Annotated in this window: 41 protein-coding genes and 4 pseudogenes; 26 read left to right on the forward strand and 19 right to left on the reverse strand. The window is 69.8% G+C overall.

Annotated elements, in window-relative coordinates; translation table 11 throughout:
• Positions 1-369: 369 nt before the first annotated feature.
• The 7 genes from ACFYW8_RS42280 to ACFYW8_RS42310 all read left to right on the forward strand — a co-directional run bounded on the left by ACFYW8_RS42280 (position 370) and on the right by ACFYW8_RS42310 (position 9600).
• Positions 370-1212: a nitrilase-related carbon-nitrogen hydrolase gene (locus ACFYW8_RS42280; protein WP_389092335.1), complete on the forward strand. Its 843-nt coding sequence runs from the start codon at positions 370-372 to the stop codon at positions 1210-1212.
• Positions 1209-2492, forward strand: coding sequence for an aspartate aminotransferase family protein (locus tag ACFYW8_RS42285; protein WP_365880851.1), 1284 nt, complete (start codon positions 1209-1211; stop codon positions 2490-2492). Before ACFYW8_RS42280 ends, ACFYW8_RS42285 begins: the two co-directional genes overlap by 4 nt.
• Positions 2493-2645: 153 nt before the next feature.
• Positions 2646-4202, forward strand: coding sequence for a PucR family transcriptional regulator (locus ACFYW8_RS42290; protein ID WP_389092341.1), 1557 nt, complete (start codon positions 2646-2648; stop codon positions 4200-4202).
• Positions 4203-4439: 237 nt separating this feature from the next.
• Positions 4440-5282, forward strand: coding sequence for a nitrilase-related carbon-nitrogen hydrolase (locus ACFYW8_RS42295; protein ID WP_365880857.1), 843 nt, complete (start codon positions 4440-4442; stop codon positions 5280-5282).
• Between the two features lie 220 nt (positions 5283-5502).
• Entirely contained in the window at positions 5503-6903 is a 1401-nt protein-coding gene (hydA, locus tag ACFYW8_RS42300) for a dihydropyrimidinase (RefSeq protein WP_365880859.1), read from the forward strand.
• Positions 6904-6922: 19 nt separating this feature from the next.
• Complete coding sequence (locus ACFYW8_RS42305) at positions 6923-7945, forward strand: TIGR03842 family LLM class F420-dependent oxidoreductase (RefSeq protein WP_365880861.1); 1023 nt, start codon at positions 6923-6925, stop codon at positions 7943-7945.
• Positions 7946-8073: 128 nt separating this feature from the next.
• Positions 8074-9600 (forward strand): NCS1 family nucleobase:cation symporter-1, encoded by a 1527-nt coding sequence (locus tag ACFYW8_RS42310; RefSeq protein ID WP_389092350.1) that lies wholly within the window; start codon positions 8074-8076, stop codon positions 9598-9600.
• Between the two features lie 58 nt (positions 9601-9658).
• Here ACFYW8_RS42310 and ACFYW8_RS42315 read toward each other — a convergent pair whose 3' ends face one another.
• A complete protein-coding gene (locus tag ACFYW8_RS42315; RefSeq protein WP_389092355.1) occupies positions 9659-10321 on the reverse strand; it encodes a hypothetical protein in 663 nt (220 codons plus the stop codon).
• 512 nt (positions 10322-10833) lie between these two features.
• Positions 10834-11238: a hypothetical protein gene (locus ACFYW8_RS42320; protein ID WP_389092359.1), complete on the reverse strand. Its 405-nt coding sequence runs from the start codon at positions 11236-11238 to the stop codon at positions 10834-10836.
• Positions 11239-11270: 32 nt separating this feature from the next.
• On the opposite strand from ACFYW8_RS42320, the pseudogene ACFYW8_RS42325 reads away from it, so the two are divergent.
• The 4 genes and pseudogenes from ACFYW8_RS42325 to ACFYW8_RS42340 form a co-directional block, all read left to right on the forward strand.
• Positions 11271-11698 (forward strand): annotated as a pseudogene (locus ACFYW8_RS42325) (LuxR C-terminal-related transcriptional regulator); the annotation flags it as partial.
• Positions 11699-11733: 35 nt separating this feature from the next.
• Complete coding sequence (locus tag ACFYW8_RS42330) at positions 11734-12465, forward strand: DUF4232 domain-containing protein (protein WP_389092363.1); 732 nt, start codon at positions 11734-11736, stop codon at positions 12463-12465.
• A 22-nt stretch (positions 12466-12487) separates the two neighbouring features.
• Positions 12488-12937 (forward strand): hypothetical protein, encoded by a 450-nt coding sequence (locus tag ACFYW8_RS42335; protein ID WP_389092367.1) that lies wholly within the window; start codon positions 12488-12490, stop codon positions 12935-12937.
• 254 nt (positions 12938-13191) lie between these two features.
• The gene (locus ACFYW8_RS42340) at positions 13192-13701 is read left to right on the forward strand and encodes a hypothetical protein (protein WP_389092371.1); all 510 of its coding nucleotides are present in this window, start codon (positions 13192-13194) and stop codon (positions 13699-13701) included.
• Between the two features lie 218 nt (positions 13702-13919).
• On the opposite strand, the gene ACFYW8_RS42345 is transcribed toward ACFYW8_RS42340, so the two are convergent.
• Positions 13920-14456, reverse strand: coding sequence for a hypothetical protein (locus tag ACFYW8_RS42345; protein ID WP_389092375.1), 537 nt, complete (start codon positions 14454-14456; stop codon positions 13920-13922).
• Between the two features lie 364 nt (positions 14457-14820).
• Here ACFYW8_RS42345 and ACFYW8_RS42350 point away from each other — a divergent pair, with 364 nt between their 5' ends.
• The 4 genes from ACFYW8_RS42350 (at position 14821) to ACFYW8_RS42365 (ending at position 20025) form a co-directional block, all read left to right on the forward strand.
• Positions 14821-16644 carry a gamma-glutamyltransferase family protein gene (locus tag ACFYW8_RS42350; protein ID WP_389092380.1) on the forward strand — a complete coding sequence of 608 codons (1824 nt, stop codon included), beginning with the start codon at positions 14821-14823 and terminating at the stop codon, positions 16642-16644.
• A gap of 434 nt (positions 16645-17078) precedes the next feature.
• Positions 17079-17945 carry an inositol monophosphatase family protein gene (locus ACFYW8_RS42355; RefSeq protein ID WP_389092385.1) on the forward strand — a complete coding sequence of 289 codons (867 nt, stop codon included), beginning with the start codon at positions 17079-17081 and terminating at the stop codon, positions 17943-17945.
• A gap of 164 nt (positions 17946-18109) precedes the next feature.
• Positions 18110-19519: an NAD(P)/FAD-dependent oxidoreductase gene (locus tag ACFYW8_RS42360; protein WP_365880879.1), complete on the forward strand. Its 1410-nt coding sequence runs from the start codon at positions 18110-18112 to the stop codon at positions 19517-19519.
• A complete protein-coding gene (locus tag ACFYW8_RS42365) occupies positions 19516-20025 on the forward strand; it encodes an O-acetyl-ADP-ribose deacetylase (protein ID WP_365880881.1) in 510 nt (169 codons plus the stop codon). Before ACFYW8_RS42360 ends, ACFYW8_RS42365 begins: the two co-directional genes overlap by 4 nt.
• 123 nt (positions 20026-20148) lie before the next feature.
• Here ACFYW8_RS42365 and ACFYW8_RS42370 read toward each other — a convergent pair whose 3' ends face one another.
• The 3 genes from ACFYW8_RS42370 to ACFYW8_RS42380 form a co-directional block, all read right to left on the reverse strand.
• Complete coding sequence (locus tag ACFYW8_RS42370) at positions 20149-21099, reverse strand: endonuclease/exonuclease/phosphatase family protein (RefSeq protein ID WP_389092393.1); 951 nt, start codon at positions 21097-21099, stop codon at positions 20149-20151.
• 67 nt (positions 21100-21166) lie between these two features.
• Complete coding sequence (locus tag ACFYW8_RS42375) at positions 21167-22066, reverse strand: M48 family metalloprotease (RefSeq protein WP_389092398.1); 900 nt, start codon at positions 22064-22066, stop codon at positions 21167-21169.
• Entirely contained in the window at positions 22063-22446 is a 384-nt protein-coding gene (locus tag ACFYW8_RS42380; RefSeq protein ID WP_389092402.1) for a BlaI/MecI/CopY family transcriptional regulator, read from the reverse strand. The genes ACFYW8_RS42375 and ACFYW8_RS42380 overlap by 4 nt, the downstream gene beginning before the upstream one ends.
• A gap of 229 nt (positions 22447-22675) precedes the next feature.
• Between ACFYW8_RS42380 and ACFYW8_RS42385 the strand changes: the two genes are divergently transcribed.
• The 3 genes from ACFYW8_RS42385 to ACFYW8_RS42395 all read left to right on the forward strand — a co-directional run bounded on the left by ACFYW8_RS42385 (position 22676) and on the right by ACFYW8_RS42395 (position 26323).
• On the forward strand, positions 22676-24181 hold the full coding sequence (locus tag ACFYW8_RS42385; RefSeq protein WP_389092407.1) for a hypothetical protein: 1506 nt from the start codon (positions 22676-22678) through the stop codon (positions 24179-24181).
• A 302-nt stretch (positions 24182-24483) separates the two neighbouring features.
• Positions 24484-25404 (forward strand): lysylphosphatidylglycerol synthase domain-containing protein, encoded by a 921-nt coding sequence (locus tag ACFYW8_RS42390; RefSeq protein ID WP_389092410.1) that lies wholly within the window; start codon positions 24484-24486, stop codon positions 25402-25404.
• A gap of 70 nt (positions 25405-25474) precedes the next feature.
• Complete coding sequence (locus ACFYW8_RS42395; RefSeq protein WP_389092414.1) at positions 25475-26323, forward strand: hypothetical protein; 849 nt, start codon at positions 25475-25477, stop codon at positions 26321-26323.
• A gap of 333 nt (positions 26324-26656) precedes the next feature.
• Here ACFYW8_RS42395 and ACFYW8_RS42400 read toward each other — a convergent pair whose 3' ends face one another.
• From ACFYW8_RS42400 to ACFYW8_RS42415, 4 genes are all read right to left on the reverse strand, one after another.
• Positions 26657-28045 carry a sensor histidine kinase gene (locus ACFYW8_RS42400; protein ID WP_389092418.1) on the reverse strand — a complete coding sequence of 463 codons (1389 nt, stop codon included), beginning with the start codon at positions 28043-28045 and terminating at the stop codon, positions 26657-26659.
• Positions 28046-28107: 62 nt separating this feature from the next.
• Positions 28108-28776 carry a response regulator transcription factor gene (locus ACFYW8_RS42405; RefSeq protein WP_389092422.1) on the reverse strand — a complete coding sequence of 223 codons (669 nt, stop codon included), beginning with the start codon at positions 28774-28776 and terminating at the stop codon, positions 28108-28110.
• Between the two features lie 4 nt (positions 28777-28780).
• Positions 28781-29404 (reverse strand): phosphatase PAP2 family protein, encoded by a 624-nt coding sequence (locus ACFYW8_RS42410; RefSeq protein WP_389092427.1) that lies wholly within the window; start codon positions 29402-29404, stop codon positions 28781-28783.
• Positions 29401-30072, reverse strand: a complete 672-nt coding sequence (locus tag ACFYW8_RS42415; RefSeq protein WP_389092431.1) for a DedA family protein — start codon at positions 30070-30072, stop codon at positions 29401-29403. Before ACFYW8_RS42415 ends, ACFYW8_RS42410 begins: the two co-directional genes overlap by 4 nt.
• A 117-nt stretch (positions 30073-30189) precedes the next feature.
• On the opposite strand from ACFYW8_RS42415, the gene ACFYW8_RS42420 reads away from it, so the two are divergent.
• The 4 genes from ACFYW8_RS42420 (at position 30190) to ACFYW8_RS42435 (ending at position 34107) form a co-directional block, all read left to right on the forward strand.
• Complete coding sequence (locus ACFYW8_RS42420) at positions 30190-30582, forward strand: BlaI/MecI/CopY family transcriptional regulator (RefSeq protein WP_365880902.1); 393 nt, start codon at positions 30190-30192, stop codon at positions 30580-30582.
• Entirely contained in the window at positions 30579-31508 is a 930-nt protein-coding gene (locus ACFYW8_RS42425) for a M48 family metalloprotease (protein ID WP_389092438.1), read from the forward strand. Before ACFYW8_RS42420 ends, ACFYW8_RS42425 begins: the two co-directional genes overlap by 4 nt.
• A 488-nt stretch (positions 31509-31996) precedes the next feature.
• Positions 31997-33628, forward strand: coding sequence for an AlkA N-terminal domain-containing protein (locus ACFYW8_RS42430; protein WP_389092443.1), 1632 nt, complete (start codon positions 31997-31999; stop codon positions 33626-33628).
• A complete protein-coding gene (locus ACFYW8_RS42435; protein ID WP_365880906.1) occupies positions 33625-34107 on the forward strand; it encodes a methylated-DNA--[protein]-cysteine S-methyltransferase in 483 nt (160 codons plus the stop codon). The genes ACFYW8_RS42430 and ACFYW8_RS42435 overlap by 4 nt, the downstream gene beginning before the upstream one ends.
• Here the strand turns inward: ACFYW8_RS42435 and ACFYW8_RS42440 are convergent.
• The 4 genes and pseudogenes from ACFYW8_RS42440 to ACFYW8_RS42455 form a co-directional block, all read right to left on the reverse strand.
• Positions 34099-34386: pseudogene (locus tag ACFYW8_RS42440) on the reverse strand (Sir2 family NAD-dependent protein deacetylase); the annotation flags it as partial. The gene ACFYW8_RS42435 and the pseudogene ACFYW8_RS42440 overlap by 9 nt on opposite strands.
• Positions 34387-34431: 45 nt before the next feature.
• On the reverse strand, positions 34432-35127 hold the full coding sequence (locus tag ACFYW8_RS42445; protein WP_389092448.1) for an SMI1/KNR4 family protein: 696 nt from the start codon (positions 35125-35127) through the stop codon (positions 34432-34434).
• 114 nt (positions 35128-35241) lie between these two features.
• Positions 35242-35937 (reverse strand): NAD-dependent deacetylase, encoded by a 696-nt coding sequence (locus ACFYW8_RS42450; RefSeq protein WP_389092451.1) that lies wholly within the window; start codon positions 35935-35937, stop codon positions 35242-35244.
• A gap of 623 nt (positions 35938-36560) precedes the next feature.
• On the reverse strand, positions 36561-36704 hold the full coding sequence (locus tag ACFYW8_RS42455) for a hypothetical protein (RefSeq protein ID WP_389092455.1): 144 nt from the start codon (positions 36702-36704) through the stop codon (positions 36561-36563).
• 110 nt (positions 36705-36814) lie between these two features.
• Here ACFYW8_RS42455 and ACFYW8_RS42460 point away from each other — a divergent pair, with 110 nt between their 5' ends.
• The gene (locus tag ACFYW8_RS42460) at positions 36815-39355 is read left to right on the forward strand and encodes a tetratricopeptide repeat protein (protein ID WP_389092459.1); all 2541 of its coding nucleotides are present in this window, start codon (positions 36815-36817) and stop codon (positions 39353-39355) included.
• An 18-nt stretch (positions 39356-39373) separates the two neighbouring features.
• Here ACFYW8_RS42460 and ACFYW8_RS42465 read toward each other — a convergent pair whose 3' ends face one another.
• From ACFYW8_RS42465 to ACFYW8_RS42485, 5 genes and pseudogenes are all read right to left on the reverse strand, one after another.
• Complete coding sequence (locus tag ACFYW8_RS42465) at positions 39374-40132, reverse strand: SDR family NAD(P)-dependent oxidoreductase (protein ID WP_389092463.1); 759 nt, start codon at positions 40130-40132, stop codon at positions 39374-39376.
• Between the two features lie 488 nt (positions 40133-40620).
• Positions 40621-42438: a DNA primase gene (gene dnaG, locus ACFYW8_RS42470; protein WP_389092480.1), complete on the reverse strand. Its 1818-nt coding sequence runs from the start codon at positions 42436-42438 to the stop codon at positions 40621-40623.
• Between the two features lie 375 nt (positions 42439-42813).
• Positions 42814-43266 (reverse strand): annotated as a pseudogene (locus ACFYW8_RS42475) (caspase family protein); the annotation flags it as partial.
• On the reverse strand, positions 43256-43609 hold the full coding sequence (locus ACFYW8_RS42480; protein WP_389092467.1) for a hypothetical protein: 354 nt from the start codon (positions 43607-43609) through the stop codon (positions 43256-43258). The gene ACFYW8_RS42480 and the pseudogene ACFYW8_RS42475, both read right to left, overlap by 11 nt.
• A 209-nt stretch (positions 43610-43818) precedes the next feature.
• The gene (locus ACFYW8_RS42485; protein WP_389092470.1) at positions 43819-44565 is read right to left on the reverse strand and encodes an NAD-dependent deacetylase; all 747 of its coding nucleotides are present in this window, start codon (positions 44563-44565) and stop codon (positions 43819-43821) included.
• Positions 44566-44846: 281 nt separating this feature from the next.
• On the opposite strand from ACFYW8_RS42485, the gene ACFYW8_RS42490 reads away from it, so the two are divergent.
• The 3 genes and pseudogenes from ACFYW8_RS42490 to ACFYW8_RS42500 all read left to right on the forward strand — a co-directional run.
• Positions 44847-45233 carry a hypothetical protein gene (locus tag ACFYW8_RS42490; protein ID WP_389092475.1) on the forward strand — a complete coding sequence of 129 codons (387 nt, stop codon included), beginning with the start codon at positions 44847-44849 and terminating at the stop codon, positions 45231-45233.
• 70 nt (positions 45234-45303) lie between these two features.
• A pseudogene (locus ACFYW8_RS42495) lies at positions 45304-45876 on the forward strand (caspase domain-containing protein); the annotation flags it as partial.
• A 486-nt stretch (positions 45877-46362) separates the two neighbouring features.
• Positions 46363-46484, forward strand: a 122-nt coding sequence (locus tag ACFYW8_RS42500) for an Hsp70 family protein (RefSeq protein ID WP_389092484.1), incomplete at its 3' end; no start/stop codon positions are given.

The following is a 46484-nucleotide window of genomic DNA, read 5'->3' on the forward strand; positions in this document are numbered from 1 at the left end:
CACCCCCCAGGTCATGCTTTCGACAGGGGGACACAGTCATGCCGGGCCCGGAGGCCAGCGGTCCCGTTGCGGAACCGCGAAGAAGATAACGGGGGAAGGGCGGCGGAGGACGACGGGGCGAGCCCGGCCGCCCCCGCGCGCGGACGGCGGTGCGCGCGCGGGCGAGGAGGATCGCCCGGTCCTCCGATCGGCCGCACCGTCCGGCCCCACGGGCCACGTCACTCACCCGTGGGGGTCAGAAACGTGATCGACTCAGCGGGTTAACGACGATGGTCTTGGCAAGGCTGTCCGGGGGGCTTACTTTCGAGCCTCTACAGCCTTTGTCTACGGGCGTAGAGGCTCTCTGACGTCCCGTCGAAGGAGCAGCTCATGGCCAACGTCGTACGTGCCGCCCTGGTCCAGGCCACCTGGACCGGTGACACCGCATCCATGGTCGCCAAGCACGAGGAACACGCCCGCGAGGCGGCCCGGCAGGGTGCCAAGGTCATCGGATTCCAGGAAGTCTTCAACGCCCCCTACTTCTGCCAGGTCCAGGAGCCGGAGCACTACGGCTGGGCGGAGCCGGTCCCCGACGGGCCCACCGTCACCCGTATGTGTGAGCTCGCGCGCGAGACCGGCATGGTGATCGTCGTACCCGTGTTCGAGGTCGAGCAGTCCGGCTTCTACTACAACACCGCGGCCGTGATCGACGCCGACGGCACCTACCTCGGCAAGTACCGCAAGCACCACATCCCGCAGGTGAAGGGCTTCTGGGAGAAGTACTACTTCAAGCCCGGCAACCTCGGCTGGCCCGTCTTCGACACGGCGGTCGGCCGGATCGGCGTCTACATCTGCTACGACCGGCACTTCCCGGAAGGCTGGCGGCAGCTCGGCCTGAACGGCGCCCAGCTCGTCTACAACCCCTCCGCCACCTCCCGCGGCCTCTCCGCCCACCTCTGGCAGCTGGAACAGCCCGCGGCGGCCGTCGCCAACGAGTACTTCATCGCCGCGATCAACCGGGTCGGGCAGGAGGAGTACGGCGACAACGACTTCTACGGGACCTCGTACTTCGTCGACCCGCGCGGACAGTTCGTCGGCGAGACGGCCGGCGACAAGGCCGAGGAACTCCTCGTCCGCGACCTGGACTTCGGCCTCATCGAGGAAGTACGCCGGCAGTGGGCGTTCTACCGCGACCGGCGCCCCGACGCCTACGAAGGGCTGGTGCAGCCATGACCGATCTGTACGCCCGCCACCAGGCCGTCCTGCCCGACTGGCTCGCCCTCTACTACGCGGACCCGATCGAGATCACCCACGGCGAGGGCCGCCACGTCTGGGACGCGGACGGCAACAAGTACCTCGACTTCTTCGGCGGCATCCTCACCACGATGACCGCTCACGCCCTGCCCGAGGTGACGAAGGCGGTCAGCGAGCAGGCCGGCCGGATCATCCACTCCTCGACGCTCTACCTCAACCGGCCGATGGTCGAACTCGCCGAGCGTGTCGCCCAGTTGTCCGGCATCCCCGACGCCCGCGTCTTCTTCACCACCTCCGGCACCGAGGCCAACGACACGGCCCTGCTGCTGGCCACCGCCCACCGGCGGAGCAATCAGATCCTGGCCATGCGCAACAGCTACCACGGCCGCTCGTTCAGCGCGGTCGGGATCACCGGCAACAAGGGCTGGTCACCCACCTCCCTGTCACCGCTCCAGACGCTCTACGTGCACGGTGGTGTCCGCAGCCGCGGCCCGTACGCCGATCTCGGCGACGACGCGTTCATCGCCGCCTGTGTCGAGGACCTCAAAGACCTGCTCGGTCATGTGCGCCCGCCCGCCGCGCTGATCGCCGAACCCGTCCAGGGCGTCGGCGGCTTCACCGCACCGCCCGACGGCCTCTACGCGGCCTTCCGCGACGTCCTCCAGGAGCACGGCATCCTCTGGATCTCCGACGAGGTGCAGACGGGCTGGGGCCGCACCGGCGAGCACTTCTGGGGCTGGCAGGCCCACGCCGCCTCCGGCCCGCCCGACATGCTGACCTTCGCCAAGGGCATCGGCAACGGCATGTCCATCGGCGGCGTCGTCGCCCGCGCCGAGATCATGAACGGCCTGGACTCCAACTCCATCTCGACCTTCGGCGGTTCACCCGTCACGATGGCGGCGGGGCTCGCGAACCTCACCTACCTACTCGAACACGACCTCCAGGGCAACGCCCGGCGCGTCGGCGGCCTGCTCATCGAACGGCTCCGCGCGGTCGCCGCGCGGTTCGACGGTGTGCGCGAGGTGCGCGGGCGCGGACTGATGATCGGCATCGAGCTCGTCCGGCCAGGCACCGACCGGGCGAACCCCGAAGGGGCCGCGGCCGTACTCGAAGCGGCCCGCGAGGAGGGCCTGTTGATCGGCAAGGGCGGCGGTCACGACACCAGCGTGCTGCGCATCGCACCGCCGCTCTCCCTCACCGTGGCGGAGGCGGAGGAGGGCGCGGCGATCCTGGAACGCGCCCTGAGGCGGGCCCAGTAACGGATTTTGAGCAAGGGCGGGTGAGCCGAAGAGGCGGGCGGTGTCGAAGACCGGGCGCGCGAAGACCCGAAGGGCCGGGCGCGCGCCGGATCACCGACACCGGCCGCAGCGATCCGGAGGCGAACCGAGCCACGGAAAAAGGGGAACGCCGCCATGACCACCGCCTTGGAACCCGCCCTGTCGGTACGCCAGGTCCTCGCCCTGGACCGGGTGCTCGCCGGAGAGCCCGAGGTGGTGGCCGGCGCCGGCCACCTCGACCGGTCCGTCCGCTGGGTGCACGTCGCCGAGGCCGCCGACGTGGGCGTCATGCTCAGCGGCGGCGAAATGGTCCTCACCACAGGGGTGTTGCTCGCGGGCGACCCCGACGCCCAGGCCGAGTACATCCGCTCGCTGCACCGCGCCGAGGCCGCCGCGGTCGTCCTCGGACTCGGCCGCGCCTTCCCCGCGCCCCCGGACGTGATGCGCCGGGCCGCCGAACGCTGCGGACTGCCGATGGTGGTCCTCCACCGGCCCTTCCCCTTCGCCGAGTTGACGGAGGAGGTCCAGTCCCGCCTGGTGCGCAGCAAGTTCGCCGCCGTGAGCCTCTCCGAGGCCGTACGCACCGCGCTCACCGGACTCATCACCACCGGGGCCCCGCTCCAGCGGATGCTCGACGAGATCGCCGTGCACACCGCCTGCCCCGTCGTCGTCACCAACCTGGCCCACCGGGTCCTCGCCACCGCCGGCGAACGCTCCGCCGTAGACGACGTGCTGCGCGACTGGGACCGCATCGCCCGGCAGGCGGGCGGCAGCGAGGGCGACGGGTGGATCCGTGCCGAACTGGGCGGACGGGGCGAGAGATGGGGCCGCATCGTGCTGTGCGGCCACCGGGGCGACGCGGCGACCGGACGGCTGCTGGCCGACCGCGCCGCCGAGGCCCTGGTCCTGCACCGCATGCTCGGCGGCTCCGCCCACACCTGGGAGGAGGAGTCCGCGCAGGGCCTGCTGACCGACCTGGTGAGCGGTGTCGTACCGGCCCGCCAGCTCCTGCCGCGAGCGCGGGCCGCCGGACTGCCCGTCAACCGCCGAACCTTCGTACCCCTGGTGGTCCGCAACGGTGATCCCGTCCGACTCGACCGGGTGCTCAGGCTGCTGGGGCTGCCGGGGCTCGTCGCCGAACTGTCCGACGGAGCCACCGCCCTGCTGCTCAGCCTCGCCCGGGACCAGGACGCGGACGCCCTGGCCGCGCACTTCGCCCTGCGGCTGCGGCACGAGACCGGAGTTTCCACCACTGTGGCCGCCGCCGGACCCAGAACCGCCTGGGACGACGTCCCCGCCGGACTGCGCGAAGCCCTGCACGTGGCCGAGGCCGCCGCCGACACACCCGCCGACCTGGACCAGCCCGCTCTGGTGCGGCTGCGTGACGTCCATCTGCGCGGCCTGGTCCGGCTGCTCCGCGACGACCCGCACGTCCAGTCCTTCGCGGAACGGGAGCTCGACGGGCTGCTCTCGGGGGCGGAGACGGACCCGCGGCTGCTGCCCGTACTGCGGACCTATCTCGCCACCGGCCGCAACAAGTCCCGCACCGCACAGCTCCACCACGTCAGCCGGCCCGCGCTCTACCGCCGTCTGGAGGTCATACAGGCGCGCCTCGGCGTCGACCTCGACGACTTCGAACAGGCCGCCTCCGTCCACATCGCCCTGCTCGCGCACGACGCACAACAACGGTGAGGCTCCATGCACAGCACCGGTGAAGCCCTCCGCGCGCCAACGGGATTCCAGGCGCACGACAACGGTGAGATCCCGATGGGCAACAACGTCGAAACACCCGACGACTCAGGTGAAACACGGAACTACGCGGAGGTGACACCGTGGAACGGCACAGCGCTTCAGACGTGACACGGTGCAACTCAAAGCATCCGTCCGGGCTTTCTAGGCTCCTCGCACACCGAGCGACCGGAGGTCCCGATGAACAGAGTGATCCGCGCCGCCGTCTTCCAGACCGCATGGACCGGCGACAAGGAATCGATGATCCAGGTCCACGAGCAGGCGGCCCGCGACGCGGCCGCGCAGGGCGCCCAGGTCCTGTGCTTCCAGGAGCTGTTCTACGGACCGTATTTCTGCCAGGTCCAGGACAAAGAGTTCTACGCGTACGCCGAGCAGATCCCGGAAGGTCCGATCGTCCGGCGCTTCCAGGCGCTGGCCGAGGAACTGGGCCTGGTCCTCGTACTGCCGATGTACGAGGAGGAGCAGCCCGGCGTCCTGTACAACACCGCGGCCGTGATCGACGCCGACGGTTCCTACCTGGGCAAGTACCGCAAGACCCACATCCCCCAAGTCCCTGGATTCTGGGAGAAGTTCTACTTTCGGCCCGGAAACTCCGGCTGGCCCGTCTTCGACACGGCCGTCGGCCGGATCGGCGTGTACATCTGCTACGACCGGCACTTCCCGGAGGGCTGGCGGGCGCTCGGCCTCGCGGGCGCCGAGATCGTCTTCAACCCCTCGGCGACCTCACGCGGCCTGTCCGGCTACCTCTGGCAGCTGGAGCAGCCGGCCGCGGCCGTCGCCAACGAGTACTTCGTGGGCGCGATCAACCGCGTGGGCGTCGAGGAGTACGGCGACAACGACTTCTACGGGACCTCGTACTTCGTGGACCCCGAAGCCCAGTTCGTCGGCGAGGTGGCGAGCGACAAGGAGACCGAACTCGTCGTCCGCGACCTGGACATGGCCAAACTCCGCGAGGTCCGCGACCGGTGGCAGTTCTACCGCGACCGCGCCCCGGGGACGTACGGGCCGCTGACCGCGCCCTAGGGCCTCCCCGGGCCGCGGGCGCGGAGGCTTTCCGGACCGCGGGCCCGGACCGGTTCCGGGCGCCGGACGGCGGCGCCCGGAACCACCCGCGGCACGGCGGTCCGCACGGTCCCGCTCGCGAACCGCCTCACGAGCCCTCTCGCCAGGAAACAGTGCCGACCTCAGTCCCTGACAGCCCGACAACCCCCTCAGCGCACGCACGACCGGAAGGAGAGGGAGCATGAGCCGTACCGTCATCCGGGGTGGTCTCGTCATCACCGCGTCCGACGAGATCCACGCCGACGTCCTGATCGAGGACGGCCGGATCGCCGCCCTCGCCGCGAGCGGCACGCCCGCGGCCGAGTCGTGGACGGCCGAGCGGACCATAGACGCCACCGGCAAGTACGTCATTCCGGGCGGTGTCGACGCCCACACCCACATGGAGCTGCCCTTCGGTGGCACCTTCGCCTCCGACACCTTCGAGACCGGCACCCGGGCCGCCGCCTGGGGCGGCACCACCACCATCATCGACTTCGCGGTCCAGAGCGTCGGTCATTCCCTGCGTGAGGGCCTCGACGCCTGGAACGCCAAGGCCGACGGCAAGTGCGCCATCGACTACGCCTTCCACATGATCGTCTCCGACGTCAACCAGGAGACGCTCAAGGAGATGGACCTGCTGGTCGAGGAGGGCGTCACCTCGTTCAAGCAGTTCATGGCCTACCCCGGCGTCTTCTACAGCGACGACGGCCAGATCCTGCGCGCCATGCAGCGCTCCGCCGAGAACGGCGGGCTCATCATGATGCACGCCGAGAACGGCATCGCGATCGACGTGCTCGTCGAACAGGCACTGGCCCGCGGCGAGACCGACCCGCGCTACCACGGGGAGGTGCGCAAGGCGCTGCTGGAGGCCGAGGCCACCCACCGCGCCATCAAGCTCGCCCAGGTCGCCGGCGCCCCGCTCTACGTCGTGCACGTCTCCGCCACCGAAGCCGTCGCCGAGATCGCCCGCGCGCGCGACGAAGGCCTGAACGTCTTCGGCGAGACCTGTCCCCAGTACCTGTTCCTGTCGACCGACAACCTCGCGGAACCGGACTTCGAGGGTGCGAAGTACGTGTGCAGTACGCCGCTCCGCCCCAAGGAGCACCAGGCGGCCCTGTGGCGCGGCCTGCGCACCAACGACCTCCAGGTCGTGTCGACGGACCACTGCCCGTTCTGCTTCACCGGCCAGAAGGAGCTGGGCCGCGGCGACTTCTCGAAGATCCCCAACGGCCTTCCCGGCGTCGAGAACCGCATGGACCTGCTGCACCAGGCCGTCGTCGACGGTCACATCTCCCGGCGGCGCTGGATCGAGATCGCCTGCGCCACCCCGGCCCGGATGTTCGGCCTGTACCCGAAGAAGGGCACCATCGCGCCCGGTGCCGACGCCGACGTCGTGATCTACGACCCGCACGCCGAGCAGATCATGTCGGTCGAGACCCACCACATGAACGTCGACTACTCGGCGTACGAGGGCAAGCGCGTCACCGGGCGGGTCGAGACCGTGCTCTCGCGTGGCGAACCGGTCATCACCGAGCGGGAGTTCACCGGACGCGCGGGCCACGGCGTCTACACCCCCCGATCCACCTGTCAGTACCTTCTCTGAGCGACCAGGAGCGGCGCCAATGGACTTCGGACTCGTCCTGCAGACAGACCCCCCGGCCTCCCGTGTCATCGAGCTGATGAAGCGGGCCGAGGCCAACGGCTTCACGTACGGCTGGACCTTCGACTCGGCCGTGCTCTGGCAGGAACCCTTTGTGATCTACAGTCAGATTCTCGCCAACACCGAGAAGCTGACGGTCGGCCCGATGGTCACCAACCCGGGCACCCGCACCTGGGAGGTCACCGCCTCCACCTTCGCGACGCTCAACGACATGTACGGCAACCGCACGGTGTGCGGCATCGGGCGCGGCGACTCGGCGATGCGCGTCGCCGGACGCAAGCCCAACACGCTCGCCCGCATAAGCGGTGCGATGAAGGTCATCCGCGCCCTCGGCCGGGGCGACGAGGCCGACCTCGGCGGCACCGTCATCAAGTTCCCGTGGGTCAGGCCGGGGGCCGAACTGCCTGTCTGGATGGCCGCGTACGGCCCGAAGGCGCTGAAGATGACCGGCGAGGAGGCCGACGGCTTCATCCTCCAGCTCGCCGACCTCTACCTCACCGAGTACATGGTCAAGGCCGTGAAGGACGCGGCGGCCGAGGCCGGGCGCGACCCCGCCGAGGTGAAGATCTGCGTGGCCGCGCCCGCGTACATCACCGAGGACGACTCGCCGGAGGCGCTCGCCCACGCCCGTGAGCAGTGCCGCTGGTTCGGCGGCATGGTCGGCAACCACGTCGCCGACCTGGTCTCCAAGTACGGCGAGCACTCGGCCGCCGTACCCGACGAACTCACCGAGTACATCAAGGCCCGGGAGGGGTACGACTACTCGCACCACGGACGGGCCGACAACCCCGACACGGCGTTCGTGCCCGACGAGATCGTCGACCGGTTCTGTCTGATCGGCACGGCCGAGCGGCACATCGAGAAGCTGAACGCGCTGCGCGAGCTCGGCGTCGACCAGTTCGCCGTCTACGACATGCACGACGCCCAGGAGGCCACCATCGACGCGTACGGAACACGGGTCATCCCCGGCGTCAACGGGCAGTAACCGAAGGCCGCCCCCTCAGTCTCCCCTTCCCGCCGTCCCGGGAAGGGGACCAGGGCGCTCCCCGCGCACCCCCCCGCAGTTCGTCCCCGCACGGCCTTTCCCGTCACTCCTCATTGATTGGCCTGCTCATGACAGAAACCGTCCCCCCGGACAGCCCGCCCGCCGGACAGGTCACGCTCCCCGACGGCCGGGTGGAGATCGCACCCGACGCTCCCGCGCCCACCGGCCCCTACGCCAACGAGGACCTGCTGCCGGTCCCGGTCGAGAAGCGCACCTGGACCACGTACAACTTCTCGGCCCTGTGGGTCGGCATGGCCCACAACACCGCTTCCTGGACGCTGGCTTCGGGCCTGATAGCCGTCGGCATGGACTGGAAGCAGGCCGTCCTCACCATCGCCCTGGCGAACCTCATCGTGCTCGTCCCGATGCTGCTCACCGGGCACGCGGGACCGAAGTACGGCATCCCCTTCCCGGTCTTCGCCCGCGCCTCCTTCGGGGTCCGCGGGGCCAACCTCCCCGCTGTCGTAAGGGCGTTGGTGGCGTGTGGCTGGTTCGGCATCCAGACCTGGATCGGCGGCGAGGCGATCTACTTCCTCGCGGGCAAGCTCTTCGGCGACGGCTGGAGGAACGCCTCGCAGGTCGGCGGTCACGCCTGGACCATGTGGCTGTCGTTCGCGATCTTCTGGGCGCTCCAAGTAGCCATCATCTACCGGGGTATGGAGACCATCCGCCGGTTCGAGAACTGGGCCGCGCCCTTCGTGCTCGTCGGCGCCGGCGTGATGCTGTGGTGGATGAGCAGCAAGGCCGGCGGCTTCGGGCCGCTGCTCGACCAGCCGTCGAAGCTCGGCTGGGGCGGTGACTTCTGGAAGCTGTTCTGGCCCTCCCTGATGGGCATGATCGGCTTCTGGTCCACCCTGTCGCTGAACATCCCGGACTTCACCCGGTACGGAAAGAGCCAGAAGGCGCAGACCTGGGGGCAGGCACTCGGCCTTCCCACCACGATGACGCTCTTCGCCTTCCTGTCCGTCATGGTCACCTCGGGCTCGCAGGCGGTGTACGGCAAGGCCATCTGGGACCCGGTCCAGCTGGCCGCGAAGACGGACAACGTCGCCGGCATCATCTTCGCGCTGGTCACCGTGCTGGTCGCGACACTGTCCGTGAACATCGCGGCCAACCTGGTCTCCCCGGCCTTCGACTTCTCCAACATCGCGCCCCGGAAGATCAACTTCCGGACCGGCGCGCTCGCCACCTGTGTCCTCGGTGTGCTGATCTTCCCGTGGAAGCTGTACTCCGACCCGCAGGGCTACATCTTCACCTGGCTCGGCCTGGTCGGCGGTCTGCTCGGGACGGTCGCCGGCATCCTCATCGCCGACTACTGGATCCTGCGCCGCACCAAGCTCGACCTCGCCGACCTGTACCGCACGGGCGGCCGCTACTGGTACGACGGCGGCTGGAACTGGCGCGCCGTGGCCGCCTTCGTCACCGGCGGCGTCCTGGCCGTCGGCGGCGCGGACTTCCACCCGCTGATCGACGGACGGCCCATCCCGGCGCTGGAATCGCTCGCCGACTACGGATGGGCGGTCGGTCTCGGCACGTCGATGGCCCTGTACTTGGCCCTGATGCTGCTGCGCGGAAAGGACCGAACCACGGTCTGACCGCGGCGACCGGAGGGCGGCCAGATCTTCTGGCCGTCCTTCGGTGCCGCAGTCAGTTCTACCCGCCGGCTTTCAGTGCCGCCGTCGCGTCCTTGGCCGCCTTGATGGCACCCTTGTTGATCTCTTCGGTGCCGGGCGCCTTCTTGGTCTCGAAGTCACTGCCGTTGTAGGTGACGACCACGAGCGCGTTGGACGCCTGGACGATCACCACGCCCTCGCGGGTCTGCTGCTTGTCCTCGGTACTGAGATTGACCACGGAGTAGGCGGAGTCGCCGACACCCGGCACCGCCCCGCCGCCGCTCTTGGCGGCGACGCGGTCCTTGTAGGCCTTCTTCGCCGCGGCGTCCGACTCCTTGATCTCGTACGAGACGTCGAGCCAGCGGTAGTCGAAGCCCTTCAGCGCGTTCCACGAACAGGTGCGGCGCAGCGCCTTGTCGGTCGACGCGATCTCCTGGCCGGCTGTCTTGGCGCCGGGGACCAGGGACTTGATCGTCGCGACCTGGATGCCGCCGCAGGGGGCCGGTGACGCGGCGAACTTCTTGACGGCAGTCGAGGCCGAAGGAGCCGATGGTGAGCCGTTTGTCTGCTTCTGCGTTGATTTGTCCTCGGCGTTGGGGGTCGCTGCGGACGGGCCCGCGGCCAGGGCCCAGCCCGCGGAGGCGAGCAGAGCGACCGGCAGCAGGCGCGCGGCGAGCGCGAGCGGCAGAGGAAGAGAACCCAAAGCGCACTTCTCGTGGGGGATGGTGCGGAGACGGTCCGCACTGCGGACGGGACGCCAGTGTCACACGAGACGCTGTGGTGCGGAAGGGCCGGCCGACTTCGTGCCCGGGTAGTGACAGTGACTCACCTTGGCGGCGATTGGCTGATGCTGTCGCGGGATGCCTGTTTTGTTCGCCCCGGCGATCGCTGCCTGCTCTGTATTCCGCCATTCCGCGTCCGTGATGCGGTACGGGGCGAGGGCGGCCAGCGGCGCCGGCCGCGCTCCCGGACGTGAACGGTCCGGGAGGCCCTTCCGCGCGAGTGACGGATGCGCGCTGTCCCATCCCCGGAGCGTTTCCCCTACGAGGGCACGGTCCGCCTCGTCGAGCAGTCCTCCGCCCGCGGTGGCGGCGTCACGCAGTGCGGCGCAGGCGGGGCCGACGGAGGTGCCCCGTGCCCGGTCGGGACCCGTCCGGGGCGTCGAGCAGCGTGAGACCCGCACCCGGTGCGGGCCGGCGGCGCACAGTCGGGCATTCACCCCGGCCCTGAAGGACGCAGGCACCCCGCCCGAAAGCAAGGTGGAAGGTGAGCATGGTGCCGAGGTGCGCCGGGGCGTGCGCGGCGGGGAACGGATACGGCGTCAACTCCGGTGCTCCGGGCGTCCGTCTCGCCCGGCACGCGTGCCTGCCGCTCGTCCGAGGGTGTCTCCCCGAGTGCGATCGCTTCGACGGGGGAATGGTCCCCGGTGGCGTACAGCAACATCGTGTGCGCGTCCACGCGGAAGGGGCACCGGTTGGCCAACGACACTCCGGGCGCGGCGAGTTCCTTCCCGGTCCGGTCGCCTGCACCCGCGATCAGTGACTCCCGAGTCAATACCCATGTGGCGGTGAGCAGTTCGGGCGCGGAGGAGAGGGCGACGAAGGTGGCCGGACGCTCCATACCGAAGTCCGAAGCCAGTTGGGTGTACGCGTCTCATCCTCACCGACCACGGCCTGGACGAGTACGTCTTCGAGGCGCTGCGGGTCGGGGCGAGCGGATTTCTGCTCAAGGACACCGAGCCCGCCGATCTGCTCCAGGCCACCGAAGTCGTCTCCCACGGGGAGGCGTTGCTGTCGCCCTCGGTGACCCGCACCCTCATCGGGGAGTTCGTCGCCCGGCCTCCCGACCGGGCCACGGCGCCGGGCCTCGAAAGCCTCACCCGCCGCGAACGCGAGGTCACCGCGCTCGCCGCGCGTGGCCTGAGCAACGAGGAGATCGCCACGCACATGGTCATCAGTCCGCTGACGGCAAGACCCACATCAGCCGCGCGATGACGAAGCTGGCCGCCCGCGACCGGGCCCAACTCGTCGTCTTCGCCTACGAGTCGGGCCTGGTGACGGCGCGAGGGCAGGCGCGGTGATGCCCTCCGCCGGACTTCCGTGCCATGATCGGCCCGTGATCGCGACCAGCCCGGAACGGGCAGACGCGGCAGCTGCCGCCCAGCGTCCGAAGCAGGCCGGTGCCTCCACTGTCGCCGCGCCCCCACGAGGTGACCGGTCCCGGGCCGCCGGCATCCGGGCGAAGTGGGTCCGCCCGGTCGTCCTCGCCTGCCTGGTCGCCACGACCACCAGCGGGTGCGGCCTGTCCGCCGAACTCGACCGTGAGCGCGACCCCGGGCGGACACACGTCCCGGACCGGTCCTCCGGTCCGGATTCGCTCGTCATCGAAGTGCCCGAGCCCTCGAAGTCGTCACCGGTGCAACAGGGCCGTGGCTGCCCGCCGTCCGGCCTGCGCCTCGAAACCGGACTCGTCAACGCGGCCATGGGCCTGCGTGCCGTGACGCTGACCCTCACCGACTGCGGCAAGCGGCCGTACAAGGTGAACGGCTACCCGGCCATCGGCCAGGTCCTCGATGAGGAGGGTGCCCCGATGAGCGGGGTGCACAGTGTGGTGGGGACGGACAAGGTGCCCATGGCGCCCGCCGACCCCGGCCCCGAGCCCTTCACGCTGAACCCGGGCGACAGCGCACATGCGGCCCTCTACTGGCGGATGGCGGCCCAGCACGGCGTGTATCTGCGCGTCGCACCGCAGAAGGGACAGGACGCCGTCACCCTGCGGCTGTCGGACTACCTCGACATCGGTCCGGAGAACACGCTCGGGACGACGGCCTGGGCACCCGCGTCCTGAGCGCCGATAGAGTGGCACTGACATGCGCCGACTCCTTCTCGTACCGCTGCTGGCGGCAATCCTGACGGGATGCTCGCTCCTCGGCCAGGACGCACCGTGCACCAAGGCCGATGCGGACTCGCAGGTCTCCGCCGTGTGGCGGCCCGCCGACTTCGGCAGCCTGGACGCGGCGAAGATCCGGCTGTGCGTGCGCGGCACCTGCGAAGAGCGGGCGTCGGGCGATCCCGATGACCCGTTCGCCCTGCTTTCGGTCCGACTTCCCGACGGCGTCGGCGCGTCCACCGCGCCGGTGCGGCTCACCGTGACGTCCGTGAAGAGCGGCGACACCGTCGTCGAGGACAGCACCCGCGCCAGGCTGACGGAGGATCACCCCAACGGCGCGTCCTGCCCGCCCACCGTCCGGACGGCGACCTTCCGCGCCCACCCCACCAAGGGCCTCACCTCGCCCCGGGGGATGAGACTTCAGGGATGAGCCGCCCGAACAAGCGCCCGCGGTGCTGGGCCGGCTGAGGATTTCGTCGTTGGAGTCGGACCGGTGGCTCTCCAGGGGGAAGGCGGGGGAAGCGCTCGGTCTCGGTCTGGGTCTCGGGCCTCCCCTGTCAGGACGGACAGGAGACAAATCCGTAAATGGACGGAAAGTCTCTGATTCGCCCTGTGGAATGGAGACCACCTGCCCCGAATGATGTGGCGACGCGCAATAGAACCTGCGTTGCTATCATTCGCGATATGGGACCTTTGAATCCACCTCTTCCCGAACTCGTTGTTGGCTTGATTTGTTTCCTCTCGGTCTTCGGAGTGTTTGCGAAATTACTGGTTCCGCGTATCCAGAACACCCTCAATGAACGCGAGGATGCGATCGGGGGCACCACGGAGCGCGCGGAAGCTGTTCAGGAGAACGCTCGGCGTATTCACGCCGAGTACCAGGAGGCGCTCGGTGCTGCCCGCCACGAGGCGGCACGGATTCGGCAGACGGCCACGCAAGAGGGAGCCGAACTTCTCGCTTCGCTGCGTGCCGAGGGCCAGGAGCAGCGCGGAGACCTGGTGGCGGCGGCCAGGGCGCAACTCGACGCGGACCGCATCATCGCCGAGGCGGAACTGCGCGAAGGCGTCTTCGCCTTGGCGGCCGAGCTGGCGGGCCGCATTGTCGGCGAGCCGCTCGGTGACCTGCCCAGGGCGCGCGCCATCGCCGATGACTTCTTCGCCAAGGCGAGTGTCGAGGCTTCGCCGCGGAAGTGACCTGATTTCGTCGCTGTCTCCAGAAGGAGCCGCACCTCCACTCGCGGACCGCGGCAGGGCCCGGATCGCCGCGAGCCGGGCCCTGTTTTCCCATTTCGACTGTGTTTCGGAACATTTCTCGCACGGGAAAGCCGAAAGGGAACTCTCGCCTCCCATGGCCTCCGGCACGACGGCACCCGGGGAGCGCGTCTCCGCCCTGGTCTTCGGTCTGCGCCCGCTCAGGGCGACGCGAGCCAGAGTTCGAGGAGGGCCTCCCGCTCACGCGACCGGAGAACTCTGGCCGGCCGGTTCTGTTCCCACCACTCGGTCATGACGGTAGGACTCGCGGTGCCCCGCGTGAAGCGGCCGATCAACTGGCGGGAGAGATCGACCTCGCGCCCGGAGTAGGCGACGGCGGCGCTGGAGTAGACAGGCGTCAGGACTGTGCAGTCGGGTGCGGTGATGGATACGGTCATCTCGGTGGGACTGCTCGGCACCCAGGCGTCCAGGGCTGCCGCGGCGAAGCTCGCGGCGTGGGTCGCCCAGCGTTGCGCCCTGGAGCGGACCGGGACTTCGGTGACCTCGAGACCCTCGATGTCGGACCACGCCCAGTCACGTTCGTGCGGACCGGTGACGCGGGGCCCTGAGGCCCTGAGCACCACGCGAGGAGCCGGCGCCGCCGAGGGGGCACCCACGTACGCGCCGTCCGCGGTGACCCAGAACAGTCCCACCGTGGTGCCGTCGTCGTGGGATCGGAGGGGCGGGGTTGCTTCCATTGCCTGTGTGTCTCTCCTTGGCTGAATGTCCGGCCGGTGCGTCCGCCGCCGCGGTGCCCTCCGGAGGCATGTGCTCGCCGGTGGCCCCGAAATGACGCAGAATCCGAGGCGTCGCGAATGCACCGGGCAGATTGCCCACGGCCCGCCCCTTCCCCCAACGACCCCCCGGCCGCGCGCGGTTGATCTTCGTCGAGCCGCACACCCTACCGACCGGTCGCGAACCCCGCGGTGTCGAGGGCCGAGCCCGGACACCGTCACCCCGGCAGTTGCCCACGCCGGGTGGGTGAAGTGTTCTCGGCGGTAGCGGTCGAGGCGCTCTGATGTTCGATGGGCCGACCGGCGCACGCAAACACCGAGGTGACAGATGCTTTTCACGACTCGTCCGACCCTGCAGGGTTCCTTCGGCATGGTGTCCTCCACGCACTGGCTCGCCTCGCAGTCCGCGATGGCCGTCCTGGAGGACGGCGGCAACGCCTACGACGCCGCCGTCGCGGCCGGATTCGTCCTGCACGTCGTCGAACCCCACCTCAACGGACCCGCGGGCGAGGTCCCGATCATCCTCGCCCCCGCGGACGGTGCCGTGCGGGTGCTGTGCGGGCAGGGCGTCGCACCCGCCGGAGCGACGATCGCCCACTACAGGGGACTCGGTCTGGATCTCGTACCCGGCACGGGCCCGCTCGCCGCCGCGGTGCCGGGCGCGTTCGACGCCTGGATGACGCTGCTGCGCGACCACGGCACCAAGCAGCTCGCGGACGTCCTGAAGTACGCCATCGGATACGCCGAGGACGGGCACCCGCCCGTGGAGCGTGTCGGCGAGACGGTGGATGCCGTACGCGAACTGTTCGAGACGGAGTGGACCTCGTCGGCCGAGGTGTACCTGCCGGGCGGCAGGCCGCCGCGCCCCGGCGAGCTGTTCCGCAACCCCGCTCTCGCCGCGACCTGGCGACGACTGCTCGACGAGGTCTCCGGTGCCGGGGACCGGGTCGCGGAGATCGACGCGGCACGAGAGGTGTGGCGCTCCGGCTTCATCGCCGAGGCCCTGGTCCGGCAGGCCCGGCGGCCCACCATGGACACCAGCGGCGAGCGTCACACCGGCACTCTGACAGCCGCCGACCTGGCCGGCTGGTCCGCGACCTACGAGGCCCCGGCGACGTACGACTGGCGGGGCTGGACCCTGTGCAAGGCGGGCCCCTGGAGCCAGGGCCCGGTCCTCCTCCAGCAACTGGCGCTGCTCCCGCCCGAACTGCCCCGCTACGGTTCCGCCGAGTACGTCCACCTGCTCGTCGAGGGCTGCAAGCTCGCCATGGCCGACCGGGAGGCCTGGTACGGCGACGCGGCCGAGGTACCGCTCGACGAACTGCTGTCGGAGCCCTACAACGCCGCCCGGCGGGCGCTCGTCGGGGACAAGGCGTCGTACGAGCTGCGTCCCGGCAGCCCCGGCGGCCGTGATCCGCGGTTGAGCGGGCACGCGCGCGTGGTGGCCGCCGGGGAGCCCGGCTTCGACGCGCTCGCGGTGCCGGGCGCCGGCGAGCCGACCATGGCCCGCGCGGCGGCGGAACCCGACGTGGCATCCGACGGCGGCACCCGGGGCGACACCTGTCACCTGGACGTCGTCGACCGATGGGGCAACATGGTCGCCGCCACCCCCAGCGGCGGCTGGCTCCAGTCCAACCCGGTCGTCCCCGAACTGGGCTTCCCGCTCGGCACCAGGCTCCAGATGGCCTGGCTGGACGAGGGGCTGCCCAACTCCCTGACACCGGGCCGCCGCCCGCGCACCACGCTGACGCCCTCTCTGGCGCTGCGTGACGGAGTACCGGTCATGGCGTTCGGCACCCCCGGTGGCGACCAGCAGGACCAGTGGCAGACGCATTTCTTCCTGTCCGTGGCACTGCGACCGCCCGTGCGCGGCGGGCTCGACATCCAGGGCGCGATCGACGCCCCGAACTGGCACAACGACAGCTTCCCCGGCTCCTTCTATCCGCGCGGCATGCGCCCGGGCAGCCTCACCGTCGAGTCCCGCACGGACGAGACGGTCGTCGAGGAGCTGCGACGCCGGGGCCACGACGTCACGGTCGCCGAGTCCTGGTCCGAGGGGCGGTTGTGCGCGGTGGCCCGGAATCCCGCGACGGGCGTCCTGTCGGCGGGGGCCAATCCGCGCGGGATGCAGGGGTACGCGGTCGGACGATGAGGCGCGGCCCGGCACCGGTCGCCGAGGCCGCCCGGTCTGTTCACCGCGGTCCGGCATCGGTTGCCCATGCCCGCGCGGCCGGTCTGTTCACCGCGGTCCGGCATCGGTTGCCCATGCCCGCGCGCCCGGTCTGTTCACCGCGGTCCGGCATCGGTTGCCCATGCCCGCCCGCCCGGCCCGCTCACCGCGGTCCGGCTGTCTCCCAGCCGACGTACCCCTCTTCCGGCGGCCCCGCTCGACGGCCTCCCGGTGGCGGGCCGGACGGCTTTCGGCGGCGGGTCGACGGCTTCCCCGCGGCCCGCCCGACGGTCTCGTCCCGGTCGTGACCGCGGGCCCGGTGCCGGTGATCGTCCCGCCCCGGGAATTCATGGTGATTCCACCCTGAGTACCCCGGAGGGGTGGGGATTGTCAGTGGCGCGTGCTGTCATGGAGCCATGATCGAACAAATCGAAACCATCGACGAGTTTCTCGCACACCGCACGCCGGACGTGGAACACGCCATTCGCAAGGCCGCCGCCGCCGAGATCATGCCCCGGTTCCGGCAGCTCGCCGCGCACGAGATCGACCAGAAGTCCGGCCCGCACGACCTCGTGACGGACGCCGACCGACTGGCCGAGAAGTACCTCACCGAGGCCCTCACCGCGCTGCTGCCCGGCTCGGTCGTGGTCGGCGAGGAGGCGGTGCACGCCGACCCGGCCAGCTACGAAGCGATCCAAGGCACGGCGCCGGTCTGGATCGTCGACCCCGTCGACGGCACCCGGCAGTTCGTGCACGGCGACTCCGGGTTCTGCACACTGGTCGCGCTCGTGCTGGACGGCGTGGTGCACGCCTCGTGGACCTACGCCCCCGCGCGCGACGAGTTCGCCGTCGCCGTCCGGGGCCGGGGTGCGCTGCTCGACGGCGTGCCGCTGCGCTCCGGTTCGCCCGATCCCGGCCGCGACCTCGACGTCGCGACCTCCCACCCGGACTACACGACGGACGAGCAGAAGCGCGCACTCCTGGGCCTGCGCGTCGAGGGCGTCGTCCCGCGCCCGTGCGGATCGGCAGGCCTGGAATATCTGGCCATCGCTCGCGGCGAGTTGGACGCGGTGGCCTTCTCATGGGAGGCGGCATGGGATCACGCGGCGGGTCTGCTGCTCGTCGAGGAGGCGGGCGGCGCCCATCTGACACTCGGCGGCGAGCCCTTCCGGGTCACGGGGGGCAACGCGCTGCCGTTCACGGCGGCCAGGGACGAGGCCACGGCCCGCCGGGTGACCGCCCTGCTGGCGGCACAGCCCGAACAGGTGGATGCCGGGGCCTGAGCGGGAGCCCCGCGGCCCGCGAGGGTTCCGGTCCCGTCCGGCGGCCGGCCCGCGGTGCCGGGGCGTTGTCCTCCAACGCCCCGTGCCGTAAGGGCTGTCAGTCCTCCGGCATATCCTGATCCTCAGTGGCCGTCGGCTGACAAAGGAGTCCGAAGGTGCCGTCGATGCTCGATACGGTCGTGGTGGGTGCGGGGCCGAACGGACTGACGGCTGCCGTGGAGCTGGCCCGCCGGGGCTTCTCCGTGGCCGTGTTCGAGGCCCGCGACACGGTGGGCGGGGGAGCGCGCACCGAAGAGCTGACCCTGCCCGGATTCCGGCACGACCCGTGTGCGGCGGCGCATCCGCTGGGCGTGAACTCGCCCGCCTTCCGGGCGATGCCCCTGGAGCGGTACGGCCTGGAGTGGCTGCACGCCGAGCTGCCCATGGCGCACCCGTTCCCGGACGGCTCGGCGGCGGTGCTCTCGCGGTCGGTGGCGGAGACGGCGGCGTCCTTCGGACCGCGTGACGCCGGCGCGTACCGCAGGCTCGTCGCGCCGTTCCTGAGCAAGTGGGACACCCTGGCGCACGACTTCATGTCGCTGCCGCTGACCGCGCTGCCCCGGGACCCCGTCACCCTCGCCCGTTTCGGTCTGGCCGGGCTGCCGCCGTCGACCTGGCTGATGCGCCGCTTCCGCGACGAGCGGGCCAAAGCCCTGTTCGCGGGTCTGGTGGCGCACGTCATCGCGCCGCTGGAGGGTATCGGCACGGGCGCCGTCGGCCTGGTCTTCGCGCTGGCCGCGCACGCCCGGGGCTGGCCCGTGGCACGCGGGGGATCCCAGTCCATCTCGGACGCGCTCACCGCGTATCTCCTGGACCTCGGCGGCGCCGTCCACACCGACTACGAGGTCAAACGCCTGGACGATCTGCCTCCCGCGCGCGCGTACGTCTTCGACACCTCGCCCAAGGCGCTGGCCCGTATCGCGGGGTTCGGGCGGTACTACGAGGGCTACCGGTACGGCGCGGGCGCCTTCAAGATCGACTATGCGCTGGACGGGCCCGTGCCCTGGACCGCGGAGAGGGCCCGGGTCGCCGGGACGGTGCAGGTCGGGGCGAGCAGAGCGGAGATCGGCACCGCGCTGCGGGCGGCCTCGCGCGAGGGCCGGGCACCCGACGCGCCGTTCCTGATCACCGTGCAGCCGAGCGTCGTGGATCCGTCCCGGGCCCCCGAGGGCAAACAGGTCTTCTGGGCGTACGGCCATGTCCCCAGCGGCTGGACCGGAGACCTCACCGACGCGATCGAGCGCCAGCTGGAGCGCTTCGCCCCGGGCTTCCGTGACCGGGTCCTGGCCCGCGCGACCGCCGGACCGCCCGAACTCGCGGCCCGCAACGCCAACTACGTGGGCGGCGACATCGCCTGCGGCGCCGCCTCCGGACTCCAGCTCATGCTCCGCCCCAAGCTGTCCCTGTTCCCGTACAGCACCCCGCACCCCGCCGTCTTCCTGTGCTCCTCGGCCACCCCGCCCGGTCCCGGAGTGCACGGCATGTCGGGGCACAACGCGGCCAAGGCCGTCTGGAGGAGGCTGAGAGAGTCATGACCACGATCACGCTGGTGCAGGGCGACATCACCCGGCAGAGCGTCGACGCCGTCGTCAACGCGGCGAACTCCTCGCTGCTCGGCGGCGGGGGCGTCGACGGGGCCATCCACCGCCGCGGCGGCCCGGCGATCCTGGCCGACTGCCGCAGGCTGCGCGCCGGCCACTACGGCAAGGGACTGGCGACCGGCCGGGCGGTCGCCACGACCGCGGGTGACCTCGACGCCCGCTGGGTGATCCACACCGTGGGTCCTCGCCATGCCCGGGAAGAGGACCGGTCGGAGCTGCTGGCGTCGTGCTACCGGGAGTCGCTGCGGGTCGCCGACGAGCTCGGCGCCCGTACCGTCGCGTTCCCCGCCGTCTCCGCGGGCATCTACGGCTGGCCGATGGACGACGCGGCGCGCATCGCGGTGGAGACCGTCCGGGCCGCGAGCACCGACGTCGAGGAGGTCCGCTTCGTGCTCTTCGACGAAACGGCATACGACGCGTTCGCCGGGCAGCTGCGCTGACGGCGGCATTCTCGGCACGCGGGAGCCGAGCCGGCACGCGGGAGCCGAGCCGGCGCGTGCGGCCGGGGCGGAGTGTACGGGTGGCCTGCCGGGGCGCTGCGACGCAGCGGCCGTGCCGTCCGGTCACATGGACAGATCGACCACCAGGGGCCGGTGATCAGAGATCGCGGTGCCCGGGGCGCGCACCCCACGGGCCGCGCCCGCCTCGATTCCGGTGGCCAGCACGTGGTCCAGCTGGACGAGGGGACGGTGTGCCGGATAGGTGGGCGCAAGGGCCAGATCCCGCCAGCCGTGGTGCGGCGCGGGGGTGCTTCCCGGCCGGGTCCGGCGGATCCCGCCGCCGACCGGTCCGGCCGCGCCGAGGACCGCCCGCGGAAGCGCGCCGGGCAGGTTGAAGTCGCCCAGAAGCACCTGGGGCCGGGGCAGGTCGGCGATCCAGGCGCGGACGGCGAGCAACTGGCGGATGTTCCAGCCGGGCACGAACGACAGGTGCAGTGCCACCACGGTGAACGGTCCGCGGCTCCCTTCCAGAACGGCCGCCAGCGCAGCCCGCGGCTGGTCCCTGGAGACGGTGAGCCCGCGGCGTCCGGGTGTCCGCAGCGGCATGGGGACCGGCGCCGGGGCCAGCCGCCGTGCCCTCCAGTGCAGTACGGGCAGCCGGGAGAGCAGAGCGATGCCGTGCGAGGGGGCGTCGTCGCCCGCTCCGGTCTCGCGCGGGCCGTACACCCGCAGCCCCGGTTCGGGCAGCGCCGGGACCCAGCCGCCACCCGTCCGAACGGCACCGTGGAACGCGGAGGCGTAGCGCCAGTGGCGCGCGCCGGACCCCGCGGCGGCGGCCGACGCCTGGTCCACCGTGCCCGATCGTTCCTGAAGCCGGTCCAGCTCCTGAAGCGCCAGCACATCGGCGTCCAGTGACGCGACGGCCCGGACGAGGGGCGCCTCGGGGCCCGCGGCGGCCGGGACGGAGACGGGCCTGCCGTCCGCCATCGGCCGGCCGTGCAGCACGTTGAACGTCGCGAACCGCACCCGCCCCGAGCGCGAGGGGCCGGGGTGAGCCGTCTCGGAAGATGTCATGAGCGCGACCGTACCCAGCGGGAGCCGCGACCGTACCCAGCGTGGCCGCGAGCATCGGCCCGGTTCCCTATACCCAGGGAAGTCTCTCGCCCAGCAGTCGCAGCAGGTCGCCCGTGGCGTCGGCCGCGCCCAGCGCGGGCAGGGCGCCGAGCGCGAGTACGGCCGCGCCGACGGACCGTGCGACGGGCGGCGGGGCGGTCCGCAGGGCCGCGATCCGGCGGGTGACGGCGTGTTCGGAGAAGTACAGGGCACATCCCGGGCGGGCGCGCTGGGAGACCAGGGCGGCACGCGCCAGCGCGCGTGCCGTCGTGTGCCGGTCTCCGACGGCGCTCGCGGCCTCCTCGTCGGCCCAGCGTTCCAGCAGGAAGGCGACGGTCTCACGGACGGTCACGAGCAGGGGGTTCGCCGCCGCGGCAAGGGCGACGGCGGTCGACAACGCCGCGTGCCGGTGGGCGAGATGAGCGCGCTCGTGGGCGAGCAGGACACGCCGTTCGGCGGGCTCCAGCGCACCGAGCATCGCGGCCGTGACCAGGATCCGGCCCGGCTTGCCGGGGATGGCGAAGGCGTGCGGGGTCGGCGACGCGGCGACGACGAGCTCGCTGTCCGGAGGGTGCCCCTCGCAGAGCCTGCGCAGGAACCGGCGGGTCGCGACGTGTGTTCGTACGACACGGAGGAGCCGATGGGTGATCACGGCGAGGGCGGCCACCGCCAGGACGGCCACGGCCTCAGGGACGGGCTCGGGCAGCGCCCGGCCCTCCTCGCCGGCCTCGGCGATCACGGCCGGCGTCTGGTCGATCAGGGTGACCCCGAGCAGCAGCAGGGCCCACGTCGAGGCGGCCGCGGTCAGCACCGCGGCCGCGGTGAGGACGCGGGCCGCGAGGGCCGGCGACACCCGCCTGCCGACCTGCGGGGCGATCGCGGTGAGGAGCAGCGCCAGTACGAGCGGAACGTAGACGTCGATCCTCATGGCCCCTTCCCTCCGAGGAGGTCGCGCAGGGCCTCCTCCTCCTGACGGCTGAGCCCGGAGACGAACTGCTGGAGGGCCGCGATCGGATCGGGCCCGCGGCCGAGCGCCTCGTGCATGGCCTCGGCGGTCAGCTGGGCCGCGTTCTTGGCGGGCCGGTACGCGCCGCGCCGACCGTCAACGTCACGGAGCACAAGGCCTTTGTCGTACAGACGTTTGAGGATGGTGTGCACTGTGTTGTACGCGAGTCCGCCGCCGATCTCGGCCTGGATCTCGGCGGGCGTCAGCGCGTCGTCGGTGGCCCACAGGGCCGCGAGGACTTCGCTCTCCAGCTCGCCCGCGCTGCGCCGTTCCACCCTTCCCCGGGGACCTGTGCCAGCCATGCCCGTTACCTTACAGCGTGTAGGGGGGCTGGAAAGGATGCCGCTGCGGGGGGTGCGCCCCGGGTACGGGGGGCCGCGTGCCGCCCACGGGTGCGTCCTCGAATGCCCGTCCCGCTCGGCGCCTTCTTCCGGCGGGCGGTAGTTTGTCCATGATTCCCCTGCTCCCGCCTCACTCCACGTCTTGTAGTGTGAAGAAACCCTACAGCGTGTAGGGTTGAAGGGTGGAATGATGGCCAAGACCCAGAACGTCCCGCTCATCGGCGCCCGGCGGCCCAAACCGCCGGACCGGGCGGCCCGCACGTCCCGGCGCCCTGGTGACCTGGGCCTGCTCGCCCTGGTCGCGGGCGCCTTCATCCTCGCCCAACTGATCCTCGTGCGCCCCGGGATGGGCCTCGGCTGGGACGAGACGGTCTACGTCAGTCAGGTCTCCCCGCATGTCCCCGCGGCCTTCTTCAGCGCGCCAAGGGCCCGCGGTGTCCCGCTGCTCGTGGCGCCGATAGCCTCCTGGTCGTCGTCCACCGTCCTGTTACGCGTGTACCTCGCCCTGCTGTCCGGACTCGGCCTGTTCGTGGCCCTGCGCGTCTGGCGCGGGCTCTTCCCGGTGCGGGTCCTCGCCCTTGCGGGCGCCCTGTTCGCGACACTGTGGGTGACCCTCTTCTACGGCCCGCAGGCCATGCCCAACTACTGGGTCGCGATCGGCGCACTCGTCTGCGTCGGGTGCTTCCTGCGAGCCCGGTCGGGCGGCCGTGACCGGGCGGCACTGTGGGGGATCGGGACGAGTGCCGCGCTGATGGCGTGGATGCGGCCCTCCGACGCGGTCTGGGTGACCCTGCCGCTCCTCGTCCTCGCCGTGGCCGTCCCCCGATGGCGGCGGGCCCGGCCGCTCTTCGCGCTCGTCGCGGGCCTGCTCGCCGGGGCCGCCGAATGGATCATCGAGGCCTACGTCAGCTATGGCGGCCTGGGGCAACGGCTCTCCGACGGTTCGCGCATCCAGGGCGGCCTCGGCTGGAACATCGCCGTCGGCGACCAGATGCGCAGCCTCGGCGGACGCGCGCTGTGCCGGCCCTGCACCGGGGGGATGCCGAACCCCGCCGTGCTGGCCTGGTGGTTCGTCCTGCCGCTGATCGCCGTCCTCGGCCTGGTGATCGCCGTCAGGGCCCGTCGCACGGCACCCACCCTGCTGCTCCTGGCCTGCGCCACCACGGCCGGAATCCCGTACCTCTTGATGATCGGATACGCGGCCCCGCGCTTCCTGCTGCCCCTCTACGCTCTCGTCGCGATCCCCGTCGCCGACGCCCTCGTCCATCTGGTCACCGTCCCCGGCCCTCGTTGGCGGCCGGTCGTCGTGACCCTCGTGGCCGTCGCTCTCGCCGGGCATCTGGCCGTGCAGTTCGCGGTCCTGCAGGCCACGGTGCGGCGCACCACCGACGGTCACCACGGCTGGACGGTGACGGCGGCGGAACTGCACCGGCTCGGTGTGCGGCCGCCCTGCGCGCTCACCGGCCATGAGTCAGTCCCCATCGCCTTCTACGCCGGCTGCTCCTCCTGGGCGATCGGCGGGCACAACGGCAACGCCACCGCGCGGAGCATCACGAGTTCCGCCCGGCACATGCCGGTCGCCGTCGTCGCCGCTGCGGGGAGCAAGCCGCCCGGGTACGCCCGCACCTGGGCACTCCACCGCGTCGGCGACCTGTTCGTCTACGTCTCTCCGGGAGCGGGGAGCCCCCCGCCGTGACCCTTCCGCCGGAGCCACCCTCACCGGCGCGGCGTGGGCAGGCGGCCCGCAGCGGTCGAGCCGTCGGCCCCGGCACGCCTCCCGGCAGCGAAGCGGTGGGCGCTCCGACGCGAGGACCGGCCGGGAGCGGGCCGGCCGGCCGCGCACCGGTGTCCGGCGTCGGCTCCGTCGTCGGCCCGGCCGCCGGGCCGGCGACGGACGGCCATGGGCTGCCGCCGCCCGAGCCGGCGTCCGGACCGGGCGGGCCGTCAACCCCCGCGCTGTCCGAAAGCAGGTGGACGACCGCCGGCCGACGACTGTCCGTGGGCGACGGGCGAGTGGGCTGGCACGCCGGGCTTTCGCTCCTCGTGCTGGTCTGCGCCGCGTTTCTCGCCCGCCGGCACTGGCCGGTGATCGAGGCGGGAGCCGGCCGGCTCACCCACGCCGACCGGGGCTGGCTGCTGGTGGCGACCGCCGCCACCCTGGCGACCTGGGCGTGCTCGGCCCTCGCCCAACAGGGCGCGGTGGCTGAGCCGCTGCCGGCCCGGCGGCTGGTGGCGGTGCAGTTCGCGGCCGCCTCGGCCAACCACGTCCTGCCCTCGGGACTCGGCGCGGGCGCCGTCAATCTGCGCTTCCTGACCCGGTGCGGACTGCCCGTGGCCCGTTCCGCGACCGCGCTCGCGGTCAAGGCCTGCGCCGGAACCGTCGTGCGCGGCTGTCTGATCGGCGGCCTCGCGCTGGCCTGCCCCGGCGTCCTTCGTATTCCCCGGTTGACGGCGAACGCCTGGACGGTGACCGCCTGGACGGCGGCCGGCGTGGTGGCCGCCGTCGCGGCGGTTCTTATGGCCCGGCCGCTGCGGCGCGCGCTGCGCGCCGTGCTGCTGGACGTCCGCGCCGTGCACGAACTCCCCGCGCGGGCCGCCGCGCTGTGGGGCGGCTCGCTCGCCTTCGCCGCGCTGCACGCCACCGTGGTCATCGCCGTCGCGCAGGCCATCGACCTGCCGCTGCCACCGGAACGGGTGGCCCTCGCCTACCTCGCCGCGAGCAGCGCCGCCGTCCTGTTGCCCACCCCGGGCGGCCTGGGCTCCCTGGACGCCGCCCTCGCGCTGGCCCTCACGCTCGCCGGGGCGTCCGGCGGCACGGCGGCGTCGACGGTGCTCGGCTACCGGCTTCTCACCGTCTGGCTTCCGCTGCTCCCGGGGCTGGTGGCGCTGGGGGTGCTCATCCGCCGCAGGGTGCTGTGAAGGAGGGGCGCGCTCGGGGGCGTACGACGGTCAGGATGCGTTCAGGCTTGCGCTGACACGCTCGGGCCTCATGACCTACGAGACAACAGAGACCTCCGGGACTCCTGAGGCGTACGGCCGCACAGGTGCCCCGCATTCCGCCGGGCCGCGCCCGCGCTGGAACAAGGTGCCCGAAGTCACCGCGTACTTCTGGATCATCAAGGTGCTGTGCACGACGGTCGGCGAGACCGCCGCCGACCTCCTGAACGAGAAGCTGGGCATGGGCCTGACCGGTGTCTCGCTGCTGATGAGCGGGCTGCTGGCCGTCGTCCTGGTGGTCCAGTTCCGCACGAAGGCCTACCAGGCGGGTGTGTACTGGCTCGCCGTGGCCCTGATCAGCGTCGTGGGAACGCTGATCAGCGACAACCTCACCGACAACCTGGGCGTGCCGCTGGAGACCAGCACCGCCGTGTTCGCGGTCGCCCTCGCGGTGACCTTCTTCGTCTGGTACCGCCGCGAGGGGACGCTGTCCATCCACAGCGTCGACACGCTCTCCCGCGAGGCCTACTACTGGCTGGCGGTGCTGTTCACCTTCGCGCTCGGGACCGCGGCCGGTGACCTGGTCGCCGAGCGCATGGCCCTCGGGTACTGGGTCTCCGCCGTGCTGTTCGGTCTCGCGATCGCCGCGGTCGCCGTCGCGCACTTCGCGCTCGGCCTGAACGCGGTGCTGAGCTTCTGGATCGCGTACATCCTGACCCGCCCGCTCGGCGCGTCGATCGGCGACTACCTCTCGCAGCCGACCGGCGACGGCGGCCTCGGCTTCGGCACCGTCGTCACCAGCGTGCTGTTCCTGGCGGTCATCCTCGGCCTGGTCGTCCACCTCTCGATCACCCGCCGCGACGTCGCGACCGCCGAGGAGCCCGCCCTTCAGGCGAGCTGACCCCGTCCGGTCCACCGAGGAGGCGGGCCCGCATCCGGAGAATTCCCTCCGGGGGCGGGCCCGCCCCCGACCGTTCTCACGTCGGAGAAGCGCTGGTTCGCGACCGGTTCACCCGGGCCGGTGGCGCGGCGTCCGAGAGGGGCCGGGCCGACGGCGTGCGGGAACCGGGGCGGTTCACCCGGGAGGTGGCCCGGCCTCCGAGGGGGCCGGGCCGAAGCGTTGCCGGACCTCGGCCGCTCGTCCCGGAGCCCGGCGGGCCGCCGGGCTCCGGGACGAGCCGGGCCCGGGGCGGCCCCGGCTTCGTACCCGTCAGCCCGGCGGCAGGCCGACCACTCAGCCCGGCGGCAGGCCGACCACGAACGTCGCGCCCGTGGCGCGCGCCTCCTCGTGGTGCACCTCGCCGCCGGCGGAGCGGGCCAGGCGGCGTGCGAGCGGCAGACCGAGGCCCGCTCCGCCGTGCCCGTCCGCGGGATCGGCGCGGCGCCCCGGCTGGAAGAGCCGGGGCGCGAACGACGTGGGTACGCCGGGCCCGTCGTCCGTGACCTCCACGAGGACGCCGCCGGCGGGCTGCGCGCAGGCCCGGATCTCGACCCGGGCGGACGCGTGCCGCAGCGCGTTGTCGAGCAGGGGGCTGACGATGCGCTCCAGCAGGGCGTCCGCGACCCCGGCCACCAGACCCGTCCCGGGGCCGGTGACGACGATCTCCACCTCCGGCCGTGTCGTGACGGCACGGTCCGCGAGCCGGCGCAGTACGGGGACGACCTCGCTGGTGCCCGGCGCGGCGGACGCGCTGTCACGGGCGTCGTCGAGCAGCGTGTCGCAGATCGTGCGCATGGACCGGGCGGCGTCCGCCAAGGCCTCCTGCGTGATCCGCGTCTCCTCGGCGGAGCGCGGCCGGGACTGCCACCATTCGAGCTCGGCGATGATCCTGGCGAGCGGATTGCGCAGTTCGTGCGACAGCTCCTGGGTGAGCTGCCGCTCGTGGCGCAACAGGGCCCGGATGCGGTCCAGGAGCGCGTCCAGCGACCCGCCCAGCCGGGCGAGTTCGACAGGGCGGGCGGTGCCCCCGAAGCGTTCCTCGGAGGCCACGGCGCTCCACCGGGTGGCCTGGTCGGTCATGCTGCGCACGGGACGCAGGGCGCGCCCCACCGCGAGGCGTGTCAGCGCGTACGTACAGGCGAGCATGGCGGCGTCGAGGGCGAGCGACCCGAACAGCAGGGTGTCGGCCGAACCGCGGTACGGGGACAGGTCGAGGGCGGTGACGACCGTCGCACCGGTGCCGGTGCCGGTGCGGCCGGTTCCGGTGCCCGGCACCGGCCGCGTGCACAGCCGGACCGGGCCGTGGGCACGGGCGGTGACGCAGTGCGTGCCGCCGCGTGCGGCGAGTGCGCCGGCCGCGCGGGTGAGCGGGCCGGCGGCGGTGGCCGAGGGCGGCTTCTCCAGGAGCCGGTCGCCCGCGTAGATCCACACGTTCGCGTCGAGCAGCTCCTCGCCCGGCGTCTCCGGTATCCGCACCCGGGCACCGCTGGTGTCGACCGTCGCGGCGACGGCGGTGCCCCGGGTACGCAGCTCGTCGTCCGCCTGGTGCTGGAGGTGCTGTCGCACCACGGTGTTGAACGCCACGGTGAGGATCACCATCAGCAGGGTGGCGGTGGTCAGAGCGACCAGTGAGAGCCGGCCCCGCAGGGTCTTGGGCCGCCAACGGGACGCGAACGTTCTCATGGGCGCGCCTTCGGTCGTGATACCCGCCGCGGCGGTCGACCGGGCGGGCGAAGGACCCGGTCTCATGACAGGCGGTGCCCGATACCGCGCGCGGTCGTGACCGTCAGCTCGCTGCCGCCGTCCCGGAGCTTGCGGCGCAGCCGGGTCAGATACTGGTCGAGCGTGTTGTCACTGACCTGGGCTCCCTCCGGCCAGCCGGCCCTGATCAGCTCCCGCCGGCTGACGATGCCCCCGGACGCGGCCATCAGCGCCGCCAGCAGGCGGAACTCCGTCGGAGTCAGGCCGACGCGCCGGCCCCGCACGGTCAGGCTGTGCGCGACCGGGTCCAGCACCAGGTCACCGGCCGTGCCGGCCGGACCCGGTCCGGCGCGTTTGAGGGCCGCACGCAGCCGGGCCGCCAGCTCCGTGAGATGGAACGGCTTGGGGAGGTAGTCGTCGCCGCCGGCCGAGAAGCCCGCCAGCCGGTCGGTGAGGTGGTGGTGGGCCGTCAGGAAGATCACGGGGGACAGGAAGCCGTTGGCCCGGATCGCCTGGCACACGTCCCGTCCGTCGGCGTCGGGCAGACCGACGTCGAGGACGGCCGCGTCGATGTCGTCCCCCGCGAGCCGCAGCGCGGTGGCGCCGTCCTGGGCCGGCACGGTGTCGAAGCCCTCGTCCCGCAGCCCGCGCCGCAGGACGTCACGCAACGCGTGGTCGTCCTCGACGACCAGGATCCGCCGGCGCGCACTCACCCGATCACCCGCTCTTCGCGAGCCGGGGCGCGATGAGCAGGGCTCCGAGCCGCGACGCGGCCAGCGGGTGCCCCGACACGTCGGGCAGCCTGCGCAGGCCCGCCGTCATCGCCATGGCGACCAGCGTGCCGACCAGCACACCGACCGCGACGTCGTGCGGATAGTGCACCCCCACCCAGACCCGCGAGGCGGCCATGGCACCCGCGGCCACGATGGCGATGCTGCCGAGGCGGCGCGAGACGAAGAACAGCGCGACGGCCGCCGCGGCCGCGATCGCCGCGTGATTGCTGGGGAACGACCAGTCACCGGGCGCCGGACACGCCTCCAGCGTCGCCACCCGCAGGCTCTGACACGGACGGTCCTCGCGCACCAGCAGCTTCACGCCGAGATCCACCGCGAACGCCACGACCACCACGACGGGCACGGCGAGCGCGGCGAGGGCGGCCCGCGGACTCTCGCGCCGCGCCTGCCACCAGCCGAACACCATCAGTACGGCGAACAGGCCGAGTCCGTACGTCGACCACGCCGACACCAGGCTGTCGAGCCACGAGGGGGAGTCCTGGGCGAGGTCGGCGACGTACCGGTACGCGGGGCCGTCGATCGAGGACCCGTCGAAAGCCAGGATCATCCCTGGACCTCCTTGTTCGCCGCGCCCTCTCGGCGGGAGCGGTACAGCTCGGCGGCGAGCGGGGCCAGGGACACCAGGACGATGACCGCGATGATCGGGAGCAGATAGCGGTCGACGTTCGGGATGGAGGAACCCAGCGCGTACCCGCCGAGCGTGAGGCCGATGCTCCAGACGAGGCCGCCGACCACCTGCCACAGGGTGAACGTTCGTACGGGAACGCGCAGGGCGCCCGCCATCGGGTTCAGCACCGTACGCACCACGGGGACGAAGCGGGCCAGCACGATCGCCTTGGCGTAGCCGTACTTCTCCAGCAGCTCCTCGGCGCGCTTCGCGCCGGCCTGGAGCCGTGGCGCGGAATCGCGGGACAGGAGGGCGCCGCCCGCCTTCCGCCCGATCAGGTACCCGGTCTGCGCGCCGACCAGCGCGCCCACGACCGCCGCGATCAGCAGCGGGGGGAGCGAGAGCTTCAGGCCGTCGTGCCCCGATCCGGTGCACAGCAGGCCCGCCGTGAACAGCAGCGAGTCCCCCGGCAGGAAGAAGCCGATCAGCAGACCGGTCTCCGCGAACATCACCACACCCACGCCCAGTACGCCGAAGGCGGCGAGCAGGGACTGGGCGCTGAGAATGTTCACGGCGAGGTGTGACGCCGTGAACAAGGATGCGGTCATCGTCGCGGGCCCTCTCATACTGGATGGGTGGGCACGGTCGATACTCGTACCCGACTGACTACAATTCTGTAGACGGTCTACCGAACTGTAGACGATGGCGGGGTGAGGATCGTTCCCATGAGCAGTGACAACGAACGCCGACCGGCGGGTGAGCTGGAGGCCGGCGTGATGGCGGCCCTCTGGGCCGCCGGTGTGCCGCTCACGCCCGGACGGGTGCAACGCGAGCTGGACTCCGGCCTGGCCCGTACCACCGTGACGACGATTCTTTCCCGGTTGCACGAGAAGGGGATCGTGGGCCGCGAGCGGCTGGGCCGGGGCTACGCGTACTTCCCCGTCCAGGACCCGCACGGCCTGACCGCACGTCGCATGCACACCGAGCTCGACCGTGACGACGACCGGGAGACCGCACTGGCCCGGTTCGTGGCCCAGCTCAGCCCCGACGACGAGCGGCTCCTGCGGGATCTGTTGGAACATGGTCTCGACACACATCCGGAACCGGGTGAGGGATGATCCTTCTGCTGCTGATCCCCCTGCTGGTCCCGTTCGCGCTGGGGCCGCTGGCCCGCCGTTGCCTGGACCGGCTCACCCCGGTGGCCGCGCTGTGGTCGGTGACCCTCGCGCTCGTCGTGCTGGCCGCCGCCTCCGTGGCCTCGCTGGGCGCGCTGGTCCTGACAGGGCTGCTCAAGCTGCCCCTGCTCGCGGGCCTCGGCGACCTCGTCCACCCGCTGCGCACGGCCTCGGACCTCGTCGTCCTGCCCGCGGCCGCCGCGGCGACCGGCGCCCTCACCCTCGGCGCCTGGACCGTCGTCCGCTCGGCGCTGCACCAGCTGCGCGCCTTCCGCTCCGCGCGCAGCCAGGCCGACCGCCGCCCCGCCGCGGGGGACCTGTGCGTCATCGAATCGCCGCACCCCGACGCCTACGCGCTCCCGGGCCGGCCGCACCGCATCGTCGTCACCACCGCGATGCTGCGCAGCCTCGGAGCCGACGAGCGCGAGGCCCTCTTCGCCCACGAGCGGGCCCACAACGCCGGGGGCCATCACCGCTTCCTCGTCGTGGCCGAACTCGCGGCCCACTGCCACCCGGGCCTGCGGACGGTCCGCGCGAGCGTCGCGCTCGCCGCGGAGCGCGCCGCGGACGAGGCCGCCGCCGTCGCGGTGGGCGACCGCAGGCTGATCGCCCGAGCGATCGCCCGCGCCGCGCTGGCCATCGGCGACGCCCGCTCCGACCGCCCCGACTTCGCCCCCGCGGCCACCACGGGGCCCGTCCCCCAGCGGGTCGCGGCCCTTCTCTCCGCCCCCCGGCACCGTCCCCGCGCCGCCGCCTGGATCGCCGTCCTCCTCGCCGCCTGCGCCGCCCTCTCGGCAGGTGCGTCGGGGGCGGGCGTCCTCGCCTTCCACCACGAGGTGGAGGTCGCGCAGGGCGAGGAAGCTCGCTGAGGGCTTCCGGTACGTGTGTCGACCGGGCCGGTACGTGTGTTGACCGGGCCGGTACCTGTGTCGACCGGGCCGGTACGGGTGAGGTGGTCCGGAGCGGGTGGAGTGGGCCGGCGCCGTTCGGTGCTTAGGTCGGGCTGACCTCGGCGACGGGTTGCCCGGCACCCCTTCCAGCGCCTGTCGACCCGGTCGGTCCGGTCGACGCGGGCCCGGTGCGGTTGGCGTGGGTCGGCCTCGGGGCGGTGCATGGCGTGGGTCGGCCCGGGTCGGTGCCCCGGCTGGGAGGCCTCGTCGGCGGTTGCGCGGCACCACTGCGGCGGGCGTCGAGCCGGGGGATCCGGATCCCCCGGGATGTGGGAGCGGGAGTGGGAGCGCGAGGGGGCAGGGCCGGTCGCAGACCGGGCAGGGCGGTCGTCGGCCGGTCGCGGCCAGGCGAGGCAGATGTCGGATTCTCGCCAGCCCCGCCTTCCGGGGTGCCCGATGCTTGAGGCATGGAGAACGGGATGCACACGGACACCGAGCGCTGCCTGCGTGCCGTCCAGTCGAAGGACGCGCGCTTCGACGGATGGTTCTTCACCGCGGTGACCACGACGAGGATCTACTGTCGGCCCAGCTGCCCGGTCGTGCCGCCGAAGCCGCAGAACATGACCTTCTACCCGAGCGCGGCCGCCTGCCAGCAGGCCGGATTCCGGGCCTGCAAGCGATGCCGCCCGGACACCAGCCCCGGCTCACCCGAATGGAACCACCGCGCCGACCTGGTGGCCCGCGCGATGCGGCTGATCGGCGACGGAGTCGTCGACCGCGACGGCGTGCCGGGCCTGGCCACCCGGCTCGGTTACAGCACGCGCCAGATCGAGCGGCAGCTCCTGGCCGAGCTGGGCGCGGGACCCCTGGCGCTCGCCCGTGCCCAGCGGGCACAGACGGCCCGGCTGCTCATCGTGACGACTCCGCTCCCGATGGCCGAGATCGCCTTCGCCGCCGGCTTCTCCTCCATCCGCACCTTCAACGACACCGTCCGCGAGGTCTTCGCGCTGTCCCCGAGCGAGCTGCGCGCCCGCCTGCCCAGGAACCGGGCCGGAGCCGCGGCGGGAGCCCCCGGCACACCCGGCGTGCTGAACCTCCGGCTCCCCTTCCGCGCCCCGCTCAACCCCGACAACCTCTTCGGACACCTCGCGGCGACCGCCGTACCCGGGGTGGAGGAGTGGCGCGACGGCGCGTACCGGCGGACCCTGCGGCTGCCGTACGGGCACGGGATCGCCGGCCTGACACCGATGGCGGACCACATCGCGTGCCGCCTGACCCTCAGCGACCTGCGCGACCTGTCCGTCGCGATCAGCCGTTGCCGCCGTCTGCTCGACCTGGACTCCGATCCGGTGGCGGTCGACGACCAGTTGCGTACGGATCCGCTGCTGGCACCGCTGGTCGACAAGGCCCCCGGCCGCCGGGTGCCGCGCACGGTCGACGAGGCCGAGTTCGCGGTACGGGCCGTGCTGGGGCAGCAGGTCTCCACGGCCGCCGCGCGCACCCACGCCGCCCGCCTGGTCACCGCGCACGGCGTCCCGGTGGACGACCCGGAAGGCGGCCTCACCCACCTCTTCCCCTCACCGGAGGCGCTCGCCGCCCTCGACCCCGAGTCGCTCGCGATGCCCCGCACCCGACGCGCCACTTTCACCACCCTGGTGGGCCAACTCGCCGAGGGGACACTTCACCTGGGGGTGGAGAACGACTGGGCCGAGGCCAGGGCGAGGCTGCTCGCGCTGCCCGGCTTCGGCCCCTGGACCGCCGACGTGATCGCGATGCGCGCACTCGGAGACCCGGACGCCTTCCTCCCCACCGACCTCGGGATCCGGCGCGCGGCCCGGGAGTTGGGGCTCCCGTCCACACCCGCCGCCCTGACGGCCCGCGCCGCGGCCTGGCGTCCCTGGCGGGCCTACGCGGTCCAGTACCTGTGGGCGACGGACACCCACCCGATCAACTTCCTCCCGTCACAGGCCGGCTCCGCACACGCCTCACACCCCCCGCACACCACGAAGCCCGCCTCTCGCGCCCCCACACCAGGCACGCCACGGACCCAACCAACCTCACGGACCTCACGGATTCCACGTATCAAGGACGCTCAGTGAAACGGCACACGGTCATCGACAGCCCCTACGACCCACTCACCCTCGTCGCCGACGACGGTGTCCTGTGCGGCCTCCATATGGTCGGCCAGCGTCACCGTCCGCCGCAGGAGACCTTCGGCGAGCGCGACGACTCGCTCTTCGACGAGGTGGCGGAGCAGCTGCACGCCTACTTCGAGGGTGAGTTGAAGGAGTTCACCGTCGAACTGCGCCTGGCCGGAACACCCTTCCAGCTCACTGTGTGGGACCAGCTGCGGCAGATCCCCTACGGCGAGACGCGCTCGTACGGCGAACTCGCGGAGGCCCTCGGCAACATGGGCGCCTCCCGCGCGGTCGGCCTCGCCAACGGCAAGAACCCGATCGGCATCATCGTGCCGTGCCACCGCGTGATCGGTGCGAGCGGCAGCCTCACCGGTTACGGCGGCGGCCTGGACCGCAAGAGGCAACTCCTGGACTTCGAGAGCGGAGCGGCACTCTTCTGACCGGCCGTCGTAAGAGGCCCGTTCGGCGTCGACGATGATCAGGCGGGCCCCGTGGCTGGCGGCGACGCCCGCGAGGCCCGCCGCCGGCCGGACCTGGAGGCTGCTGCCGACGGCGATGAAGATCTCTCAGGCCTTGGCGAGGGCGGCGGCCTCGCCGAGGACGACGGCGTCGAGGCGTTCGCCGAAGAGCACCGTCGCCGACTTGAGGATCCCGCCGCACTTCAGGCGGGGCGCATCATCCTCACCGGCCTCGACCCGGGGGAGGGCGTCCTCGTCGGGCATGTCAGGTTCGCCGAACCCTCGCCCCATCCTCCGCGAGTCGTCTCAGTCGCTGAACATGTAGGCGAACGGGGCGGGTTCCCCGGTCCACGGGTCGATACCTTGACTCCGCAGGCGTGCCTCCTCTTCGTGGTGAAGGAATCGGGGCGACGCGTTGCCCCAGAGGTTGACAGAACCGAGCGGGCACTCGTCGAACTCCGCGCGGAAGACCCGGCACAGGAATTCGGCGAGACCGCACGGATACTCCAGCCAGACTCCGTCGTCCTGGTTCCACACGACGACCGGCCAGGCGTCCGGATCACTGCCGGTCACTCGCCAGCACAGGATGTCGGCACTGGAGTCGACACCCCAGGCGATCAAACCGCTCTGCCCGCTTCCCTCGGGGGCCTTGTACTCCCAGAAATGCAGCGCGTTGAGCGTCTCATTCTCCATCCCCTGGTAGGTGGGTTCGACGCCCTCCGCCGCTCGGACCTCCGGGAGGTGGAAACTGAGGTAGTCGTCAACGGCCCCCGCTCCGTAGAGCGTGATGAATTCCTGGTAGTCGCGCGGGAAGCCTGTCCCCCAACTGTGCTCCACCGCAGTCCAATCGACGGCGTCCCCTGCTCCTGGACGGGAGGGCATGAGCTGCCTGAGAGTGTCCGTCCAACTCATGGCGTCTCTGCCTCTCATCGAAATCAAGGGGTCGCACCGTTGGGCACGATCTGCGGTGCGGTACCGCCCCGGCCTCGTAGACGGCCTCATAGCCAAGACCGGCCCAGGCCGCCAACCACCGTAACTCGGTGATTGAAGGTCTCTATGCGTGAAGCCCTCCGCCGCGGCACCCGTCGATGCGACGCAGCGAGCTCATGCGAGCTGTCACTCGCACTCCGCGCTCAGCCGGTGCAGGAGTTCGGGCAGGGCGGTGCCGATGGGTTCGCGGATGACCTCGTCGGCGCGGTCGTCATAGGGGGTCGGTTCGGCGTTGACGATGATCAGGCGGGCCCCGTGGTCGACGGCGACGCCCGCGAGGCCCGCCGCCGACTGGACCTGGAGGCTGCTGCCGACGGCGATGAAGATCTGGCAGGCCTTGGCGATGGCGGCGGCTTCGCCGAGGACGACGGGGTCGAGGCGTTGGCCGAACATGACGGTCGCCGATTTGAGGATTCCGCCGCACTTCAGACAGGGCGGGTCGTCCTCGCCGGCCTCGACCCGGGCGAGGGCGTCCTCCATGGACGTCCTGGCGTGGCACCCGGTGCACACCACGGTCCGCGCGGTGCCGTGGAGTTCGATGACCTTGCGGGCAGGCATTCCGGCGAGCTGGTGCAGCCCGTCGACGTTCTGCGTGATCACGCGCACCGGAACGCCGGAGCGCTCCAGCCCGGCCACCGCCCGGTGCGCGACGTTGGGCTCGGCCTGGAGTGTCTGGTTCTCCCGCCGCATCCGCCAGGCCCTGCGCCTGATCTCCGGATCGCCCATGTAGTACTCGTAGGTCACGAGTTTCTCCGCCTCGGGATCCTTCCGCCACAGGCCGTTGGGGCCGCGATAGTCAGGGATTCCGGAATCGCAAGGCATCGGCAGATGTAACACAAGGACGCCGTGCGAAGTCAGAAAGACCGGGCGCAGTGTCAGCGACCGGCGAACACGCCACCCCATACAGAACAGCAGGGCCTTGGGGGTTTCCCAGAGGGATTCCCGTACCACGGAGCCCAGGATGCCTACGCAGCAGACGGCTCCTTGACGTCATCCGCTGAAGGTACTTGCCACGCCTCCGGCGGCAAGGGCGGGACTTGGACGTCTCGACGCCCTGGGTCACCCGTTGGCCCTGATGCCTTCACCGCAGTTGGCATCCTGGAGTCCACATAGGGCGAGGGCTGTTCTTGTCGCGGCTCTGGGCGGAGAATGGGATCTGTCTCCATCAACGGTGCGCACCGGGCCTATTGCTCGTAGGGGGGCGGATGGATCCACTCACGTTGGCCGCTGTGTCTGCGCTAGTAGGAGCGATGGCCACGGATGGTTATCAGCAAGCGCGGGATGGCTTGGTGGCCTTGTGGCGACGAGTATGTCCAGGGCAGGCGGGGGCGGTCACGGAAGATCTTGACACGTTGCGAGCCTCTCTTGTCATGAGCGGGCCCGACGATGGAGGGGAGGACAGCCGCCCTCCCGTTGCAGTTTGGCAGACGCATGTGCAGACACTGCTAGAACTCGACGAGTCCCTGCGGTCGGATGTCAGGCAACTCGTGGAGGGCGTCCTTCAACCTCTGCTTTCCGAGTCCGAGCAGCAGAAGGTGGGTGTTCTGCTGCAACAGGTCGACATTGCCGCCGGGGATGCGACCGTACACGCTGGTCGTGATGCAGCCAGCGGGACCGTGACGAACAATCAGTTCAATGCGCCGGCCCCTTTCCAGACCGGCGGGGGGAGCTCTCAGACCAACCACTTCGGTCCGACGGGATGACAGAGCCGTATGCAGCGAGCGGTGGCCCCGTTGGGGCTTTCGATAACCAGTTCAACGCTCCGGCAGCGTTTCAGACCGGCGAAGACAGCCAGCAGCATAATCACTTCTATCTCGGGCACTCGCCGGCGAGTTGGCCTCGCCGGATCGGCGTTGTTCCTCGAGAGGCCGATTGCTTTGAGCCGCGCGACGCCGTTGAGCAGTTACGGCGAGTCATGGTCGCCGAGACGAAATCGGCACCAACCCAGGTGATCACTGGTCCCGGAGGTGTCGGGAAGACGCAACTTGCTGCCCACTATGCACGCTCGGCATGGGTGGCTGGAACCATCGATCTGCTGTTATGGATCAATGCATACAGTCGGTCCTCCCTCGTCACGGGCTACGGCCACGCTGGTGTAGAAGTTACGGGCTCCGACCCTGGCAACTTGGAGGAGGCCGCCGCCCGATTTCTAAACTGGGCCGAGACCACCCACCGTAAATGGCTGGTGGTGCTCGATGACGTGAATAGTGCTGCTGACTTGCGCGGCCTGTGGGCTCCATCCCATCCAGGAGGTCATGGGAGAGTCATCATCACCACCCGGCGCCGTGACGCCGCCCTGACAGGTCCCTATCGAGAATGTTTCAGCGTCGGTCCCTTCAGCCGAGCGGAGGCAAACTCCTATCTCACGCGAGCTTTGTCCATGCACGGACACTCCATCGAACCTGAACAGATCGACGTGTTGGTCACTGACTTGGCCTGTCTTCCGCTGGCGCTGGCGCAGGCTCGGGCCTACGTCGTGGACATGGGATCCACCTGTTCGCAGTACCGAGAGCGGCTAGAGGACAACAACCAAGCGTTACATGACCTCTTTCCGGAGGAATGCAGTTTGCCTGACGACCAGGAAAGCAGTGTTGCGACCACATGGCTGCTGTCCATCGAGCGAGCAGATGAGCACAAGCCCCAGGGGCTTGCGCGACCGCTTATGGAGCTCGCGAGCCTGTTGGACGCGAACGGGATTCCGCTGAGCGTTCTCACTGCGCCTCACGCTCTGACCTACCTGGCCGCACGGAGGACCGAGACATGCGCGCAGGGTGACAACAGGCCGATCAGCGAGCACGACGCGATGGGTGCGGTGCGGTGCCTGCACCGGCTGAATCTGGCGGACCACCGCTCCGGCCTTCCGACTGACACCCTCCGCGTTCACGCCCTGGTGCAGAGGGTCACCCGCGAATCCCTACCCGACACGCGTCGCGACGCCTTAGCTCGTGTCTGCGCGGACGCACTCCTTCAGGCCTGGCCCCCCGTCGTCAAAGACAGCAGTCTTGCCGCGATGCTTCGCGCGAACGCTGACGCGCTGGCGAGTCTCGCCGGGGAAGCCCTTTTGGCTGACGGCTGCCATGATCTGCTGCTTCGCGCCGGCACGAGTCTGGGAGAGTGCGGATTGCCGCACCTCGCGAGTGCGTACTTCATCCAGCTGACTCCCCGGGCCGGAGCAAAGCTGGGCAACGAACACCCTGACGTCTTCTTCTGTCGGCACCTCGCAGCGTGGTGGCGCGGCGTAGCCGGGGATCCGGTGGGCGCCGCGTCAGCAACGAGAAAAGTGGTGGCTGGGCTCGAAAGTGCGTTCGGCTCGGATCATCCCGACGTCCTGGCCGCCCGCGGGAGTCTGGCCTACTGGCGAGGGGTGGCCGGGGACCAACGAGGTGCGGCGGCAGCGACGGAGGCGCTTCTGGTCGATCTCGTCCGTGTCCTCGGTCCCGAGCATCAGGAAACACTCGCTGCTCGGAACGCCCTGACGTGGTGGCTCGGCATTACGGGCGAGCCACGAACGGCAGCCGCGAAAACGCAAGAGCTGCTCGTCGATCTGCTCAGGGTTCTGGGGCCCGATCATCCCCATACGTTCACCGCGCGGGCGAATCACGCTAGGTGGCTGGGTACCGGGGGTGATCCCGCAGGATCGATTGTCGCCTTACGGAAACTGTTGACTGATTTGACCCGTGTCCTCGGGCCGGAGAATCCCCAAACTCTGGGCGCTCGCGGTGCCATCGCCCGATGGACGGGGGTCGCCGGTGATGCGGCGGGCGCCGCCGATGCCTTCGCGGATGTACTGGCAGATCGTCTGCGGATCCTCGGACCGGACCATCCGGACACGCTCACTACTCGCAGTGGTCTCGCCCGCTGGCGAGGCGTGGCTGGCGACGCGGTCGGCGCTGTGGAGGCGCTCGCCACGTTGTTGGCGGACAGAGTACGTGTCCTTGGAGAGGACCATCCAGATACTCTGGCCACCCGAGCCGGGCTGGCCTGGTGGCGCGGAGAAGCGGGGGAGCGAGACGTCGCAGTGCGCGAGTTGGCGGCGCTCGTGGCCGACACCACACGGGTGCTCGGACCTTTGCATCCCGACACAGCGGCGGCCCGTTGGTCCCTGGTCTATTGGCAGACACCCCCCCAGGGCCGAGTGGGTATGGACCCGGACAAGGGCAGGTTCCCTGCGGGATCGCGACGACCACGGCCGCCACGGACTCCGCAACGGCTTGGCACCGCGCCACGCGATGAGGTGTAGGCAACTGACCCTGAAGTCCTAACCATTCGGGCCACCGTCGACGCTGAGGACCTGTCCGGAGATGAACTGCGCTTCGTCGGAAGTGAAGAATGCAGTGGCATTGGCGACATCTTCCGGACGACCCACTCGTCCGACAGGAATGGAATGTGCCTCTATTTTCTGATGCTCATGGAACGTGCGTCCCAACCGGTGCGCTGCCGCCTCCGTGAGACGGCTCATTACAAAGCCTGGGGCGATGCAGTTCACTGTGATCCCATGGGGGCCGAGCGCGACGGCGGATTCTTTCGTGAGACCCACAATCCCTGCTTTCGCCGTGGAGTAGTTGACGCTTCCGACTCGCCCCAGGGCGGCGATGCTTGAGATGTTGACGATCCGCCCCCAGCCCGCCTCAAGCATGTACGGAGCGACTTCCCTCGTGAGGGAGGACGCTGCGCGCAGGTGAACAGTCATCACGTCCTCCCAGTCCTGCAACCGCATGACTGCGATCCTCGACGGCCGAGAGAAGCCGGCGTTGTTGACAAGGATGAGGGGAGGCCCTAGCGCTTCAGCGATCTGGGCCGTCGCTCTCCGTATGTCCCCGATGTTTCCCACATCGGCCGTGACGGCCAAAGCGGTTCCGCCGCACTCGTTGATCTCCCGGGCCACGCTCTCGCATTCGATGCTGTCGATGTCCACTGTCGCGATCGCGCGGCCTTCGGCGGCTAGTCGTCTGGCGATCGCGGCACCGATTCCTCGGGCGGCGCCTGTCACCACGGCCGTGACATTCCGACGTTGCACCTACGTGCCCCCCGTAACTTTGGTTCGGCACTGTCAGACGGTCTGCGCCTCGTCGTACGGGGCATGCAGTCGTCGGCGTTACGGCCACGAACCCATGACAGTGAAGGCCTGAAGCCGATGGTGGCTGGTCCCCGATGTCAACACGACCCCCACCGCGGCCGATACGTCCAGTCCTCGCGTCTTCATGCGGACAGGTCACGCTCTCGACGTCCCGGTGCGGGTTCTCGTGCTCTCCAGACTACGGCCGAGGTTCCCCATATCTAAGCGGGGCGGCGGCGCACGTCCGTGTGTCCTTCGATAGAAGGCGTACCTGCCGACGAATCGAGCGGAGGATCGGGGAAGCCTCTGCTCGCAAGGCATCGGTGGATGTAACACGCCGTGCGTTCTGGCTCACTGTGGGGTGGGTGCACTTTACTCAGGTCCCTGAAGCACGTGCTGCTCATGGTGTTTGTATCCGCGGCCCCCCGAGTTACCGCTCTCGCCCATTCTTAGAGAGCCTCTGCACCTCGCTCACGCAGGGCCATGCGGTACTGATGCAAGGTCGACAATTCCTTCTGGACCGCAGTCACATGCTCTCCGTCACCGACAGCACTCAGAGCCCGCAGGGCATTCTGGACTTCGCGAATTCGGCGATCTACAGAGCGTTGGCGGACCGCGACGAGCTGGTCGCGAGCGTAGGATTCATCGACAGTTCTGCGCATGATCGCTTCTACCGCTAGCCCTGCGATCATGGATCGGGCCGTATCGCCGGCGGCCGCTTCGCTGACACGAATCAGATAATTCTGGGGGTCTTGTACGCCGGATGCGACGCCGCCAGCGTCCAGAATGGCTTGGCGTACGTCCGCGTATTGCGGAACGGTGAACTCCTCGACTCCGTAGGCGTCGAAGGCTGGCGAAACCAACTCCGGTCGCTGGAGGGCGAGTTTGAGGAGTTCACGTTCAGTGGCGAACACCGGGTTGCGGAGGGTCAGGGCAGAGCCGGATGGGGTCTTCTGCGTGGAGCGGTCCCCACGAGCGAGCTGGGCGACCCTCTTGACGACGAACTGGATGTCGAAGATGCCGAGCATGACGGCGAGCTGGACGGCGAGCTCGTGCTGTGCGCCACTGTTCTTGATGCGGGCGACGATCGGCGCGGCCTCGTCCAGGGCTGCCGCGCGACCCGCCGGGGTGTCCAAGTCGTAGCGGGTGGCGATCTGACGGAGGATGAATTCGAAGAGCGGGGTACGGGGTTCGGCCATATCGGCGACAGCCTCGTCGCCCTTGGCAAGGCGCAGCTTGCAGAGGTCCAAGCCGTCAGGGGTGATCGTGATGTAGGTCTCGGCGGCGAACTTCTGGTCGGCCTCAATGGCGCGCAGGGCCGCGTGCTCGCCGACTGTGTCGCCGTCGAAGGTGAAGATCACGCGGGCGCTGCCGTTGTCCATCAGCAGTCGGCGGAGGATTTTGATGTGCTCGCTACCGAAGGTGGTACCGCAGGTGGCGATGGCGGTTGTCACCCCGGCCAGATGGCAGGCCATGACATTCGTGTAGTCCTCGACCACGACCGTGCGGCGGGACTTCGCTATGTGCTGCTTCGCAAGGTCTATGCCGTACAAGACCTGGGACTTCTTGTAGATCTCGGTCTCGGGTGTGTTGAGATACTTGGGACCGTTGTCCGCCTCCTGCAGCTTGCGGGCGCCGAAGCCCACCACGTTGCCGCCGATGTCCCGGATTGGCCACATCAGGCGGCCCCGGAAGCGGTCGATGGGACCGCGCCGGCCCTCCTGCGAGAGCCCGGAGAGCAGCAGTTCCTTATCGGTGAAGCCCTGGTTGCGTAGGTAGCGGGTGAGATGGTCCCAGCCCTGAGGGCTGTAGCCGACGCCGAAGTGGACGGCGGCGGCCTGGTCGAAGCTGCGCTCGGCGAGGAACTCACGCCCAATGCTTGCCTCGGAGCCTGAAATTAGTTGTTGGGCGTACCAAGTGGCGGCAAGCTGGTTAGCTTCAATTAAGCGGACGCGTTTAATTGGCGTGTAGCCGGGTTCGTTGGCAAGCACGGTGATACCTGCGCGACTCGCCAGCCAGTTGAAGGCTTCATTGTGAGATAGATGCTCCATCTGCATTATGAACTTTGCCAAATCTCCCCCCTCTGTACAGTCAAAGCAGTAATATACCCCTTTTTCCCGGTTTACGCTGAGGGTCGTTTCGGTTCCTTCGTGGAAGGGGCAAGGCCCACGCAACTCGCGTCCGGCGCGGCGTAGTGGAACGTACCGAGAAATGACAGAGTCGATCGGCACGGCGTTTTTTAGAGACTTCCAATCACCTATTCTAATCCCACCCTTCCCGTTGGCTGGGGCGAGTTTGTCCTTACCGGTGACATTATTGGTCGAAGCGTGCGTCTCTGAAATAGCGTAGGTGGCCGCATTGCGTGTGAAAGGAAAATTGCTGGCCGTGTCATCGACTCGACGGTTGGGAGTGGGAAGGCCTTGAGCGATCATCCGACTCCGTAGTGGCACCCAGAGGTCGTCTAGGGTGAGAGTGCTTGATTTTCCGGGAACGCCTTCACAGATTTGGCGTGTCAGCTCTCTCGTAAATGATGTCTTCTCGTCCTGCTGTTGGGCTAGTGGTACCACATGTGCCGCGCCATCTGCTGCTGTCAGGGTGTAGGTTCCTCGCACGATGGCGGCATCAGCCAGGGCTGCGGAATGACCTGAAAGAGCCTGAAGGGCGCGCCCGGAGTAGCAACAGTCGAGAATGGCAATTTTTACTCGTGCTGGCGAGAGCAACAATGCATTCCGAACCTGACCGTAAGGTAGCCCTGTAAGATCGGCATGTTCTGAAAGTGTGTCGCTGAGGACGAGGCATAGCTCACCATGCTCCGTTAGTGTTCCGTGCCCAACGAAATAAACCAAGAATGTGCCTGTGGTTTCTTGAGCCAGGCGACGTATTTGGAGCGCGACCTTGTGATCATGAGTTGGATCTTCGATTACACTAACATCCTCCACAGGCCAATTGCAGAGCTTCGGGTCAGTGAGAATCGCATGCATGTCACGCAGGCTATTTGCTGCGGCGGGTACTTGAGGGTAATCTTTCTCGTTAAAGCGAGAGACGCCAATCAACACGGCGCGGTTGTTTACCCTTTCCGACTGCTCACTGCTCATCGAGAGCAGCCTTCACGAGCCGAAGTAGTTCCTCCTCGCTCACAGCATGTGTGCTATTTCTGACAATCTCGATGGAGCGGCCGTCTAAGGTCACCGCGATCTTCTGTTCTGTACGTCGGCTACTCAGCCACGTCTGCAAGGAGGAAACGAGTGCTGTAGCTATGCCGCCCGAGCCAATGGCTACGCTGATCAGTTCGAGTGCCCCACCGAGCTCCCCTTCACGAGGCGGCCGGCGCTTCGTACGTACAAGACCCTCAAGTGCACGCTCGGTGCGCAACCACTGAGCGAGCGACAGGAACTCGTCGAGCGTGGCACTGCTCTCCAGCGATACCTGTACGTCCAAGTGGCCCCTCCCTCACCTCCGCCCCAGCACAGGGAGTGCAGGCTGGGCGGGCTCGCGTTTTCCCAGAATCATGCCAGGCACAACACCAGGCAACTGCCAGCTTGGGCATGGTGAGTTGGAGTGCGCGCGGTAGGCCACTGCTACCGAGAGTGCATCGACTGGACCAGAACCGGTCCCGCCTGCGGCATTGCTTCGTCAGAACCAGGAGCTCACCTGGCCGAGTAGCTGTCCCCGGCGCGCAGTTGACGCAATAGCTCGGGTAGGGCGGTGCCGATGGGCTCGCGTACGACCTCGTCGGCGAGTTCGTCGTACGGTGTGGGTTCGGCGTTGACGATGACGAGCCGTGCGCCGTGGTCGGCGGCGACGCCCGCGAGGCCCGCGGCGGGCTGGACCTGGAGGGTGCTGCCGACGGCGATGAAGACCTGGCAGGCCTTGGCGATGGCGGCGGCTTGGCCGAGGACGACGGGGTCGAGGCGTTCGCCGAACATGACGGTGGCCGGCTTGAGGATGCTGCCGCACGTGAGACAGGCCGGGTCGTCCTCGCCAGCGTCGACCCGTGCGAGGACGTCCTCCATGGGCGTCCTCTCGTGGCACCGGGTGCACACCACCGCCCTTGCGGTGCCGTGGAGTTCGAGGACCTTGCGGGCGGGCAGGCCGGCGAGCTGGTGCAGTCCGTCGACGTTCTGGGTGATCACCCGCACCGGCACTCCGGAGCGCTCCAGTTCGGTGACGGCCCGGTGCGCGGCGTTGGGCTCGGCCCTGAGCTCCTGGGTCTTACGTTGCATCAGCCAGGCCCGGCGCCTGATCTCGGGATCACCCATGTAGTACTCGTACGTCACGAGCTTCTCGGCCTCGGGATCCCTCTGCCACAGACCGTTGGGGCCGCGGTAATCAGGGATGCCAGAGTCGGTGGAGACGCCTGCCCCACTGAGGATGGCGACGAGTGGCCTGTTCATGGACGTGAAGGTACGGCGCTCGCCTGCTCAGAGCGACCGGATATCTGGGCGCGGGACAGGATGACATGGATCAAGCCGTCCGTTCCTGTGGTCAGATGCCAGCCCTGAGAGGAGCATGCGCTTGATCCATGTCAAGCCGCGTTCACAGACCTTTCTGATGGACGGCCATCAGTCTGACGCAAAGTGGCAGCGCCCTAACTGGCTATATGCCATATTCCTGGTAGCGAAGAAGGTTGGTGGCGCTCGCGAAGGTGGCGCGATGACAGTGACGGGGCGAACACTTGAGCGGAGCTGAACTGGGAGTGGTCCGGGCATCTATCCGCGACTGTGGCGATGCCGAGGAACTCTTCGCTTTGTTGAAAGAGCTACAACGAGAGCTGTTAGAACTGGACGTGCAAGCCGCCGACATTGCCGGTGAGATGGATCTGCCACGAGGTTCAAAAGGTGTCGGCGCGCTGACAGGAACGATCCTTGTGCGGTTGGGCGTCACGGCAGGAGCACGAGCGGTGGTGACGGCTGTGCGAAAGTGGGCGGCGCGCGATGCGACCCGGTCCGTCGAGCTCGTTTTGGGCGACAGCGGTGACGTGCTGAAGGTAACCGGGGTCTCGTCCGAACGACAGGAACAGCTGATCGAGGTGTGGCTTGAACGGCAAAGCATCCGCACCTGAGCTGCCACCGGGTGCTCGTGCTGCACTGATCGTCGCGACGTCCGTCTACAAGGACGAAACTCTGGCGCAGTTGAGGTCTCCGGTGCACGATGCCCAGGAACTCGGGCGTGCCTTGAGTAGCTCTGATATTGGCGGCTTCAAGGTGACGGAACTCCTCAACCCCACGTCACACACCTTGAGACTGGGAGTCGAAGACTTTCTGCACGGGCGGGACACCGATGAACTCCTGCTGGTGTACCTGTCTTGCCACGGAGTTCTGGACCGTCGCGGTCGGCTGTACTTCGCTGCGTCTGACACTCGTAAGGATCGGTTGGCGGCTACCGGTGTCGATCCGGGTTGGCTCATCGACCTGCTCGACGATTGCCGCGCTCGCCGTCAAGTACTCATCCTGGACTGCTGCTTCAGTGGCGCTTTTGCTCAAGGGGCGAAAGCTGATGTGGGACTGAACCTAGAAGCGCGACTCGTTGGCCCAGGCCGTGGGAGAGCTGTGCTAACAGCGTCGCGGGCGGGAGAATACTCCTTCGAAGGCGAACCGATCGATGGCACCGCTGGAGTGGGTCCGTCGGTGTTCACTGCTGGTCTAGTCGATGGGCTGGTCAGCGGCGACGCTGACATCGACGGCAATGGGTTGATCTCTGTCGAAGATGTCTACGACCATGCCTTCTCGTATGTTCAGAGCCGAGGCGGTCGCCAGACTCCACAGCGTTGGTTATATGGAGCTGAGGGGCGTATCTGGCTCGCCCGGAATCCCAATGGGGTCGCCGCAAGACCTGCCGAGGTACCCGCGGCCTTGCAGGCCGCCCTTGAGAGCCCACTTCCGCAGGTCCGAATCGGAGCAGTAGAGGTACTTGCTGAGTGGTTCGTCAGCGCTGATCCCTCACAGGTGTTGGCCGCCCGCGAGCGGCTACGGTACATCGTCGAACACGACATCCCACTTGTTGCGCTGGCGGCTCGCGGAGCCATGAACCGCATCACTCCTGATCACGGTGGAGCTGCGGCGAGCTCAGCCCAGCGGGCGGTAGTTGTGCCGACGCAAATGGCCAGCGCCTCGGCTCCCACAACCAACCGTGACTTCCCATTGGTGGATTTGCCTGAAGTCGACGTGGCGAGGGGTGCGCATCCTAAGGCCATTGGATCTGCTAGTTCTGGTCGCTCCCGTGCGGTCGGCATCGACCTGGGCACGACTAACTCAGTCGTCAGCGTTCTGGAGGGCGGCGAGCCCACCGTCATCACCAACGCCGAGGGCGCCAG

The organism is Streptomyces sp. NPDC002742, assembly GCF_042888885.1.
Classification (GTDB): Bacteria; Actinomycetota; Actinomycetes; order Streptomycetales; family Streptomycetaceae; genus Streptomyces.

Coding starts and splice junctions, on each gene's coding strand:
- ACFYW8_RS42280 (WP_389092335.1), top strand. CDS start 370: ATGGCCAACGTCGTACGTGCCGCCCTGGTCCAGGCCACCTGGACCGGT.
- ACFYW8_RS42285 (WP_365880851.1), top strand. CDS start 1,209: ATGACCGATCTGTACGCCCGCCACCAGGCCGTCCTGCCCGACTGGCTC.
- ACFYW8_RS42290 (WP_389092341.1), top strand. CDS start 2,646: ATGACCACCGCCTTGGAACCCGCCCTGTCGGTACGCCAGGTCCTCGCC.
- ACFYW8_RS42295 (WP_365880857.1), top strand. CDS start 4,440: ATGAACAGAGTGATCCGCGCCGCCGTCTTCCAGACCGCATGGACCGGC.
- hydA (WP_365880859.1), top strand. CDS start 5,503: ATGAGCCGTACCGTCATCCGGGGTGGTCTCGTCATCACCGCGTCCGAC.
- ACFYW8_RS42305 (WP_365880861.1), top strand. CDS start 6,923: ATGGACTTCGGACTCGTCCTGCAGACAGACCCCCCGGCCTCCCGTGTC.
- ACFYW8_RS42310 (WP_389092350.1), top strand. CDS start 8,074: ATGACAGAAACCGTCCCCCCGGACAGCCCGCCCGCCGGACAGGTCACG.
- ACFYW8_RS42320 (WP_389092359.1), bottom strand. CDS start 11,238: ATGGAGCGTCCGGCCACCTTCGTCGCCCTCTCCTCCGCGCCCGAACTG.
- ACFYW8_RS42335 (WP_389092367.1), top strand. CDS start 12,488: ATGCGCCGACTCCTTCTCGTACCGCTGCTGGCGGCAATCCTGACGGGA.
- ACFYW8_RS42340 (WP_389092371.1), top strand. CDS start 13,192: ATGGGACCTTTGAATCCACCTCTTCCCGAACTCGTTGTTGGCTTGATT.
- ACFYW8_RS42345 (WP_389092375.1), bottom strand. CDS start 14,456: ATGGAAGCAACCCCGCCCCTCCGATCCCACGACGACGGCACCACGGTG.
- ACFYW8_RS42350 (WP_389092380.1), top strand. CDS start 14,821: ATGCTTTTCACGACTCGTCCGACCCTGCAGGGTTCCTTCGGCATGGTG.
- ACFYW8_RS42355 (WP_389092385.1), top strand. CDS start 17,079: ATGATCGAACAAATCGAAACCATCGACGAGTTTCTCGCACACCGCACG.
- ACFYW8_RS42360 (WP_365880879.1), top strand. CDS start 18,110: ATGCTCGATACGGTCGTGGTGGGTGCGGGGCCGAACGGACTGACGGCT.
- ACFYW8_RS42365 (WP_365880881.1), top strand. CDS start 19,516: ATGACCACGATCACGCTGGTGCAGGGCGACATCACCCGGCAGAGCGTC.
- ACFYW8_RS42370 (WP_389092393.1), bottom strand. CDS start 21,099: ATGACATCTTCCGAGACGGCTCACCCCGGCCCCTCGCGCTCGGGGCGG.
- ACFYW8_RS42375 (WP_389092398.1), bottom strand. CDS start 22,066: ATGAGGATCGACGTCTACGTTCCGCTCGTACTGGCGCTGCTCCTCACC.
- ACFYW8_RS42380 (WP_389092402.1), bottom strand. CDS start 22,446: ATGGCTGGCACAGGTCCCCGGGGAAGGGTGGAACGGCGCAGCGCGGGC.
- ACFYW8_RS42385 (WP_389092407.1), top strand. CDS start 22,676: ATGGCCAAGACCCAGAACGTCCCGCTCATCGGCGCCCGGCGGCCCAAA.
- ACFYW8_RS42395 (WP_389092414.1), top strand. CDS start 25,475: ATGACCTACGAGACAACAGAGACCTCCGGGACTCCTGAGGCGTACGGC.
- ACFYW8_RS42400 (WP_389092418.1), bottom strand. CDS start 28,045: ATGAGAACGTTCGCGTCCCGTTGGCGGCCCAAGACCCTGCGGGGCCGG.
- ACFYW8_RS42410 (WP_389092427.1), bottom strand. CDS start 29,404: ATGATCCTGGCTTTCGACGGGTCCTCGATCGACGGCCCCGCGTACCGG.
- ACFYW8_RS42415 (WP_389092431.1), bottom strand. CDS start 30,072: ATGACCGCATCCTTGTTCACGGCGTCACACCTCGCCGTGAACATTCTC.
- ACFYW8_RS42420 (WP_365880902.1), top strand. CDS start 30,190: ATGAGCAGTGACAACGAACGCCGACCGGCGGGTGAGCTGGAGGCCGGC.
- ACFYW8_RS42425 (WP_389092438.1), top strand. CDS start 30,579: ATGATCCTTCTGCTGCTGATCCCCCTGCTGGTCCCGTTCGCGCTGGGG.
- ACFYW8_RS42430 (WP_389092443.1), top strand. CDS start 31,997: ATGGAGAACGGGATGCACACGGACACCGAGCGCTGCCTGCGTGCCGTC.
- ACFYW8_RS42445 (WP_389092448.1), bottom strand. CDS start 35,127: ATGAGGCCGTCTACGAGGCCGGGGCGGTACCGCACCGCAGATCGTGCC.
- ACFYW8_RS42450 (WP_389092451.1), bottom strand. CDS start 35,937: ATGCCTTGCGATTCCGGAATCCCTGACTATCGCGGCCCCAACGGCCTG.
- ACFYW8_RS42460 (WP_389092459.1), top strand. CDS start 36,815: ATGACAGAGCCGTATGCAGCGAGCGGTGGCCCCGTTGGGGCTTTCGAT.
- ACFYW8_RS42485 (WP_389092470.1), bottom strand. CDS start 44,565: ATGAACAGGCCACTCGTCGCCATCCTCAGTGGGGCAGGCGTCTCCACC.